54 protein-coding genes and 4 tRNA genes (1 of these 58 cut by a window edge) are annotated in these 56,443 nt (G+C 59.1%); 36 read left to right on the top strand and 22 right to left on the bottom strand.

Annotated features, from left to right (window positions below; all coding sequences use genetic code 11):
* Positions 1–144 precede the first annotated feature (144 nt).
* Both AC5YUO_RS01675 and AC5YUO_RS01670 read right to left on the bottom strand, forming a co-directional pair.
* Complete coding sequence (locus tag AC5YUO_RS01675; protein ID WP_400812156.1) at positions 145–405, bottom strand: hypothetical protein; 261 nt, start codon at positions 403–405, stop codon at positions 145–147.
* A gap of 138 nt (positions 406–543) precedes the next feature.
* Positions 544–620, bottom strand: a tRNA-Pro gene (locus AC5YUO_RS01670).
* Positions 621–850: 230 nt separating this feature from the next.
* On the opposite strand from AC5YUO_RS01670, the gene AC5YUO_RS01665 reads away from it, so the two are divergent.
* A complete protein-coding gene (locus tag AC5YUO_RS01665; protein ID WP_496154037.1) occupies positions 851–1,387 on the top strand; it encodes a DUF1269 domain-containing protein in 537 nt (178 codons plus the stop codon).
* A 71-nt stretch (positions 1,388–1,458) separates the two neighbouring features.
* On the opposite strand, the gene AC5YUO_RS01660 is transcribed toward AC5YUO_RS01665, so the two are convergent.
* The 6 genes from AC5YUO_RS01660 to uppC form a co-directional block, all read right to left on the bottom strand.
* Positions 1,459–2,109, bottom strand: a complete 651-nt coding sequence (locus AC5YUO_RS01660) for a hypothetical protein (protein WP_496154036.1) — start codon at positions 2,107–2,109, stop codon at positions 1,459–1,461.
* A gap of 172 nt (positions 2,110–2,281) precedes the next feature.
* Positions 2,282–2,431 carry a hypothetical protein gene (locus tag AC5YUO_RS01655; protein ID WP_104679367.1) on the bottom strand — a complete coding sequence of 50 codons (150 nt, stop codon included), beginning with the start codon at positions 2,429–2,431 and terminating at the stop codon, positions 2,282–2,284.
* 78 nt (positions 2,432–2,509) lie between these two features.
* A complete protein-coding gene (uppF, locus tag AC5YUO_RS01650) occupies positions 2,510–3,751 on the bottom strand; it encodes a polysaccharide biosynthesis O-antigen ligase family protein UppF (protein WP_496154035.1) in 1,242 nt (413 codons plus the stop codon).
* The gene (gene uppE, locus AC5YUO_RS01645; protein ID WP_496154034.1) at positions 3,748–5,301 is read right to left on the bottom strand and encodes a polysaccharide biosynthesis glycosyltransferase UppE; all 1,554 of its coding nucleotides are present in this window, start codon (positions 5,299–5,301) and stop codon (positions 3,748–3,750) included. Before uppE ends, uppF begins: the two co-directional genes overlap by 4 nt.
* 224 nt (positions 5,302–5,525) lie before the next feature.
* Positions 5,526–6,668, bottom strand: coding sequence for a polysaccharide biosynthesis type 4 glycosyltransferase UppD (gene uppD / locus AC5YUO_RS01640; RefSeq protein WP_496154033.1), 1,143 nt, complete (start codon positions 6,666–6,668; stop codon positions 5,526–5,528).
* Between the two features lie 17 nt (positions 6,669–6,685).
* Positions 6,686–7,258, bottom strand: coding sequence for a polysaccharide export protein UppC (gene uppC / locus AC5YUO_RS01635; protein WP_496154032.1), 573 nt, complete (start codon positions 7,256–7,258; stop codon positions 6,686–6,688).
* A 210-nt stretch (positions 7,259–7,468) separates the two neighbouring features.
* Here uppC and uppB point away from each other — a divergent pair, with 210 nt between their 5' ends.
* Positions 7,469–9,736, top strand: a complete 2,268-nt coding sequence (gene uppB / locus AC5YUO_RS01630) for a polysaccharide biosynthesis protein UppB (RefSeq protein WP_496154031.1) — start codon at positions 7,469–7,471, stop codon at positions 9,734–9,736.
* Positions 9,737–9,741: 5 nt separating this feature from the next.
* Here uppB and uppA read toward each other — a convergent pair whose 3' ends face one another.
* On the bottom strand, positions 9,742–10,974 hold the full coding sequence (gene uppA / locus AC5YUO_RS01625) for a polysaccharide biosynthesis GNAT family N-acetyltransferase UppA (RefSeq protein ID WP_496154030.1): 1,233 nt from the start codon (positions 10,972–10,974) through the stop codon (positions 9,742–9,744).
* A gap of 97 nt (positions 10,975–11,071) precedes the next feature.
* Positions 11,072–11,284, bottom strand: a complete 213-nt coding sequence (locus tag AC5YUO_RS01620; protein WP_020811154.1) for a DUF2842 domain-containing protein — start codon at positions 11,282–11,284, stop codon at positions 11,072–11,074.
* Between the two features lie 144 nt (positions 11,285–11,428).
* Between AC5YUO_RS01620 and AC5YUO_RS01615 the strand changes: the two genes are divergently transcribed.
* The gene (locus tag AC5YUO_RS01615) at positions 11,429–12,532 is read left to right on the top strand and encodes a COX15/CtaA family protein (RefSeq protein ID WP_496154886.1); all 1,104 of its coding nucleotides are present in this window, start codon (positions 11,429–11,431) and stop codon (positions 12,530–12,532) included.
* A gap of 6 nt (positions 12,533–12,538) precedes the next feature.
* On the opposite strand, the gene AC5YUO_RS01610 is transcribed toward AC5YUO_RS01615, so the two are convergent.
* The 8 genes from AC5YUO_RS01610 to AC5YUO_RS01575 all read right to left on the bottom strand — a co-directional run bounded on the left by AC5YUO_RS01610 (position 12,539) and on the right by AC5YUO_RS01575 (position 18,179).
* Complete coding sequence (locus AC5YUO_RS01610) at positions 12,539–13,384, bottom strand: aminoglycoside phosphotransferase family protein (RefSeq protein WP_496154029.1); 846 nt, start codon at positions 13,382–13,384, stop codon at positions 12,539–12,541.
* 10 nt (positions 13,385–13,394) lie between these two features.
* On the bottom strand, positions 13,395–14,327 hold the full coding sequence (gene argC / locus AC5YUO_RS01605; protein ID WP_400812177.1) for an N-acetyl-gamma-glutamyl-phosphate reductase: 933 nt from the start codon (positions 14,325–14,327) through the stop codon (positions 13,395–13,397).
* Between the two features lie 70 nt (positions 14,328–14,397).
* Positions 14,398–15,351: an agmatinase gene (gene speB / locus AC5YUO_RS01600; RefSeq protein ID WP_496154028.1), complete on the bottom strand. Its 954-nt coding sequence runs from the start codon at positions 15,349–15,351 to the stop codon at positions 14,398–14,400.
* Complete coding sequence (locus AC5YUO_RS01595; RefSeq protein ID WP_496154027.1) at positions 15,351–15,683, bottom strand: XRE family transcriptional regulator; 333 nt, start codon at positions 15,681–15,683, stop codon at positions 15,351–15,353. The genes speB and AC5YUO_RS01595 overlap by 1 nt, the downstream gene beginning before the upstream one ends.
* Entirely contained in the window at positions 15,673–16,038 is a 366-nt protein-coding gene (locus AC5YUO_RS01590) for a type II toxin-antitoxin system RelE/ParE family toxin (protein WP_496154026.1), read from the bottom strand. Before AC5YUO_RS01590 ends, AC5YUO_RS01595 begins: the two co-directional genes overlap by 11 nt.
* 116 nt (positions 16,039–16,154) lie before the next feature.
* The gene (gene rpsI, locus AC5YUO_RS01585) at positions 16,155–16,622 is read right to left on the bottom strand and encodes a 30S ribosomal protein S9 (RefSeq protein ID WP_003496509.1); all 468 of its coding nucleotides are present in this window, start codon (positions 16,620–16,622) and stop codon (positions 16,155–16,157) included.
* A 2-nt stretch (positions 16,623–16,624) separates the two neighbouring features.
* The gene (gene rplM, locus AC5YUO_RS01580) at positions 16,625–17,089 is read right to left on the bottom strand and encodes a 50S ribosomal protein L13 (RefSeq protein ID WP_279655362.1); all 465 of its coding nucleotides are present in this window, start codon (positions 17,087–17,089) and stop codon (positions 16,625–16,627) included.
* A 253-nt stretch (positions 17,090–17,342) separates the two neighbouring features.
* On the bottom strand, positions 17,343–18,179 hold the full coding sequence (locus tag AC5YUO_RS01575; protein ID WP_496154025.1) for an EamA family transporter: 837 nt from the start codon (positions 18,177–18,179) through the stop codon (positions 17,343–17,345).
* Between the two features lie 916 nt (positions 18,180–19,095).
* Here AC5YUO_RS01575 and AC5YUO_RS01570 point away from each other — a divergent pair.
* Positions 19,096–19,530 (top strand): CoA-binding protein, encoded by a 435-nt coding sequence (locus tag AC5YUO_RS01570; RefSeq protein ID WP_496154024.1) that lies wholly within the window; start codon positions 19,096–19,098, stop codon positions 19,528–19,530.
* Between the two features lie 74 nt (positions 19,531–19,604).
* Positions 19,605–20,888 (top strand): O-acetylhomoserine aminocarboxypropyltransferase, encoded by a 1,284-nt coding sequence (locus tag AC5YUO_RS01565; RefSeq protein WP_496154023.1) that lies wholly within the window; start codon positions 19,605–19,607, stop codon positions 20,886–20,888.
* Between the two features lie 169 nt (positions 20,889–21,057).
* Here AC5YUO_RS01565 and AC5YUO_RS01560 read toward each other — a convergent pair whose 3' ends face one another.
* Positions 21,058–21,477: a MarR family winged helix-turn-helix transcriptional regulator gene (locus tag AC5YUO_RS01560; RefSeq protein ID WP_496154885.1), complete on the bottom strand. Its 420-nt coding sequence runs from the start codon at positions 21,475–21,477 to the stop codon at positions 21,058–21,060.
* A gap of 205 nt (positions 21,478–21,682) precedes the next feature.
* On the opposite strand from AC5YUO_RS01560, the gene AC5YUO_RS01555 reads away from it, so the two are divergent.
* The 3 genes from AC5YUO_RS01555 to AC5YUO_RS01545 all read left to right on the top strand — a co-directional run bounded on the left by AC5YUO_RS01555 (position 21,683) and on the right by AC5YUO_RS01545 (position 23,238).
* Positions 21,683–22,156 carry a hypothetical protein gene (locus tag AC5YUO_RS01555; protein ID WP_496154022.1) on the top strand — a complete coding sequence of 158 codons (474 nt, stop codon included), beginning with the start codon at positions 21,683–21,685 and terminating at the stop codon, positions 22,154–22,156.
* Positions 22,157–22,273: 117 nt separating this feature from the next.
* Entirely contained in the window at positions 22,274–22,786 is a 513-nt protein-coding gene (locus AC5YUO_RS01550) for a hypothetical protein (protein WP_496154021.1), read from the top strand.
* 110 nt (positions 22,787–22,896) lie between these two features.
* On the top strand, positions 22,897–23,238 hold the full coding sequence (locus AC5YUO_RS01545) for a cupin domain-containing protein (RefSeq protein ID WP_496154020.1): 342 nt from the start codon (positions 22,897–22,899) through the stop codon (positions 23,236–23,238).
* 37 nt (positions 23,239–23,275) lie between these two features.
* Here AC5YUO_RS01545 and AC5YUO_RS01540 read toward each other — a convergent pair whose 3' ends face one another.
* Positions 23,276–24,529 (bottom strand): cytochrome P450, encoded by a 1,254-nt coding sequence (locus AC5YUO_RS01540; protein WP_496154019.1) that lies wholly within the window; start codon positions 24,527–24,529, stop codon positions 23,276–23,278.
* Between the two features lie 83 nt (positions 24,530–24,612).
* Positions 24,613–25,860, bottom strand: coding sequence for a GGDEF domain-containing protein (locus tag AC5YUO_RS01535; protein WP_496154018.1), 1,248 nt, complete (start codon positions 25,858–25,860; stop codon positions 24,613–24,615).
* Between the two features lie 450 nt (positions 25,861–26,310).
* On the opposite strand from AC5YUO_RS01535, the gene clpP reads away from it, so the two are divergent.
* The 5 genes from clpP (at position 26,311) to AC5YUO_RS01510 (ending at position 34,461) form a co-directional block, all read left to right on the top strand.
* Positions 26,311–26,943, top strand: a complete 633-nt coding sequence (gene clpP / locus AC5YUO_RS01530) for an ATP-dependent Clp endopeptidase proteolytic subunit ClpP (RefSeq protein WP_003521529.1) — start codon at positions 26,311–26,313, stop codon at positions 26,941–26,943.
* Positions 26,944–27,235: 292 nt separating this feature from the next.
* Positions 27,236–28,513, top strand: a complete 1,278-nt coding sequence (gene clpX / locus AC5YUO_RS01525; protein WP_003521528.1) for an ATP-dependent Clp protease ATP-binding subunit ClpX — start codon at positions 27,236–27,238, stop codon at positions 28,511–28,513.
* A gap of 414 nt (positions 28,514–28,927) precedes the next feature.
* Complete coding sequence (lon, locus tag AC5YUO_RS01520; RefSeq protein ID WP_496154017.1) at positions 28,928–31,345, top strand: endopeptidase La; 2,418 nt, start codon at positions 28,928–28,930, stop codon at positions 31,343–31,345.
* A gap of 290 nt (positions 31,346–31,635) precedes the next feature.
* A complete protein-coding gene (hupB, locus tag AC5YUO_RS01515; RefSeq protein WP_003496481.1) occupies positions 31,636–31,911 on the top strand; it encodes a DNA-binding protein HupB in 276 nt (91 codons plus the stop codon).
* Positions 31,912–32,262: 351 nt separating this feature from the next.
* Positions 32,263–34,461, top strand: a complete 2,199-nt coding sequence (locus tag AC5YUO_RS01510) for an esterase-like activity of phytase family protein (RefSeq protein ID WP_496154016.1) — start codon at positions 32,263–32,265, stop codon at positions 34,459–34,461.
* Between the two features lie 648 nt (positions 34,462–35,109).
* Here the strand turns inward: AC5YUO_RS01510 and AC5YUO_RS01505 are convergent.
* A tRNA-Val gene (locus AC5YUO_RS01505) sits at positions 35,110–35,185 on the bottom strand.
* A gap of 17 nt (positions 35,186–35,202) precedes the next feature.
* Between AC5YUO_RS01505 and AC5YUO_RS01500 the strand changes: the two genes are divergently transcribed.
* From AC5YUO_RS01500 to proS, 23 genes are all read left to right on the top strand, one after another.
* Positions 35,203–35,532, top strand: a complete 330-nt coding sequence (locus tag AC5YUO_RS01500; protein ID WP_496154015.1) for a hypothetical protein — start codon at positions 35,203–35,205, stop codon at positions 35,530–35,532.
* A 98-nt stretch (positions 35,533–35,630) separates the two neighbouring features.
* Positions 35,631–35,707, top strand: a tRNA-Asp gene (locus AC5YUO_RS01495).
* A gap of 39 nt (positions 35,708–35,746) precedes the next feature.
* Positions 35,747–35,823 (top strand) — tRNA-Asp (locus AC5YUO_RS01490).
* 436 nt (positions 35,824–36,259) lie between these two features.
* Complete coding sequence (locus AC5YUO_RS01485) at positions 36,260–36,625, top strand: NADH-quinone oxidoreductase subunit A (protein ID WP_003496469.1); 366 nt, start codon at positions 36,260–36,262, stop codon at positions 36,623–36,625.
* Complete coding sequence (locus AC5YUO_RS01480; protein WP_003521524.1) at positions 36,616–37,200, top strand: NuoB/complex I 20 kDa subunit family protein; 585 nt, start codon at positions 36,616–36,618, stop codon at positions 37,198–37,200. The genes AC5YUO_RS01485 and AC5YUO_RS01480 overlap by 10 nt, the downstream gene beginning before the upstream one ends.
* A 21-nt stretch (positions 37,201–37,221) precedes the next feature.
* A complete protein-coding gene (locus AC5YUO_RS01475; protein WP_496154014.1) occupies positions 37,222–37,824 on the top strand; it encodes an NADH-quinone oxidoreductase subunit C in 603 nt (200 codons plus the stop codon).
* The gene (locus AC5YUO_RS01470; protein WP_496154013.1) at positions 37,821–38,249 is read left to right on the top strand and encodes a GFA family protein; all 429 of its coding nucleotides are present in this window, start codon (positions 37,821–37,823) and stop codon (positions 38,247–38,249) included. Before AC5YUO_RS01475 ends, AC5YUO_RS01470 begins: the two co-directional genes overlap by 4 nt.
* A gap of 1 nt (position 38,250) precedes the next feature.
* Positions 38,251–39,441, top strand: coding sequence for an NADH-quinone oxidoreductase subunit D (locus tag AC5YUO_RS01465; protein WP_149741471.1), 1,191 nt, complete (start codon positions 38,251–38,253; stop codon positions 39,439–39,441).
* Entirely contained in the window at positions 39,441–39,701 is a 261-nt protein-coding gene (locus AC5YUO_RS01460; protein WP_496154012.1) for a hypothetical protein, read from the top strand. Before AC5YUO_RS01465 ends, AC5YUO_RS01460 begins: the two co-directional genes overlap by 1 nt.
* Before the next feature lie 16 nt (positions 39,702–39,717).
* Complete coding sequence (locus AC5YUO_RS01455) at positions 39,718–40,815, top strand: NADH-quinone oxidoreductase subunit E (protein WP_496154011.1); 1,098 nt, start codon at positions 39,718–39,720, stop codon at positions 40,813–40,815.
* Positions 40,816–40,825: 10 nt separating this feature from the next.
* Positions 40,826–42,130, top strand: a complete 1,305-nt coding sequence (gene nuoF / locus AC5YUO_RS01450; RefSeq protein WP_080817174.1) for an NADH-quinone oxidoreductase subunit NuoF — start codon at positions 40,826–40,828, stop codon at positions 42,128–42,130.
* A gap of 149 nt (positions 42,131–42,279) precedes the next feature.
* Positions 42,280–44,361 (top strand): NADH-quinone oxidoreductase subunit NuoG, encoded by a 2,082-nt coding sequence (gene nuoG, locus AC5YUO_RS01445; RefSeq protein ID WP_496154010.1) that lies wholly within the window; start codon positions 42,280–42,282, stop codon positions 44,359–44,361.
* 13 nt (positions 44,362–44,374) lie between these two features.
* Entirely contained in the window at positions 44,375–45,421 is a 1,047-nt protein-coding gene (nuoH, locus tag AC5YUO_RS01440) for an NADH-quinone oxidoreductase subunit NuoH (protein ID WP_003496451.1), read from the top strand.
* Between the two features lie 36 nt (positions 45,422–45,457).
* Positions 45,458–45,949 (top strand): NADH-quinone oxidoreductase subunit NuoI, encoded by a 492-nt coding sequence (nuoI, locus tag AC5YUO_RS01435; RefSeq protein ID WP_004441327.1) that lies wholly within the window; start codon positions 45,458–45,460, stop codon positions 45,947–45,949.
* Between the two features lie 136 nt (positions 45,950–46,085).
* Positions 46,086–46,700: an NADH-quinone oxidoreductase subunit J gene (locus AC5YUO_RS01430; RefSeq protein ID WP_400812208.1), complete on the top strand. Its 615-nt coding sequence runs from the start codon at positions 46,086–46,088 to the stop codon at positions 46,698–46,700.
* 29 nt (positions 46,701–46,729) lie between these two features.
* Positions 46,730–47,038 carry an NADH-quinone oxidoreductase subunit NuoK gene (gene nuoK / locus AC5YUO_RS01425; RefSeq protein WP_003502389.1) on the top strand — a complete coding sequence of 103 codons (309 nt, stop codon included), beginning with the start codon at positions 46,730–46,732 and terminating at the stop codon, positions 47,036–47,038.
* Positions 47,039–47,045: 7 nt separating this feature from the next.
* On the top strand, positions 47,046–49,043 hold the full coding sequence (nuoL, locus tag AC5YUO_RS01420) for an NADH-quinone oxidoreductase subunit L (protein WP_496154009.1): 1,998 nt from the start codon (positions 47,046–47,048) through the stop codon (positions 49,041–49,043).
* On the top strand, positions 49,043–50,554 hold the full coding sequence (locus AC5YUO_RS01415) for an NADH-quinone oxidoreductase subunit M (RefSeq protein WP_003502393.1): 1,512 nt from the start codon (positions 49,043–49,045) through the stop codon (positions 50,552–50,554). Before nuoL ends, AC5YUO_RS01415 begins: the two co-directional genes overlap by 1 nt.
* A gap of 18 nt (positions 50,555–50,572) precedes the next feature.
* The gene (nuoN, locus tag AC5YUO_RS01410; RefSeq protein ID WP_496154008.1) at positions 50,573–52,015 is read left to right on the top strand and encodes an NADH-quinone oxidoreductase subunit NuoN; all 1,443 of its coding nucleotides are present in this window, start codon (positions 50,573–50,575) and stop codon (positions 52,013–52,015) included.
* A 26-nt stretch (positions 52,016–52,041) separates the two neighbouring features.
* Positions 52,042–52,782 carry a biotin--[acetyl-CoA-carboxylase] ligase gene (locus tag AC5YUO_RS01405; RefSeq protein ID WP_496154007.1) on the top strand — a complete coding sequence of 247 codons (741 nt, stop codon included), beginning with the start codon at positions 52,042–52,044 and terminating at the stop codon, positions 52,780–52,782.
* Positions 52,783–52,985: 203 nt separating this feature from the next.
* Positions 52,986–54,653, top strand: coding sequence for a ribonuclease J (locus tag AC5YUO_RS01400; RefSeq protein WP_496154006.1), 1,668 nt, complete (start codon positions 52,986–52,988; stop codon positions 54,651–54,653).
* 329 nt (positions 54,654–54,982) lie between these two features.
* A complete protein-coding gene (locus tag AC5YUO_RS01395) occupies positions 54,983–55,252 on the top strand; it encodes a DUF1467 family protein (RefSeq protein ID WP_400812213.1) in 270 nt (89 codons plus the stop codon).
* Between the two features lie 668 nt (positions 55,253–55,920).
* On the top strand, positions 55,921–56,443 hold the 5' portion of the coding sequence (gene proS / locus AC5YUO_RS01390) for a proline--tRNA ligase (protein ID WP_496154005.1). 800 nt of this gene lie beyond the right edge of the window; only the first 523 of its 1,323 coding nucleotides appear in the window; it begins with the start codon at positions 55,921–55,923; its stop codon lies beyond the right edge, outside the window.

Raw genomic sequence — 56,443 nt, 5'->3', positions numbered from 1 at the left:
GCTGGCGGCTTCACGGTGCAGAGTATATTTTCAGAAATCTACGCGGAGAATGCTCCCGATCGCAAATCGATGGATCGAGAAAGAAAGGCCGGAGCATAGGATTCCAGCCCAGGCCTCCACGGCCCGGCGCTGCGGAATCAAACGTCAATGAACCGACGGATCCTCGCCATCCAGGAAGCTGCGAATCCCGTCTTTCTCACATGTGGCCAGGAATTCCTCCCAGGCGTCCTTGTCGGTTGCGAAAGGTTCGTCCCAGGTGGTGACATCGTCGTGCTCGCTGATAACCTCGAGCGTCCAATCCTGCTGGGTGCCGGCGGGCCTATAAATATCAACCAGAACCGTGATGCCGTCGTCTTCAAACTCGCCCGAGAATTCCGAGTGTTCTATTTTCGGTTTTTTGGCCATCTCGGCACACCTCATTCTCAGGCTTTGATAAATGCACAGCCGAAGCCGGTCGTTTAAATTCGCGCATAGCACTGGTTACAGGATAGCTAAAACAAATATAGCCAGCTCTGGGGGAACTGGCTATCTATCTGATTTTAATGGTCGGAGCGGCGGGATTCGAACCCACGACCCCTTGACCCCCAGTCAAGTGCGCTACCGGGCTGCGCTACGCTCCGAACCTGAAAGCCGTTTATATATAAGCCTGTTAGGGCGCAAGCGGAAAATGGTCTTTTCATAAAAAAAGGAGCAAAGGGTGTGGATGGCGGGGAAGGGCGCGGAGCGGGAGAAGTTCCCCGGGCATGAGCGACCGTCAAATGCATGACACATCCTCTTTCCATCATGGGCGGAACAAGCCGTCCGCTTCGGCGTTCAATCGCAGCGGAATTGAAACTCAGGGAGACGAACTATGTCCGAACTCGTCGTTGTTGGTTTTGACGGAACGGAAGCGGCCGATAGGGTGCTTCTGAAACTTGCAGGCCTGAAAAAGGAATATCTGGTCGATCTGGAAGATGCCGTGGTCGTCGTTCGCGATGAAGACGGCAAGGTGCATCTGAAACAGAGCGTCAATCTGACGGCGATCGGCGCAAGCTCCGGTTTCCTGTCCGGCGGTCTCTGGGGCGGCCTCGTTGGCCTGCTGTTCCTCAATCCGCTGGCGGGATTTGCCATTGGCGGCGCGATCGGTGCCGGCACGGGCGCTCTTGCGGGGTCGCTGACGGATTTCGGTATCGATGATGATTTCATCAAATCGCTCGGCGAAACCATTCCCAACGGTTCTTCGGCGCTGTTCGTGCTGATCCGCAAGGTGCAGCCGGAAAAGGTGCTGGCGGAACTGGAAGGCCTGCGCGGGCGGGTCATCAAGACGTCGCTGTCGCCGGCGCAGGAAGCACAGTTGCAAAAGGCGCTTTCCGGCGGAGCCGAACCGGCTGCCGCGCCTGCCGTCTGATCAGATAATGAAAACGAGTCTGCGGCATGTTCCATGTCGCGGCCATCCGTTCAGGCGTCGGCGAATTCGGCTTATACGGTCAAAGTGCCGTTTTTCGCCTGTGGCCAGGTGAGATAATAATAGCGGCTGCCGACGCTGCCGAAAAACGCGTTGTCGCCGGAAACACTATCGACATAAGCGCCTGTCTCGCTTCTCGCATAGGCCGAGCCGTCGCGCTTGAGATGGTCTTTCAGAAAGTCGCTCCATCCCGTCATGGCGATATCCGTGGCCGGTCTGGAGGTGGTCTCTGTATCGGAAGCCACATCCCAGGCCTTGATTTGCGTACCCTCGGCGGGATCGGAGACGGTGAGCGTGCCGGCCGCCAAAGCCTCCAGCATGGCCTTGGCCTGCGAAGCCTTGTCCGGATCCTTGGTCAGTTCTTCCAGCGTCTCCTTCAGTTCCTTCATGAAATCGGCCTTGGTAATATCGCCGGAAGAAAGCTGGGTATCCGTATCTTCGGTCTGCGTATCCTCGCTCGACGTCTGGGCATATTGCGCCAGAAGCTGCGTGAGCCGCGTATTGGTGGAAGACGAGGAGGAGGAAGTGGCGAGCCCGTAGGAATCGAGGAGAGACGTCCGCGTCGAGGAGGAGGTGGCGGCGGAATTGTCTTCCTGCTCCTTGATGGCCTTGAGGGCCAGTCTGGTGGCGGTGAGGCGTGTGGACAGGTCGATGGAGGAGACCATTGCGTTCGCTGTTTCCTTGATCGGGCGATACGCATCATTCGTACCGAACCGGCTCGGCGGGCATCGATCCCGCCTGTCGTCTCCTCTCATAAGAAGACCGGATGAATCCCGGCCATGTTCGGCTTGGGATGCACCCGGTCTTAATGGCCGGACTTTGCGCGACGCTTGCGGCTCAATTCTCCTGAACGGAGACGCCGTTGGGGCCGATATTCATCTCGATCCCCTTCGGCTTGCTTTCCTCGTGCCAGACATAGACGCCAAGGCCCGCGATGACCACGATGAGCGCGCCGATGATGAGATAGAGATTATTGGTCTGCGTCATAAGATGTCTCCCCGTTTGACAATCAGAATCCGGGGCTAAACGCATGAAATGGCGTAAGGTTCCGTAAGGGCAAGTGTTTTAGGCGGCACGCGCGCGGCGGCGCAGGCTTTCGCGTTTTTCAAGCGCCATGCATCCCCACAATATGCCGAGCAGCAGGAAGAAGTGTCGCCAGTGGTCGGTATCGATGACGGCGCCGATCATCACATGCCCGACGAAAGTCACCCAGGAAATAATGAGAAACGACTGCCAGGGCCGTGGGCGCAGCAGATGCCTGAAACCGGCGGCGATGGTCCAGCAGATCAACACGAGATAGATCACGAAACCGAACCAGCCATGCGTCGTCAGGCTCTTCAGCCAGATATTATGTTCGGCGGCGGGAAAAATATTGTCGAAGACCATGGGGCCGATGCCGAGCGGGTGTTCCATGGCAAGCAGGAAGCCAAGATAGTGGCGGGCAAAACGCCCGAGATGGCCGCCATCATAAGATTGCACCGCCGAAGCGCGGCTGGAGAACAGATCCGCCACCTGCTTGAACTGCAGCGCGATGATGACCGCCGCGACCATCAGCCCGGCGGCGACGAGAAACAGCACGAGGATTTTAAGACGAAACGCGGCCGTGCGTTCCTTCAGCAGCATCACGAAGACGAGGAGAATGGTGGCGAACAGAAACAGGCCCCAGGCCGCGCGCGAGAACGACAGGAATATGGCAAGCGACAGGATGAGCAGCCCGGCGATCCGCCATGGCGCATGCATCGCCTTGCCGGTAAGAAGGCCATAAATGAGGTAAAGCGATGGTGTCACCAGAAAGGGACCGAAAACATTCGGGTCCTGAAAAGCGCCCTTGGCGCGGTCGTAAAGGGTGAAGACCTCGAAACCCGGAATGGCGTGAAAATATCCGATGATGCCGAGCAGGGCGGTGATCAGCGCCGCCGCGAGCCAGGCCCGGAAAATCAAAAGCAGCCGCTGGTATTTGTCCTCGATGATCGCCGCATAAAAAACCGAGGTCAGCGCCAGAAAGGTCGAGACGGCGAGATAAAGCGGTCCCTCATCCAGATCGGCCATGGTGGTGAGCGAAAGATAACCGCCGACATTGAACGCAAGCAGCAGGCACAGAAGCAGGATGACGGTGCGAGAAAGGCGAAGGCCGAGCAGGAACCACAGGGCCACCTGTCCCACCATCATCAGCTCATAGGGTGCCGGCTCGGAGATGACGAAACCGGACAGGAACACGCCGAAAGCGATGAAGAACGAACCAACGAGCCGCATGGCGGCCAGCGGCGCGTCGAAATCCGGTGCGTGCTGATAACCGGTGTGGGTCAATAGGCGTTTTCCGATTTCAGCAGCCGTATCGGCGTGAGGAACAGGATTTTCAGATCGAGAAACAGCGACCAGTTCTCGATGTAATAGAGATCGTATTCGGTGCGGAACTTGATCTTGTCGCCATGGTCGATCTCGCCGCGCCAGCCGTTGATCTGCGCCCAGCCGGTAACCCCGGGCTTGACCTTGTGGCGCGCGAAATAATGCTCCACCACCTCGGTATATTTCAGGTCGCCCGTCTGGGCGTGAACGGCGTGCGGGCGCGGCCCGACGAGCGAAAGATCGCCATAGAGAACGTTAAAGAGCTGTGGCAACTCGTCCATCGAGGATTTACGCAGGAAGCGGCCGACGGGCGTGACGCGCGGGTCGTTCTTCGTCACGGCCTTTTTCGCGGTCGGATCGCTGAGTTCCGTATACATGGAACGGAACTTCCAGACGTTGATCGTCTCATTGTTGAAGCCGTGGCGCTTCTGCTTGAAAAGGACCGGGCCTTTCGAGGTCGTTTTCACGGCAATGCCCGCACCCACCATCACCGGCCATAAAAGGGCGATGCCGATGAGGCTGAAGGTGATGTCGAACACCCGTTTCGCCACCGAATCCCAGTCGCGGATCGGCTTGTCGAACACATCGAGCATCGGCACCTTGCCCACATGGGAATAGGCGCGGGGGCGGAAACGCAATTTATTGGCATGCGCCGCGATGCGGATATCGACCGGCAGCACCCACAGCTTGCGCAGAAGCTGGAGAATGCGCGCCTCGGCGCTGAGCGGCAGGGCGATGATCAGCATATCCAGCTTCGTCAGCCGGGCGAACTCCACCAGTTCCGCAAAGGTGCCGAGCTTGGGATAACCGGCGACAACCTCGGGAGAACGGGCGCTTTTGCGGTCGTCGAAGATACCGCAGATGCGGATATCGTTATCGGACTGCTGCTCCAGCGAGCGGATAAGGTCCTTGGCGGTATCGCCGCCGCCGACGATGACGGCACGGCGCTCCATGACGCCGTTGCGGCCCCAGTGGCGAATGGCAAAGCCGAGGATCAGCCGCCCGGCGAAGATCGCCACCGCACTCGTTGCATACCAGATGCCGAAAGCCTGCCAGGAATGCAGCGCATCGGGAAAGAAGAGGAGAAGGAAACAGGCAATACCGACGAAGGAGAGGCACACTGCGCCCTGAATGCGGGCGAACATCTTCAGCGGCGTGCGCAGCGTCGGAAGCTGATAGCAATCGCCCGCCTGCAGAAGAAAGACGCAGAGCGCCGCCCCCAGCACGCCGCCGCCAAAAACCGTCAGAAAGGTTTCGAGACCGCGATCGGCCGCGATGCCGTTAACGATGGCGGCGATGACAACGAGCATCGTAAATTCGAGAAGCCGCAATTGCCCGATCACCATGTTGGGCGAGTGGTTGCCGGCGCGCAGCTGGTTGGCGATCTGCCGTGCAAGCGGATTGAGAACGACGGTTTCAGAAGCCGAACTCCCCCCGGCTTCGTAGTCGGAGAGTTTCTTGCGCAATGACGCCAGATCGAATTGCAGCCTGTCCTTGTCAGTCTTGGTCATTGCTTTGGTCCGCACTATCAAGCGCATCGGCCTGAAAATCGCATTCGATTTTCGACCGGAACGATGCGCAACCTCAAAGTGGTAGAGCGCCCTTTGTACATCCGCATGGATGCGTGGCGCTCTACGAGCAGAAAACTAGCCGAAACATGCTAAGAAACGTTTATGATGAGTTTCTACAGGACGGCCGGAATATACAATTAAAAATCGTGTTTTTGAAATGACTATTAGGTCAATAGCAGGTCGCGATAGAGTTTCATCATCTCATCCGCCATGACCGGGGTTGAAAATTTCGCCTTGAAGCTGTCGGGGCGAGGCATGATCCGCTGCGCCCAGTCCGTATCCTCGGCATCCTTGACCATGATCCGTGCCAGCGCATCGGCGTCGCCGGCCGGTACGAGCGCCTCGCTGTCTTCGCCGAGCACCTCGGGAATGCCGCCGACATGCGAGGCAATGACCGTTTTTCCCGCCGCAAGCGCTTCGAGCACGATATAGGGCATGGCTTCGGCGCGCGAAGGCACCACTACAGTCGTTGCCAGTTCGAAGGCCTGCCTGGCGGGCATTGCCGCATGCATCGAGATCCGCCGGGAAAGCCCGGCCTTGTCGATCATCGCCGCATATTTGTCCCTGTCCGGCCCGTCGCCGACGATCACGCCGGTCATCGGCTGGCCGATGCTGCGCTCCATCTTTGCAAATGCCCTGATGAAGACATCCGGTCCCTTGAGGTCGCGCAACATGCCGATATAGAGAAAACGGGCGGCATCTTCGCGGGCGGGTACGGTTTCGAACTCGCTTTCCTGCACGCCATTATAGATCATCGCGGTGCGGGTGCGCGGCCTGCCGACCTTGGCCTCATACGTCGCCTGCTCGAAATTGCAGACGAAACAGAGCGCATCGGTGAAATGTTCCTGAAACCGCTCCAGCCGCAGGAAGAGCTGCCCCTTCAGGCTGTTTCGGGCATAGTGCAAGCTGCCGCCATGCGGTGAATAGAGGCGGGCTACGCGATACCTGTTCGCCCGCAGGAGTGAGCCGATCAGCCGGGCAAGAGCGCCACCCTTGGCGCTGTGTCCATGCAGAATGTCCGGCCGCAAACTTTTGATGTGCTTGTAGGATTTCCACAGCGCCAGAAGATCGCCGGGGCTGATCGACCGCCGGATGGGCAGGCGGGTGAGGCCCAGCTCCAGCATCGGGGTGATCTGTGCGAAAAGCCGTTCCTCATGCGCGCCGCCTGTGGAGCTGTCGCAGACGATGCCGACCTTGTGGCCCTGTTTCACATGTTCTTCGATGAGGTCGCGCACATGGCGGAAAACGCCGCCCACCGGGGAGCGGAAGCAGTGAATGATGCGCAGGGGAGGGCCGTCATCCGACACGTGTGCCTCTCCGTCTGTCAGAAGAAGCGTTCGCGTACATAGACGGTATCACCCGCCAGAATGGGCGCAGTGATCACGATCCGGCCGGTCATCACCTCCGCATTGATCTTGCGGGTGATGTCGACATCGGCCTGATTGGCGCGCGGGGTGAAACCGCCGGCAATGGCGATGGCGTTTTGCACGGTCATGCCAGGCACGTAGGAATATTGGCCGGGACGACCGACCTCGCCCATGATGAAGACCGGGCGATAACGATCGATCTCGATCGTCACGTCAGGATCGCGCAGATAACCCTGGCGCAGCTTGGTGGCAATTGCGGCTTCGAGCTGCGGCAGGGTCTTGCCGCGTGCCGGAACCTGGCCGACGAGCGGGAAGGCGACATAACCGGCCTGATCGACCGTATAGGTATTGGTCAGCCCGGCCTGTTCGAATACGTTGATACGCAGCCTGTCGCCGCTATCGACATGATAGGGCTGCAGGGCAGCTTCATTAAACGACCTCGGCGCGGGTTGATATGCCGCGCAGCCGGAAAGGGCCGTCAGAACGGCGAGCGTCAGTGCGGTGACATGTCGTGATCCGGCGAGCGGCATCTCATCTGGCTCCGAGTCGAACTTTGATCATTCTTATCGTTCTGTTAGGGTTAATGGCCGGTAAACAGTCGGCGCGAGCGATGGTAATATCGGCTTTATTTCGTCGGATTCGCCGGGATTAACTGTTGTGTTACCGGCAAGACTTAAACTTCGCGAAAATTGACCATCTATATTTGAGCGCCCGAGGTTTGTCTCGGTTACGGAGCCCACATGAACGGCGATCGCATTGACGACAGGGATGTGGATATCGACCTTGCGCAGCTTGTCGCGGCCATATGGCAGCGCAAGGGCCGGATCGCCGCGATCACGCTTCTGGCCGGGGGCGCCGCTTTCGTGATCTCCAGCATGATGTCGCCTGCCTACAAGGGCGAGGCGCGTGTGCTCATCGAATCCCGTTCGGCCTCCTTCGGTGCCTCGCAGCAGTCCAATGCGCCGGCCGAACCCGTGCTCGATGAATTGACCGTCTCCAGCCAGGTGCAGATCCTGCAATCGGTCGACCTCATCAAGCAGGTCGCGAAAGACATGAAGCTTTACGAACTGGACGAATTCGATCCGGAGGCCCATCCGTCGCTCGTCTCGCAGCTGCTGGTCGCCGTCGGCGTCAAGAAGGACCCGCTTCAGGTGTTGCCCGAAGAACGGGTGCTGAAGGCCTTCCGGGAAAGGCTGCAGGTCTATCAGGTCGAAAGTTCGCGCGTCATCACTGTCGAGTTTTCCTCGCAGGATCCGAAACTCGCCGCCGCCATCCCCAATGAGATGATGAAGGCCTATATCGCGCTGCAAAGCGGCGCGAAGCTCGATACAAGCACGGAAGCGGCGCGCTGGCTGGAGCCGGAAATCGCCAATCTGCGGGAAAAGGTGCGCGAGGCCGACAGGAAGGTTGCGGACTACCGCGCCTCCTCCGATCTTCTCTCGGCCGGGCAGGGCGAAACGCTCGCCACCCGCCAGCTCAGCGATATCTCGACCGAACTCGGCCGTATCCGCGGTGAGCGCGCCAATGCGGAGGCGCGGGCGGAAGGTGTGCGCAGTGCGCTTGCAAGCGGCCGCCCGCTCGATACTTTCCCCGATGTCGTCGGCTCCCCGACGATCCAGAGGCTGAAGGAAAACGAAACGACGATCCGCAGCCAGATTTCCGATCTCTCGTCCTCGCTGCTGGAAGGCCATCCGCGCCTTCGCGCGCTGCGCAACCAGCTTGACGGCATACAGCGGCAGATTCAGGAAGAGACCCGCAAGGTGCTGGCAAGTCTCGAAAACGAAGCGAATGTCTCGCGTCTGCGGGAACGGCAACTGGTCCAGCAGCTGAACATGCTGAAATCGGAAAGCGTGCGCGCGGGCGAGCAGCAGGTCGGCCTCAACGATCTGGAGCGGGAAGCTTCGGCGCAAAGGCAGCTTCTGGAAACCTATCTTGCCCGTTACCGAGAGGCGACGTCGCGCGCCGGCTCGGTGGATTCCACGCCGGCCGATGCGCGTGTCATCTCGACGGCGGTGGAGCCGCGCGAACCCTATTTTCCGAAGACCGGCGCCATCACCATCGTCGTGACGCTGGCGGCCTTTCTGCTTTCCTGCATCGTCGTGATGCTGGTGGAGCTTTTCACCGGCCGGGCTTTGAAGCCGATGGGCAGGAATCAGGTTCCGCCGCTCTCCGATCCGCCGTCTCCTTCGCGTGCTTCAGCCGATCCGGACAATACCGCGGATACGCCGGAACAGCCCGTCGCCGCGCGCCATGAGACGATGGAGCCTGCCGTGCGGGCCATGCCGGTCGCGGCATATCAGTCTGTTGCCGAAGAGGCGCAACCGCACATGCCGGCTGTCGCTGCTGCTGCCATACCGGCCTTGCCGGTGGAAGATGTCGCGGCTGCGAAAGAAGAGGCAGGGGAAGAGGAAATCGACACCGATGACGATTTCTCCATCGACGCCGTTGCAGGTTTCCTGGCTACCCGTGTTGCCAAACCGGTCGCCGCGATCGTGTCGCCGGCCGGTGATAGCGGATCGACCACCACCGTCATGCTGGCGCGCGCTTTGTCTGAAATGGGCCGTTCGGTCGTTCTCGTCGACATGACGGCATCTGCCTGTCCGACGCGGCTGATGGCACCGGAAGCCGGGCTTCCCGGTGTCATGGACCTTCTCGCGGGCGCGGCCGCCTTCGGTGAAACCATTCACGGCGACCGCCTGTCCGACGCCCATATCGTGCCGCGCGGCAATGCGCAGCCGCGCGAGGCGATGCGCGCCATAGATCGCCTGACGATGATCCTCGGGGCGCTTTCAGATGCCTATGATACGGTTCTCGTCGAATGCGGCGCGGTGCAGATTTCAAGTCTTGAGAAAATGCTGCGCAACCTGCCGGCGGAAATCATTGTTTCGGTTCCCGGCAAGGATAGCGAACTCTTGGAAAAAACGCTCAGTGAACTGGTTGCCCAGGGCTACGAACAGGCATTGCCGATGACCGGCATGCGCAAGCCGGACCATCTGAGCGCGGCCTGATCCGCTCAATCGGCGGCTGCTGTTATGTCCGTCTTCGGCCGTCCAGCACGAAAACGCTGAATCAGCGCATAGAATGCCGGATTGGATTTGATCAGGCTCTTCGTCCGGGCGATGGCGACATAGGCCGAGGCCGCTGCGCGGCCCTTCAGCGTTACCGGCAGGAATATGTCGTGCTGTACGGTGAAAAGCGGGCACCAGCTGCGCTTGTACAGCTGGTCGCCGACGCCGAAATCGAAGATCGCCGCCTTTTCGCGACATGCCCTTTCGATCATCAGCCAGAACAGCAATTCGCCGGGGCTGAGTTCCGAAACGGATTCATCGATCGAACCAAACTGGCAGATGATGTGATCCTGCTTGCGCGAAAGGCCGGCTATTGCGGCGACGACGCCCTCGTTTGCGCCGTGCAGGCGAATGGCATGCAGTTCCAGCAGACTGTCCGTGCCCGTCTCGGGATAATTGGCGAGATCGTAGAAGAAATCCTTCACTGATTGATCGCGAAAGACATCCGGAATGCCCTGCGAGGCGAAGCGGGCGGCTTTCTGGCGGAAAAACGCCTGCAATAATTCGCATTTTTCCTGGGGAGATCGGGCGATCACATGGCTGTAGCCGCCCATTTCCTCGGCCCTTCGGCTCTGGATGCGGAATTTTTTCCGTCGCCTCTTGGCGTTGACCTGCCGAAGCGTGGCGTCGAAACTTTCGAACAGGGGAAGCTGGAAGGCCGGATTTTGGTTTTCGACGGAAGCAAGATGCGAGAGGGGACTGGTCCTGCCGCGCCACGTCAGCGGTACGTTCTGCAACGCCAGAATATCGGCCCGGCCATGCAGCAGCTTCCGCGCCTCGCGGGCAATTGCCGCCGCGATTTCCTGCCCCGCCTGTTCGGCAAAGGAGGGGTCGAAAAGCCCCGTATTGATATTGTTGAAACGGCCACCGGGAAAACGCGCCTTGCGGATGCCGCCTTCCAGCACGATTTCGAGCGGTAGCAGAAAGATCGTCTTGCCGCTTTGCCGGCCGCGAAGAGTCAGGAGCGCGCTGTTCTGCGTTTGCGCCCAGATGGAGCACCAGCCGAAACCCTGATGCAGTGAATTGAGCGGGTCGTTTTCCAGCCGCTCCCAGTCGGCACGGATGGTGGAGGCGTCATCGACGAGATCGATCAACAGGCGATCGGCACCCCGCCGCTCGTTTTGCACGGCGGTCGGCGCTTGCTCGTCGCTGATAAAGACCGGCCCCTCAGCCGCCATCCACTCTCTCCGGTTGTTTCGGTCGGACTATATCGTTGAGCGGCAAACAATCGGTTTATAAAATTGCGACCTCAGGATGTCATGCAATGGTCGGCGCTTAACCCTGTTTTTTGGGTCCGGCCATCCATTTGATGATCAGCATCGCCGGCAGAACCCACAAAATTCCGGTCAACACGAAATAAGCGAGATGCACCCACCAGGGCGATTGCGCCAGCGCCGCCGATGCAATGGCCGTCGCCACCACGGCGTAAACGACGACGAGGCATATGATGACGATGGTGCCGATAAGCGATCTGAGGCGAGGGTGCATGAAGTCTTTCCATCATTGAATATCTGAGAGGGACTATACTGCCGCGACCGCATGCCGCAAACCCTGAGGCCTTGTTTTGTGGTGCCGGTTGGGGCTAATCAACATGACTGTATGAGGGAGACCTGAAAGATGCGTTCGAGCGGCATGACGATGGCAAATGGTTCTGCGGAAATGGTGGTGGAGGCTGCCCTGCAGAAACAGGAGAAGGACCGCCGCCTGCTGCGCATCTGGCTGCGCGTGGTGCTCTTCACGCTCTTCTGTCTGGTCCTCGTCGGCGGCGCCACGAGGCTCACCGAATCCGGCCTGTCGATTACCGAATGGAAACCGATCCACGGCGCGATACCACCGCTTTCCGTCGCCGAATGGGAAGAGGAATTCCAGCTCTACAAGCGCATTCCCCAATATCAGGAAATCAACAAGGGCATGTCGCTCGATGAGTTCAAGACGATTTTCTGGTGGGAATGGGCGCATCGCCTGCTTGCCCGCACCATCGGCCTCATCTTCGCTGTGCCGCTCGCCTTCTTCTGGCTCACCGGCCGCGTCGAAAAGCGCCTGCGCCTGCCCTTGGTCGGCCTTCTGGCGCTCGGCGGCTTTCAGGGCTTCATCGGCTGGTGGATGGTCTCTTCCGGCCTCGTCAACCGCACCGATGTCTCGCAATATCGCCTTGCCACACATCTGACCATCGCCTGCCTCATCTTTGCGGGCTGCATGTGGATATTGCGCGGCCTGTCGCACCATTCGCCCGAGGCCGCCGACGAGAAGACGGGCAGGGGTTTTGCCGCGCTTCTGACGGTGCTCTGTCTCTTCCAGATCTATCTCGGCGCATTGGTGGCGGGGCTGAATGCCGGCCTCTCCTATAATACCTGGCCGCTGATGGACGGCTCACTGGTGCCGGGCGATCTCTTCCTGCAACAGCCCTGGTGGATCAACCTCTTCGAGAACCCCAAGACGGTGCAATTTGTCCACCGCCTCGGCGCCTATACGCTGTTCGCCGCCACCTTGTGGCATATGGTGTCGATGGCGCGCGCGCTGCCGAATACGCCACACGCCCGCCGCGCGGTGCTGTTCTTCGTGCTGGTTTCCATTCAGGCGGCGCTCGGCATCACCACGCTGCTCATGCATGTGGATATTCATGTGGCACTTGCCCATCAGGGCATGGCGTTGATCGTGCTTGGTTTCGCCGTCGCTCACTGGCGCGGTTTCATTGGCGAATATCCGGCACCCGTTGCGGTCGAAGTCAGGGACTGAGGCGGCTTAAAACTGCGCAAGCACCGCTTTGATGGTGGCCGCGACGACGAGTTCGTTGTCGCGCTCTTCCGCATTGCCATCCTCTTCGTGCCACGCGGCAGAAAGGCCGCCATAAGCAAAGGCATATTGCAGCAATAGCCGTTCGTCCCGTTGCAGAGCCTTCGCAAAAATCGCCGCCATGGAGGCGATGCGCGCCTCGCTGCGCGTCAGGTCGAAACGGTCGAGCGGATTGGAGAACATGTTGGCGACATCGAGCGCCGCATCGCCGATCAGGCCGGCGGGATCGATGATGATCCAGCCGCGCTCACCGCGCATGATATTCTCGTGATGCAGATCGCCGTGCAGCGGCTTCACATCCCGCTGCTGGCCGATCAATTGCTGCGCCAGCGTGGCCGCCTCGATATAGGGGCTCTCCACGCCGTCGATGCGATCCTGCTCGGCCTTGCGGAACAGGCTCTCGAAATAGAGCGGCAGCGTCAGCAGGCTTGAAGGCGGCGGCTGCTGCGATGGCTGATGATATTTAAGCAGGACATCGGCGGCGATTTCCGTGGCGGCATCGTCGTTGCCGTCGCGAAACAGCACATCGCGCAGGGTTTCAGTGCCGGCATGTTCCATCAGCAAAATATCGTCGGAGCGGTCGAGTAGCTCCACGCAGCCGATACCGGCGCGCCATTCGATGAAATCCGCGCCGCGAAGGCTGTCCTTCAGTACTTTCTTTTTCAGAACCTTGGCGACCGCAAGGGAACCGTCGCCGCGCGTCAGCTCGTAGACCACCCCTGCCGGCGTGTCGGCAATCCGTTTCGCGGCCTCGATATTCCACGAGGCCGGAAAAAATGGGGCGGCCATGTTCATAAGGAACGCCTCATGCAGACAGCATCAGTTCCATGTTCTGCACGGCAGCACCGGATGCACCCTTGCCGAGATTGTCGAGCAGTGCCACGAGGTTGATATGCTCACCGCCCGGCGTACCGAAGACGAAGAGCTTCATCGTGTCCTTGCCTGCCAGTTCCTCGGCATCGATGCGCGCGAGCCCCTTGCTTTCGGCAAGCGGCACCACGCTGACGATATCCTGCCCCGCATAATGGGCGGTCAGCGCCGCATGGATCGTTTCGATGGTCGTGCCTTCCTTCAGGTCGGCGGCAAACAGCGGCACCTGCACGATCATGCCCTGCGGGAAACGCCCGACGGAGGGCGAAAACAGCGGCGCGCGGTCGAGCTGGCCGTGAATGGTCATCTCCGGCACGTGCTTGTGCTTGAGCGTCAGGCCATAAAGGAAATTATTGGCGCTGATGGCGTCATCGCGGCTCTGGTCTTCCATCTGGGCGATCATCTGCTTGCCGCCGCCGGTATAACCGGAAACCGCGTTGACGCTGACCGGATAACCGTCCGGCAGGAGGCCGCTAGCGCGCAGCGGGCGCAGAAGGGCGATCGCGCCGGTCGGGTAGCAGCCCGGATTGGCGACGAGGCGCGCGGAACGAACCTTCTCGCCCTGTTCCTTGTCCATTTCGGCAAAGCCGTAGGCCCAGTCCTGATGGACGCGATAGGCGGTCGAGGTGTCGATGATGCGGACATTGTTATTACCGGCCACCATCGAGACGGCTTCCCGGGAAGCGTCATCAGGCAGGCAGAGGATCGAAATGTCGGCATTGTTGAGCATATCCTCGCGCATCGCCGCATTGCGGCGCTCAGCCTCGGGAATGGACAGCAGCTCGATATCGCGGCGACCGGCAAGGCGCGTGCGGATCTGCAGACCCGTGGTGCCGTGTTCGCCATCGATGAAGATCTTCGCTGTCATGTCCTTGTCCTGACTTTTCAAAGGGTTGCGAGGGTAATCGGAATCAGTTTTCTAAGTTCTGGCCGCCTTGTCAGCCGGCCTTCGCCAGCCGTTCGGCGCGCAGGCCAAGCATATACATTGCAACGGTGGCTCCGGCAATGGCGGTAATATCGGCATGGTCGTAAGCCGGCGCCACCTCCACGACGTCCGAGCCGCGAATATCGAGCTGGCCAAGCCCGCGCAGGACGGAGAGGATTTTGGCGCTGGTCGGCCCGCCGGCCACCGGCGTGCCGGTTCCCGGCGCAAAGGCGGGATCGAGGCAATCGATATCGAAGGTCAGATAGACGGGCATGCCGGCCGTATGCTTGACGATCAGCGAGGCGATATCGCTCGCCCGCATGTCCTCCACCTCGTATCCGTGGAGAATGCGGATGCCGAAATCGTCAGGCGCATGGGTGCGGATGCCGATCTGGATCGAGCGGTCCGGGTCGATCAGACCGTCACGCACGGCGCGGGCCACGAAGGAGCCGTGATCGATACGCTTGCCATCGTCGAACCAGGTGTCCTGATGCGCATCGAACTGCACCAGAGCCAGCGGCCCGTGTTTGGCCACATGCGCTTTCAGCAAAGGCCAGGTGATGAAATGATCACCGCCCAGCGTCAGCAGGTAATCCGTCTTGGAGATGATCCGCCGCGCTTCCTTTTCGATCGTGTCAGGCGTTTTCCAGTGGTTGCCGTAGTCGAGCAGGCAGTCACCATAGTCGATGGTCGGCATATGGGCGAAAAGGTCGCGCGCGAAGGGATATTGCGGGTCGTTGTCGAAGATCGCCGAGGCGCGGCGGATCGCCTGCGGCCCGAAGCGCGCACCCGGCCGGTTTGAGGTGGCCGCATCGAAGGGAATGCCCCAGATGGCCGTCGATACGCCCTTGAGATTCTTGGTATATTTGCGCCGCATGAAGGAGAGGACGCCCGCATGGGTCGGGTCGGTGGCAGCCGATGTCAGGGTCGTTGCGGTAAAGGCATGGTCGATGGTTTTGCTGGGCATTATTTATCGGCCTTTTCGGCAAGATCGGCGAAGTTGCGGATTTTGATCGCTCGGCCGTCGAAACGCGCGACGATTTCAAGTTCGCCACCCATCGCCTCGATAAACCGGCGTAACGTTCCGACATACATATCGGCGCGCTTTTCCAGTTTTGCGACGGAGCTTTGGCCGATATCCAGCGCCTGTGCTATTTCATCCTGCGAGAGCTTTAGCGCCCGGCGCACATCCGCAAGGTCCATTTCCTCTTCCAGCCGGTCTGCTTCTTTTCCTGCCTTAACGCGCGCGTCGTCAGACATCCGGTTACGCAACTGCGCAAAACTGTGCCTACCGCTCATCGTTCTTCTCCTTTTCCAACTCCGCCAGATGCTCGTCATAAAGGTCGTCGGCAATCGGGATCATGCGATCATAAAACCGCTTGTCGCCAGTTTTGTCGCCTCCAATCAGCAGTATCGCCATTCGGCGCGGATCGAAGGCGTAAAAAATCCGCAGCGGCTTGCCTCCGCTCTGGATACGGAGTTCCCGCATATGCGGGTGGCGAGATCCATGAATGCCGCTCGAATATGGAAACGGCAGGCGCGGGCCGCGCTCCTCAAGTTTCTGAACATAGGCATCGATGCTGATGTGGTCGCTCTCATCAAGCGCCTCCCACCATACTCCGAATTCATTCGTATATTCGACGACATAGTTCATCGGGAAATATTATTCCCTTGAGGGAATAATTCAAGCGGTTGCTGTTCAGCGAAATAAAAAAGGCGGAGCCGAAGCCCCGCCTTTCGAAGTTCTGAACGAACCGTTCGCAGAAGCGATTAGCGCTTCGAGAACTGGAACGAACGGCGGGCCTTGGCCTTACCGTACTTCTTACGCTCGACAACGCGGCTGTCGCGGGTCAGGAAGCCGCCCTTCTTCAGAACGGAGCGCAGGCCCGGTTCGAAGTAGGTGAGTGCCTTGGAAACACCGTGACGAACGGCACCGGCCTGGCCGGAAAGACCGCCGCCTGCAACCGTTGCAATGATGTCGAACTGACCCGAACGGGCAGCTGCGACCAGCGGCTGCTGGAGGATCATCTGCAGAACCGGACGTGCGAAATACGTGGTGAAATCGCGGCCGTTGATGATGATCTTGCCAGAACCGGCCTTGACCCATACGCGGGCTACGGCGTTCTTGCGCTTGCCGGTCGCGTAGGAGCGGCCGAGGGTGTCAACCTTGCGGACATGCACGGGAGCCGAAGCTTCCGAAGCCGGGGCGAGGTCTTTCAGAGAGGAAAGATCGGCCATTATCAGGCGCTCCTTACGTTCTTCTTGTTAAGCGCGGCCACGTCGAGAACGGTGGGCTGCTGTGCTTCGTGCGGGTGGTTAGAGCCGGCGTAAACGCGCAGGTTCTTCATCTGGCGACGGCCGAGCGGGCCGCGCGGGATCATGCGCTCGATAGCCTTTTCAACGACGCGCTCCGGGAAGCGGCCTTCGATGATCTGGCGAGCGGTGCGCTCCTTGATGCCACCCGGGTGACCGGTGTGCCAGTAGTACTTCTTGTCGGAATACTTCTTGCCGGTGAAGGCAACCTTTTCCGCGTTGATGACGATGACGTTGTCGCCATCATCGACGTGGGGGGTGTAGGTAGCCTTGTGCTTGCCGCGCAGGCGGGTTGCAACGATGGTGGCGAGGCGACCAACAACGAGGCCTTCGGCGTCGATGATGACCCACTTCTTCTCCACCTCAGCGGGCTTCTGAACGAAAGTAGACATGGATTTCACTTTCTAACGTGGACCCGTCATCCTCTTGAATAAAGAGCATACGGGCGTTTCTTGTTGCTTGGTTTGGTTGCCGCCAAGGGCAACCGCAAATGACCCTATTCCGGCTGGAATCCGATCTGGCGCGCTTATACGGTGCGCGAGCGAAAGCGTCAATATGACTGTTTTTGTGGATCGTAAAAATAGACAAGCAAAAACAATACGTTATTGATGTGGTATTATTTTACCCCATTCTGGAAGCGTGTTTTCACCCCAGCCGCATCACCAGAACGCCCGCTGCAATGATGCCTCCGGCGAGATAGCGCCAGATGCTCGCCCGTTCTTTCAGGATCACCACGGAGATTACCAGCGCGAAGAGGATGGAGGTTTCCCGAAGCGCCGCGACGACGGCCACAGGCGCCTTCGTCATGGCATAGAGCGCCAGCCCGTAAGAAAGGATGGAGCCGCCGCCGCCGATCAGGCCGCGCCACCAGTTGCGCCTGACATGTTGCACGACAGGGGCGACGCCGCGCTGAAAAAAGGCAAAACCGAAAAGCAGCACGGGCGGCAGAAGCGACATCCACAGGGTATAGGAGATCGCGTTGCCGGAAAGCCTTGCGCCGACGCCGTCGACGAAGGTGTAGGACGCGATCACGAAGGCGTTGAGCAGCGCGACCATGATCGCCTTCCCGCCACCGCGCCGCGCCTCGAAAGCAAGCGTGAGGATGCCGCCCGAGATGACGGCGATCCCGGCAAGGGCGAGCGGGCTCAAAACCTCGCTCAGGAACAGGCTGCTCGTCGCCGCGACGATCAAGGGGGCCACGCCGCGCATGACGGGATAGACAAGGCCGATGTCGCCGATCGTATAGGCGGCGGCGACAAGACGGAAATAGGCAAATTGCAGAACGGCCGAAGCGATCAGAAAGGGTATGGCGACCGGCGCGGGAAATGGCAGAAAAGGCAGAAAAGGCAGCGAGCAGGCCGCGGCTCCCGCCGCGATCAGCGAGGCGTCCAGCGATTTGTCGGATCCGGATTTGACCAGCGCATTCCATCCGGCGTGCAGCATTGCGCCCAGGAGCACCAGAAGAAGAATGTCAAATGTCACAATAGAGACTCGCTCGCAGGCTACTTTGGGCAACCTACAGCATCGGCTTAAAAACCGGAATCGATTTTCGGGGAGGGCGGCAAGCCTTTCCCGATTGTTCGGGCCTACGTTTTGCGCCCGTGGAGCCACCCGCCAACGCCATGTGGCCAATGCGGATATTGCGACGCGCGTAAAATTTGTGCTTTGTGTATGTCATGGAGCCGTGGAATGATTTTGCGTCGGTGCGATATGGCGTTCTGCTCATGATTTCATCCGTCAGATCGGGGCATGGGCGCTGGACGCACAGCTTGTGGTTTCGCTTCTGGGCGGATTTTCGCTAAAAATACTACCTATTTCGTCCGATATTGCCGTTGAATGCCCCTGAATGCTCTACGGCGCTTTGAGCGTAAGGTGTATCAATTGGGTAAAGGCGCGCATGAAAAGAAATTTCATGACTTTCATGAATGGTCGACTGTAACGTTGTAGATTTGTTTATAGATTGATTTACAGAATAACTTTCTGAAAATTAGATACTTCTAATTCATCTGCGAACGGAATGAAAACAAACAGGAGACGAACGGCGCATTGGTTGCACGCTAATGTTGTTTGAGCAACCATTTGCGCCGAATTGCGCCATTGGGAAAACTGGATAAAAATAGTCAATACACCCGGCATTTCACCGTTTTGGTGAAATCATTTTGCGTGAAGAAAAACGTGACACCGCCTGGCGGGCGTCTGTCCTCGTGGCGATTTTCAGTCGGGCAGGGGTTCAAGACAGCGAAGAACCTTCCTAGATGGGAAGGGTGGACGCAGCCGGCAGCGGCAGGAATGCGTCGGTGGAATTATGCAGGCGATGCTATGCTCGTGGAGTTTTCAGATGGCACACTTGCATTGGTATCCTTCACATCATGTGACGTTCCAAAAGGGATAAGTTGACATGCAGCATGATAGTTACGAGCCCGACTACCTCAGAAGAATTCTGACGGAGGTCAAAACCATTGCCCTGCTCGGTGCTTCGCCCAACCCGGACAGGCCGAGCCACGGCGTCATGCGTTTCCTGCTGTCAAAGGGTTACCGCGTGTTCCCGGTCAATCCCGGCCAGGCCGGCAAGGAGATATTGGGACAGAAGGTCTATGCCAGGCTTGCCGATATTCCCGAGCCAGTCGACATGATCGACGTTTTCCGCGCGCCGGAATATTTGTCGGCGATCGTTGAGGAGGCGATATTGCTGCCGGAGCGGCCGTCGGTGATCTGGGGCCAGCTTTCCGTCCGCGATGACAATGCCGCCGCCAAGGCGGAAGCCTACGGCATGGAAGTTGTGATGGACCGCTGCCCTGCAATTGAGTATCCGCGTCTCAATATTGTGCGATAGTTGGTACGGATCGGACTTACCATTTGGCGGCAACGCATTATGATCCCTCCGAAATTCCAATTGGAGGAAACATCATGCCGAGCAGCAATCCCGGGTTTTCGACGCTGGCCGTTCATGCGGGCGCGCAACCTGATCCGACCACCGGCGCGCGTGCCACGCCCATTTATCAGACCACGGCCTATGCTTTCCGCGACGCCGATCACGCCGCCGCCCTGTTTGGATTGAAAGAGTTCGGCAATATCTACACCCGCATCATGAACCCAACCCAGGCGGTTCTGGAAGAGCGCGTGGCAGCACTTGAGGGCGGCACGGCCGCGCTTGCCGTCGCGTCCGGCCATGCCGCGCAATTGCTGGTCTTCCATACGCTGCTGCAGTCCGGTGACAATTTCGTTGCGGCCCGCCAGCTCTATGGTGGCTCGATCAACCAGTTCGGCCACGCTTTCAAGGGCTTCGACTGGCAGGTCCGCTGGGCCGATGCCACCGATCCGACGAGCTTCGAGGCGCAGATCGATGATCGCACGCGTGCCGTCTTCATCGAAAGCCTCGCCAATCCCGGCGGCACCTTCGTGGATATCGCCGCAATCGCCGAGGTTGCCCACCGGCATGGCCTGCCGCTCATCGTCGACAACACCATGGCAAGCCCCTATCTGCTGCGACCGCTGGAACACGGCGCGGATATCGTATTGCATTCGCTGACGAAATTCCTCGGCGGCCATGGCAACTCCATGGGCGGCATCATCGTCGACGGTGGAACCTTCGACTGGTCGGCGACGGACAGATATCCCGCGCTGTCGCAGCCGCGGCCGGAATATTCCGGTGTCGTGCTGCACCAGACCTTCGGCAATTTCGCCTTCGCCATCGCCTGCCGCGTGCTTGGATTGCGCGATCTCGGTCCGGCGATCTCGCCCTTCAACGCCTTCCTCATCCTGACCGGCATCGAAACCCTGCCGCTGCGCGTTCAGCGCCATTCCGACAATGCGCTCGCTGTCGCCAAATGGCTGAAGGCGCATCCCAAGGTGGGCTGGGTGCATTATGCGGGGCTGGAAGACAGCGATAATCACGCCATCCAGCAGCATTATTCGCCAAAAGGGGCGGGCTCGGTCTTCACCTTCGGCGTCAAGGGCGGTTATGCGGCCGGCAAGGCGCTGGTGGAAGGGCTGCAGCTTTTTTCCCATCTTGCCAATATCGGCGACACGCGCTCGCTCGTCATCCACCCGGCCTCCACCACCCATGCGCAGCTGACACCCGAACAGCAGACGGCCGCCGGCGCCGGGCCGGATGTGGTTCGCCTGTCGGTCGGCATTGAGGACGTCAAGGACATCATTGCCGATCTCGAGCAATCGCTTGCCAAACTCTGATCTGGTTCGTCACGCGAGTTTGGTGCCCGCGTGATCCCCAATGATATTTTGGTGTGATTGAACTGCCGCCGGAAAAACCATGGAATAAGGTATTTTCGGCGGCAACGGATTTCAGTGCTGCTCGTGGCCGGAATTCGCGCCGAGTTGCCATCGCTTGCCTGCATTCAGCTTATTTCTTCTGCAAAGTGACAATGAAGTCCTTTGAAATGGCACATGATTTCTCCATGAAGCCGATGATGAGCTGCAATTGCTCTTCATCATATTCCTGATAGAGCGCCTCCATCTGTTCCTGAAGAGGCGCGTAGATCTGAAACAATTCCTGCATTTTTTCGGGATGAGGCGCTGCCAGCACACGACGGCGATCCGCAGGATCGGGCAAACGTTTTATGAAGCCGGCCTTCTCCAGCCGGTCGAGCAGTGCCGTCACCGCTCCGGTCGTGAGGCCGGTCGATCTTGCAAGCTCACCCGCACTTGCCTGGCCCTGCATTTGAAGGATGTCCAGGCACTCCAGATCGGTGGTGTTCATCCGCGCCTTTGCCGCGACGGACTGGCTGATGAGCAATGATTGCGCGCTGGCCTGACGAAGCACGTCGATCAACCGGCGACCGAGGATATCTCTTGACATTTGAATATCTCAATAATTAAGAAATGATGGTCATCAAGATAATTGGCTGGGTGCGATTTCGCCAGCGTTAAATGTGTCGCCCGCGCCTGTGAGCGTCGAAAAGCGGAAAATGCGCACTGGCCGACCATGCTCTCGCAGGCGTTACCGCGATTGTTTCTGGAAGAGGTGAATGACGAATATGTTCGAGCCGCTGGTCTTCTACGCGATTATCATCGCCGGTGTTCTTGGGAGCGTCGGGCTGGGCGGCGGCATCTACGAGACACTTCTTGTCGATCGGGTGTGGCCGTCGCAGCCGATGTTGATCCAGCCTGAACGGGGCGGGATCAACCGAAAGCTTTTCTGGGGCCCCGCTCACGGGCTGTTTGAGGTAGCCTTGCTCCTCGCTGTCTGGCTGACATGGGCCCATCCCGCAATTCGCGTGTGGATATGGTCCGCGCTCGCCGCGCATCTTGCCGCGCGGATCTGGTCCTTTGCATATTTCATCCCAATGGCGATTCGGTTTGAAACGGGATCGGCCGGTGACGCAACGGCTGCTTCCAATGCTGCGGCCCGATGGGTCCGATTGAGCCGCTGGCGCCTCCCCATCGAGTTTCTTGCGGTGATCTTCCTGTTCATCGCGCTTGCGAAATCAACCGGAAACTGAGGCCCTGCACCGCAAGTCACCACCGGCGCGCTGTTTCCGTTCATGAGCCCATCTTACTCAAAGCACCGAATCTGCCTAGAACGGACCCCTGCAGTCCCATCGCGAAAGATACGCCCTATGAAAAACCGAACCGGAATGCTCCGTATTGTCGTCTTTCTGCTTGCGGGCGGGATTGCGGGCACGGCTGATATACCAGTCGTGGCTTCGGTTTCGCCGGCGAAGGCCGAGGCGGAATATTTCCCGACGCAGCAGGATTTCGTTGGAAAATGGAAGCTCACCGGCGCCACCAGCCGCCCGCCGCGCGGCATGACGACTGCGCCCACCGCCCAGCAGGAAGCGGATGCGACACTCTTCCAGGAGACGGTGACGACGTTTTATTCCGCGTTCGATTATCTGGAGATTACGGCAGACGGCCGCTACAATTTCCATCAACCCGGCGATCCCGCAGGGTCATGCGTCTGGTGCGGCACATGGTCCTTTAACAAGAGTTCGCTCTGGCTGAAGCTGGATACTGCGCCCCGGCTCGATATTTACGCGAAGGACGGCGATATACAGATGACGTACACCGCCGAAGCCGACAAGAAATCGAAATATACCTGGCTTGTTTTCGGCTGGACGAAGATGGAATAGGCTCCATGTCCGCCCGGTGGCAACGCCCGGGGGGACACTCAATATTTGACGCGGCGCCCGCAATCGCGCAAAGCTGTATGGCCAATCACATTTGACGGACAGGGGACGTCATGATGAATTTTTTGTCCTTCGATGATGCCACCGAGGTGGAGCACGGAGCGCCCGCGCCGGAAAGACTGATTTCCGGCGATCCGAAATTCACCACATGGAATATCGAGGAGGCTCCCGGCGGCATCTATGCCGGCATCTGGCAGTCCACGCCCGGTAAGTGGCGGGTGGTCTACGATGAGTGGGAATATTTCAACATTCTCGAAGGCCATTCCATCCTGACCGAAGACGGCGGTACGCCGCGTGATCTGCGGCCGGGCGACCGCGTTATCCTGCGTCCGGGCTTTACGGGCACGTGGGAAGTGGTGGAAACGACGCGCAAGGATTATGTCATTCGGCTCTAGACCAGATGGTCTTTGCGAGTACTCTACCGGCCAAATCTCACCAGCTGAGATCGAGCCGCTCCAGACCATGGAAATGATAGACATCCTTGACCCTGGGCGGCTCGGCAATCTTCACGCCCGGCAGGCGTTTGAAAAGCAGGGGCAGGGCAAGATTGAGCTCCAGCCTTGCGAGCGGCGCGCCGATGCAGAAATGGATGCCGGCGCCGAAGGAGACGTTGGCGCCTTCGTTGCGGTCCGGCCGGAAGGTCAGCGGATCGGAAAACTTTGCCGGATCGAGGTTGGCGGCGGCCAGAATGAGGCTGACCTTGTCGCCGCGCTTGAACGCGACGCCGTCGATTTCGACCGGTTCCAGAACCCAGCGCTGGAAAATATGAACCGGGGCGCAGATGCGCAGGGTTTCTTCCACCGTGCGTTCCGTCGCGGCCTCGTCGTGGAACAGGGTCTCCGGAGAGATGCCGCTTTCCACAATGATACGTACGGAATTGCCGATCTGGTGCACGGTCGCCTCGTGCCCGGCATTCAGCAGCACGATGGTGGTGGAGACGAGTTCGTCGTCGGTGAGATACTGGCCCTTGTGCTCCGTATGGATCATGTGGCTCAGCAGATCGTCCTTCGGCTCCGCCCGCCGCTCCGCGATCACGCTGCGCACATAGTCTGAAAATTCATGCGCGGCCCTGTCGGCCAGCAGCTCGTCTTCGGGCGTGCGCTTGAACATGTACATGCCGACATAGGCATGCGACCATTTCAGCAGTTGCGGGCCCATCTCCTCGGGAATGCCGATCATGCGGGCGATCATCGTCACCGGAATGATATCGGCATAGGAGGAGAGCAGTTCCGTTTCGCCCCTGCTTTCGAAGGCATCGATCAGGCGGCTGGCGAGTTCCTCGATTTCCGGCTTCATCTTGTCGACATGCCGCGAGACAAAAGCGCGATTGATGAGCGTGCGCAGCCGCGTATGTTCCGGCGGTTCCAGTTCCAGAAGCGAATGCTGCTCGGCGGCATCGAAATTCTTCACATGTTCGAGCGGTTCCGCCAGGCCGATCTCTTCGCGGCTTGCCACATGCAGGATCTGCCGTCCGAAGCGACGGTCGCGCAAAAGCGCGCTCACATGGTCGTACCCGGTAAAGAACCATTGCCGCTGTTCTTCCCAGTAGAAGGTGGGACATTCAGCATGCAGGGCGGCATAGACCGGGTTCGGATCGTTGTAGAAGTCCGGGTCGCGGGCATCAAGCGAAACGCGGCGGGTAGCGGGATCGATTTTGAGAAAGGGAAATGTCGCTGTCATGCCCATGGTCTATTCCGCGCGCGGCGCTTTGGGAAGGGAGGGAAATCCCTTCCGGATACCTCTATGTCTGTCACTGGATGGTTACATCGTCACCGGCTGGCGATGGCGGATATCCGGTTCAGCGCCGCGACCTGGCGGTCGGCATTGTTATCCATCGGATTTTCGTCGCGATCCGCGGCGGGCACGACGACATTGGCCGAATTGACGTGGATGACGGTCCGGTTGCGCCCGGCTTTCTTGGCGGCATAGAGCGCGCGGTCGGCTTCCGTCATCATCGTATTGAGATCGGCATCCTTGATCATGGCTTCGGATATGCCAACGCTGGTAGTCACCTCGATGGCTTCCCCACGCGAACTGATCTTTGAAAGGCGCAGATTGCTTCGGATGGCTTCCGCAAGCGTCGCCGTGCTGGAAGGGCTCTCCACTTCGGCAACCAGCGCGAATTCCTCGCCTCCCATTCTGACGAAAAGGCCGCGATCGCCGATCACGCGCTGCGCGATGTTACAGAAATGCACGAGGACCGCATCGCCGGACTGGTGGCCGTATCTGTCGTTTATCCTCTTGAAATGATCGATATCGAACAGCACCAGCGCCACGTAACGGCTGGAGGCCGATGACCTTTTCTTGATGCGTTCGAATTCCTCCAGCAGGCCGCGCCGGTTGAGGACGCCGGTCAGATGATCGGTCATGGCGAGCCGGTGGAGGCGAATCTCCGTGTCTTCCATGATGATTTTGGCGCTGATCATGATGATGGCCGTGAAGCCGAGCATGCCGGAAATGGAGAGCGCCGACGTCATGGGAATGGCGTTGGGAATTGCGGCATTGGCCGGGATGACGATGGAGGCGACGATCGCTCCGGCAAAAGCCTGCAATATCAGGATCGTGGCCAATACCTTTCGGCTGCGTGTTGCGCGCGCCCTGTTGGCCAGAAGGACACCGGCGAGCATGAAATAGCCCGTGGCCGCGCAGGCATGATAAAGCAGGATGCGGGCGACCATGTCTTCGCGCACCGACGGTATGAACATTCCGGCGATCCACAGAAGGGCCGGGATTGCAATCCAGCCGCCGGGTTTACGCTGCTCGAAGCACAAGAGGCCTGCGAGCCAGAAACCGAAGGCGGAAAGCGCCAGCATATTGCCGACCTGAATGGACAGGAAACTGGGAATATCCCCACGAAACGCCACCATGACAGTGCCGAAGCCCGTGGCGAGGAAACCGGCGGCGAAATAGAGATTGTGCCGGCGGGAAGGGCGGTGCAGCCACAGCGTTCCCAAAAGCACGGCAAGGGTGAACGTCTCCGCCGCCCATAGTAGCGTGCTCGTCTTTGCATCCAGCATTGCAAAATCCTATCTGCGCCATCATGCGGTAAAAGCGGGCCCTTCGCACGAGGTGCGTTACGCCCGCTGAAATTGTTGAGCTGCCATTTCGCCCGAATGGGCCCATTCCCCAACGGGAACCGGAAATTCGCTGGCCAGTATCAGCAGCAAATACTAACGAGTTCTTGCCGGTGAGAAGTTATATCTGTGCATGGCAGGCGATTTTTGCCTTCGTCACCTGCCATAGTAAAAAAATGGTGGCGGTGGGAGAAAGAGGCCCGACGGCCGCCGCGCGGTCCGAAAGCCCTGTCAACCTCGGCCCGAAAGGCCTGCAAACGCTGTTGAGCCGTTAAGGATATGCGGCTTCGTGTCTTGAAGTACGGGGCAGGGACACTCTATGTAGGGAGTATGAAGGTTAGAAGTGATTCCGGAGCGGTTTTCCGCGAAGGGCAGAGTTGACAAAGGACGGACATGAAAAATCCAGTTGATACCGCCATGGCTCTGGTGCCGATGGTCGTTGAGCAGACCAATCGCGGCGAACGCTCCTACGACATATTTTCCCGTCTTCTCAAGGAACGCATCATTTTCCTCACCGGCCCGGTGGAAGACCAGATGGCGTCGCTCGTCTGCGCGCAGCTGCTTTTCCTCGAGGCTGAGAACCCGAAGAAGGAAATCGCGCTCTACATCAATTCGCCGGGCGGCGTCGTGACCGCCGGCATGGCGATCTATGATACGATGCAGTTCATCCGCCCTGCGGTGTCCACGCTCTGCGTCGGTCAGGCCGCATCCATGGGCTCGCTGCTTCTGGCTGCCGGCGAAAAGGGAATGCGTTTCGCCACCCCGAACGCCCGCATCATGGTGCACCAGCCTTCCGGCGGTTTCCAGGGCCAGGCATCGGACATCGAGCGTCACGCCCGCGACATCATCAAGATGAAGCGCCGCCTCAATGAAGTCTACGTGAAGCACACCGGCCGCACGCTCGAAGAGGTTGAAAAAACCCTTGATCGCGACCATTTCATGGATGCAGACGAGGCGAAGGACTGGGGTGTGATCGACAAGATCCTGACCTCGCGTCAGGAAATCGAAGGCGCCGCCGCGAATTGAGGCGCGCCGCTTTTTGACGTTTGTTTGAACCCGCAAAAGTAATTTCGGGGCTTTCAACCGCAACAGAAAGCGATATTAGTATATATAAAGGCTATGTTGAATTTTTATGACGTGGCCTTTGGTTTGATGGGGAATTCGTTGCAGCCGGTTGTCAGCTCCTGTATCTGATACGGCTAGTACCCCGGGAAACGAGGCGGATACGGCAATGCACCCCAAGGCGGGCCGTATCTGCGGGCGGTAAGTTGACCGCGATCCGTTTGGCGGACCTGCGGCGTGCTGGAAGGAAAGAGATATGAGCAAAGTCAGCGGCAGCAACGGCGGCGACTCTAAAAATACACTCTATTGTTCATTCTGCGGCAAGAGCCAGCACGAAGTCCGGAAACTCATTGCCGGACCGACGGTATTCATCTGCGATGAATGCGTCGAATTGTGCATGGACATCATCCGCGAGGAGAACAAGACGTCGATGGTGAAGTCGCGCGAGGGTGTTCCCACCCCGCAGGACATCATCAAGATCCTCGACGAATATGTCATCGGTCAGAAACAGGCGAAGAAAATCCTGTCGGTGGCCGTTCACAACCATTACAAGCGCCTCGCGCACGCCTCCAAGAACGGCGATGTCGAGCTGGCGAAGTCGAACATCATGCTCGTCGGTCCGACGGGTTGCGGCAAGACCTATCTTGCCCAGACGCTCGCCCGCATCATCGATGTTCCCTTCACCATGGCGGATGCGACGACGCTGACCGAAGCCGGTTATGTCGGCGAGGACGTGGAAAACATCATCCTGAAGCTGCTTCAGGCTGCGGATTACAATGTCGAACGCGCCCAGCGCGGCATCGTCTATATCGACGAAGTCGACAAGATTTCCCGCAAGTCGGACAACCCGTCCATCACGCGCGACGTGTCGGGCGAGGGCGTCCAGCAGGCGCTTCTGAAGATCATGGAAGGCACGGTCGCTTCCGTTCCGCCGCAGGGCGGCCGCAAGCATCCGCAGCAGGAATTCCTGCAGGTGGATACGACCAACATCCTGTTCATCTGCGGTGGCGCATTCGCCGGCCTCGACAAGATCATCTCGGCCCGTGGTGAAAAGACCTCGATCGGCTTCGGTGCGACCGTCAAGGCGGAAGACGATCGCCGTGTGGGCGAGGTGCTGCGCGAGCTGGAGCCGGAAGATCTGGTGAAGTTCGGCCTCATCCCGGAATTCATCGGCCGTCTGCCCGTTCTGGCAACGCTGGAAGATCTTGATGAAGATGCGCTGATCCAGATCCTGTCCGAGCCGAAGAACGCGCTCGTCAAGCAGTATCAGCGCCTGTTCGAGATGGAAGATGTGGAGTTGACCTTCCACGAGGACGCGCTGCGCGAGATTGCCCGCAAGGCGATCACCCGCAAGACCGGTGCCCGCGGCCTGCGCTCGATCATGGAAAAGATCCTGCTGGATACCATGTTCGAACTGCCGACCCTGGAAGGCGTTCGCGAAGTTGTCATCTCCAACGACGTCGTCAGCGGTGTGGCCCGTCCGCTCTATATCTATGCGGATCGTCAGGAAGAAAAGACCAACGTTTCGGCTTGATAAGCTGGTCCAGTACTGTGATGAAATCAGAAGGCCCGCATCTCTGCGGGCCTTTTTCGTTGTGTGCTGCGCCGAAACTTGCGCCTAACTTGGCGAAGCCTGATTTTGCGTTTGGAGCGGATTGCGCTTTGCTGATAAAGTCTTACAACTGATTTGCAGCGCGATATGACGGAAATGTGAATTACCGTCGGCGACCCGGTTCCCGACCCTTGGGGATAACCGGAAATGTCGGGAGTAATAGCCGGCGCTGGGTTTTGTTGAATTTTACGGTTCTGCCGGTGCGCGGGACCGTCTCTTCCGGTGACTTGAAATCGGTGTTTCGAAACTCCACTTTCAGTCTCGAGAAATGAATGTGCCGGATGCCCCCAAGATGTCCGGCAAGGTGTCCCGAAAGGGACCAGGAAAGGAAATGATATGACGAACATCACGTCTGCGGCATCTGGCGGTACCTATCCGGTACTTCCCCTGCGCGACATTGTCGTTTTCCCGCATATGATCGTTCCCCTGTTCGTCGGGCGGGAAAAATCCATTCGTGCGCTCGAGGAAGTCATGGGCTCGGACAAGCAGATCATGCTTGTCACCCAGATCAACGCCAGCGATGACGATCCGGCTCCCGAGGCCATCCACAAGGTTGGCACGGTCGCCAATGTGCTGCAGCTTCTGAAGCTTCCCGATGGCACCGTGAAGGTGCTGGTGGAAGGCAAGGGCCGCGCCCAGATCGACAGCTATACCGGGCGCGAGGATTTCTACGAAGCCTCCGCGACGCCGCTGCAGGAACCCGCTGAAGATCCGGTCGAGATCGAGGCGCTGTCGCGTTCGGTCGTTTCGGAATTCGAGAGCTACGTAAAGCTCAACAAGAAGATTTCGCCCGAGGTTGTCGGCGCTGCCGGCCAGATCGACGACTATTCGAAGCTCGCCGATACGGTCGCTTCGCACCTGTCGATCAAGATCACCGAAAAGCAGGAAATGCTCGAAACCGTCAGTGTGAAGCAGCGGCTTGAAAAGGCGCTCGGCTTCATGGAAGGCGAAATTTCCGTGCTTCAGGTCGAAAAGCGCATCCGCTCGCGCGTCAAGCGCCAGATGGAGAAGACCCAGCGCGAATATTACCTGAACGAGCAGATGAAGGCGATCCAGAAGGAACTCGGCGACGGCGAGGATGGCCGCGACGAGATGGCCGAACTGGAAGAGCGCATCGCCAAGACCAAGCTTTCCAAGGAGGCCAAGGAAAAGGCCGAGGCGGAAATGAAGAAGCTTCGCCAGATGAGCCCGATGTCCGCGGAAGCGACCGTCGTGCGCAACTATCTGGACTGGCTGCTGGGCCTGCCCTGGGGCAAGAAGTCGAAGATCAAGACCGATCTCAACGCCGCCGAGACAATCCTCGATCAGGATCATTTCGGTCTGGACAAGGTCAAGGAACGCATCGTTGAATATCTCGCCGTGCAGGCGCGTGCCTCGAAGATTCGCGGCCCGATCCTGTGCCTCGTCGGTCCTCCCGGCGTCGGCAAGACCTCGCTCGCCAAGTCGATCGCCAAGGCGACCGGCCGCGAATATGTGCGCATGGCGCTGGGTGGCGTTCGTGACGAGGCGGAAATCCGCGGTCACCGCCGCACCTATATCGGCTCCATGCCGGGCAAGATCGTCCAGTCGATGAAGAAGGCCAAGAAGGCGAACCCGCTCTTCCTGCTCGACGAAATCGACAAGATGGGCATGGATTTCCGTGGCGATCCGTCCTCTGCTCTGCTTGAGGTGCTCGATCCGGAACAGAACTCCACCTTCATGGATCACTACCTTGAAGTGGAATACGATCTGTCCGACGTGATGTTCGTGACCACGGCCAACACGCTGAACATTCCAGGCCCACTGATGGACCGTATGGAAGTGATCCGCATTGCCGGCTACACGGAAGACGAAAAGCGCGAAATCGCCAAGCGTCACCTGTTGCCAAAGGCGATCAAGGAACATGCCCTGCGTCCGGAAGAGTTCTCGGTTACCGATGACGCTCTGATGATCGTCATCCAGCAGTACACCCGCGAGGCGGGCGTGCGCAGCTTCGAACGCGAGCTGATGAAGCTGGCGCGAAAGGCTGTCACCGAGATCATCAAGGGCAAGGTCAAGTCCGTGGAAGTCACCGCTGCCAACGTTCCGGATTATCTGGGCGTTCCGCGGTTCCGCCACGGCGAGGCCGAGCGCGAGGATCAGGTCGGTGTCGTCACCGGTCTCGCCTGGACGGAAGTTGGCGGTGAGCTGCTCACCATCGAAGGCGTGATGATGCCGGGCAAGGGCCGCATGACGGTCACCGGCAACCTCAAGGAAGTGATGAAGGAATCCATTTCGGCGGCGGCATCCTATGTCCGCTCGCGCGCCGTGGATTTCGGCATCGAACCGCCGCGCTTCGACAAGAGCGACATCCACGTCCACGTTCCGGAAGGGGCAACCCCGAAGGACGGGCCGTCCGCAGGTGTTGCCATGGCCACCGCCATTGTCTCCATCATGACCGGCATTCCGGTTTCGAAGGATGTGGCGATGACGGGCGAGATCACGCTGCGTGGTCGCGTGCTGCCGATCGGCGGCCTGAAGGAAAAGCTGCTTGCGGCCCTTCGCGGCGGCATCAAGAAGGTGCTGATCCCGGAAGAAAACGCCAAGGATCTGGCGGAGATTCCGGATAATGTGAAGAACGAGATGGAAATCATCCCGGTTTCGCGCATGGGCGAAGTTATCAAGCACGCGCTCATCCGCCAGCCGGAGCCCATCGAGTGGGACGGCAGCATCGAGACGCCGGTGATCGCAACGGTCGAAGGCGTCGACGACGGCAGCCAGACCATCGCACATTGATGGATGATATCGTCGCGAGGGGCGGGAATCGCCTTTCGCGACGGGCATGCATAGAATCAATGCGTTAGGTGTCAGAGGGTGCACGCGCCCCTCAGCTTGTCGCAACTGATGCCAAATTGGCACGAATATGTGGAAGGCCGGCAGAAATGTCGGCCTTTTTTGTGAAAAAAAACGCAGACCCCTTGTTTTTCAGGCGATTCCAGCGCTTTTGAGTTGCTGTGCGCGGATGCGAACGTATTCTGCGCCGGCTTAATTCCTAGTCGTTTCAAACCATTGAAAGGGGTGGAAACATGAACAAGAACGAGCTCGTCTCTGCAGTTGCCGAAAAGGCTGGTCTCACGAAGGCAGATGCTGCTTCCGCTGTTGATGCCGTATTCGAAACCGTACAGAACGAACTGAAGAGCGGTGGCGACATCCGTCTCGCTGGCTTCGGCAGCTTCTCCGTTAGCCGTCGTGAAGCCTCCAAGGGTCGTAACCCTTCCACGGGTGCTGAAGTCGACATCCCGGCTCGCAACGTACCGAAGTTTTCCGCAGGCAAGGGCCTGAAGGACGCCGTCAACTCGTAAGGTTTCCGGAAAGCCGCAACGCCCGGCGGCGGGCGGGCGGCTTTTCAGGTTCACGAGGAAGCATGTTTTGACGCGCTGACACCATCAGAGGCACAAAGACGGTCAGGCCTTTCGAAATCTTTCGGATGGCCCGGTTTCTCAGCCGGAATGGTGTGGATTGAAGGCATCGATGCGCGCCTGTGTAGCTTCCATCCGGACACACGGCGTTTCGATATGCGGAATGTGCGCATCAACACAAAAGCCCGGCCTTCACGGCCGGGCTTTTTGATTCACCCGCAAGGAAATGTCATCCCACTGTCATGTCTTTGACGCAGAAGCCATGGGGTATTTCTGGACCCAAGGGGGATTACAATGGCGTTCCGATTTTCTCATATGGCTTTGACTGCTGCGCTGCTCACATCCGCAGCTTTTCCGGCCGCTGCCGAGCCGGTTTTCAACCGCATCGCATCTTTCCCGGTGGCAAAAAACCTGCCCGCGGACAAGGACGCCAAGTCCGTCACGTCGGCTGAAATTGTCACCGCCAGCGAAGACGGCAAAACTCTGATCTATTCGGACAGCCCGCTTGGCGGCATCGGCTTCATCGACATCACCGACGCCAAGGCCCCGAAGGCCGGCGGTGCGTTGCTGCTCGAAGGCGAGCCGACCTCGGTCGCCGTTGCCGGCGCCAAGGTTCTGGCCGGCGTTAACACGTCGGAAAACCGTGCCAAGCCGTCCGGCAAGCTGGTGACTGTCGACATCGCCACCAAGAAGATCGAGGCAAGCTGTGATCTCGGTGGCCAGCCCGATTCGGTTGCCGTCTCTCCGGACAAGACCTTTGCCGCCATCGCAATCGAGAACGAGCGCGACGAAGACGTGAACGAAGGCGCCCTGCCGCAGATGCCCGCCGGTTATCTGGTAACGGTCGGTCTGAAGAACGGCGTTGCAGATTGTGCGACGCTGAAGAAGATCGAGCTCACCGGTCTCGCCGAAATCGCCCCGGAAGATCCGGAGCCGGAATTCGTTTCGATCAACGCCAATGGCGAAATCGCGCTCACGCTGCAGGAAAACAACCATATCGTTATCATCGACGGCAAGACCGGCACGGTGAAGACGCATTTCTCTGCCGGCACGGTCGACCTCGAAGGCATCGACACGAAGTCGGACGGCCAGCTGAAGTTCACCGACAAGCAGGAAGGCCGCAAGCGCGAGCCTGATGCCGTGAAGTGGCTGGACAATGACCGTATCGTCATCGCCAATGAAGGTGACTGGCAGGGCGGTTCGCGCGGCTTCACCATCTTCGACAAGACCGGCAAGCTTCTCTATGAAGCCGGTTCCTCGCTTGAGCATGCGGTTGCGGCCATCGGCCACTATCCGGAAAAGCGCTCCAAGGCCAAGGGCATCGAGCCGGAAGGTCTGGAAGCGGCAACATTCGGCGATCAGAAATATTTCTTCGTGCTTGCCGAGCGCGCCTCCGTCGTCGCTGTCTACAAGGACACCGGCAAGGAGCCGGAACTGACGCAGCTCCTGCCTTCGGGCGTTTCGCCGGAAGGTGCAGTCGCCATCCCGTCGCGTAATCTTCTTGTTACGGCGAACGAGGTGGATCTGGTCGAAGACGGCGGCGTTCGCTCGCATGTCATGATCTATGAGCGCGCTGAAGGCGAAGCAGCCTATCCGCAGCTGGTTTCCGCCACTGTCGACGGTGCACCGATCGGCTGGGGCGCGCTTTCGGGCCTGGTCGGCGATGCCGAGAAGCCCGGTATTCTCTATGCCGTCTCCGACTCGGTTTATGGCAACCAGCCGTCGATCTACACCATCGATGCGACGAAAAAGCCTGCTACCATCACCAGCGTGCTGCGCGTCAAGCGCGACGGCATCGCTGCGCAGAAACTCGACATCGAGGGCATCACGCTGGACGGCAAGGGCGGCTTCTGGCTGGCCTCGGAAGGCGACAGCGCCAAGCTCGTCCCGCACGCGCTCTATAACGTCAACGCCAAGGGTGAAATCAAGGCCGAGATCGCGCTGCCGAAGGAACTTCTCGCCGGCGACACCCGCTTCGGTTTCGAAGGCGTGACTATGGTTGGCAAGGGCGACGACGCGACGCTCTGGATGGCCGTGCAGCGCGAATGGGGTACGGACGAGAAGGGCTTCGTCAAGCTCGTCTCCTATAATCCGAAGTCCAAGGAATGGGGCGCCGTGCGTTACCCGCTCGACAAGACCGAGGCAGGCTGGATCGGCCTTTCTGAAATCACCGCGCAGGGCGACTATGTCTATATCGTCGAACGCGATAACCAGATCGGCGACAAGGCCAAGATCAAGAAGCTCTACCGCGTTGCGATCGCCGACCTGAAGCCGGGCAAGATCGGTGGCGAGCTGCCGCTGGTGGCCAAGCAAGAGGCCCATGACTTCCTGCCCGACCTGAAGGCCCAGACCAACGGTTATGTCGTCGACAAGCTGGAAGGCTTCACCTTCGACAAGGCGGGAACGGCCTATGCCGTGACCGACAATGACGGCGTGGACGATTCTTCCGGCGAGACGCTGTTCTTCAAGGTTGATATGAAGGCGATCAACTGATCGTACCGATTGGCTTCGCACATGAGAAAAGCCGGGCACAGCCCGGCTTTTTTTGTCACTGAAGGCCCCCAGTGCGGAGGCGCGGTTTGTACGGCGTGTCGCAGCGCAGGCCGTCTAGACTGGCATTGTCGCGTCGGGGATGGCTCAGAGAGAGTTTTGTCGGGGACTATTGGGGGAAAAGCTGCGGACCGATGATAAAGGATCACCGCCCCATGGAATTCTTGCTTTTCGGAGTATCGCTTTTTTCCGAGTCCTGCTGGACCCACCGGAAGAAAATATAAACAGGCAGCGCAATAAGCGCGAGTGTTACAAACGCGTCGATCATGGTTTCATCCATTATTTCTACCGTTCATCATGAAACGGCTCGAAAACAATGCCCGAAATCTGTTTAAAAAGTCTGAATCTACTTATTTTTCGGTATGTTGCGGGGTGATACAGGGGACTGGGAGAAGCTGTCGGAATCTGAAACAGGAGTACCGATTTGGCATGGGAAAAATCGCAAAACGAGTCCATCCGCCTGAAACACAGCCCCGACCTTGGTTGATGAGTGGGGCAGGGGACGATTCCCTCCGCGGAGAATTTACGGGAAATAGAAATCAGATCCGAATGACATCGGCTTCAAGCTTAAAAATTTGATAGGCTTGGGAATGGTGGGCGATGAGAGACTCGAACTCCCGACATCCTCGGTGTAAACGAGGCGCTCTACCAACTGAGCTAATCGCCCTTCGCGTCCTGCGGATCATGTCCGCCGCGTCGGTGGCCGTGATGTATTCGGATCGGAAAAAAACCGCAAGGGCTTTTGTGAAGTTTTTTTGTTTTTTTTGCCGGGAGGTTTTTCCCTCATCGGGGGCCGAAGGCAAAAAGCCGGGAACTGCGGGCTTTTTGCCTGAAGCAAGATCCGAGGACGCCTTGATGGCCATGGGTAAATCCCGTTACGGAAGCCCGCGGCTGTGGACAAGTTTTTTGTTTTCGTTGGGAAAAGCCCGAAAAACAGGGTGTTTGCAGCAATCGCGTTCACGGGCCTTCCGGTTTTTCCTGATCAAAATGAAGAAGCTTATTCTTTTGTCGTGAAACCTGCTTGACACCCCCGCACGAACGCCGTAGTTAGCCGCTCATCGAACAGCCGAGGCTGGTTCGAGCGGCGGGACAAGCTCCTGTCGTCAGGAGATGCGGGTGTAGCTCAGTCGGTTAGAGTGCCGGCCTGTCACGCCGGAGGTCGCGGGTTCGAGCCCCGTCACTCGCGCCATCCTGTCCCTCGGAAAACGCAGATGAATGTCTGTGGTGCGCGGGTGTAGCTCAGTCGGTTAGAGTGCCGGCCTGTCACGCCGGAGGTCGCGGGTTCGAGCCCCGTCACTCGCGCCATTTCTCCCTTCTGAATGTCTCTCCAAAACAGATCGACGCGCTGCGCGCGCAGCTCGATTTTTTGCCGATTCAGGCACCTGATTCCGGTCTTTTCAGGTGCGATTTTTCCTGCTTTTTTTACTCAAGTTTCGATTTCAGAATATCGTCACTTCACCGTCATTCTCACGTAAAATTCGTGTGACTTTTTTGCGGTTGCGTTCTCTAATCGATTATTATTGTATTTGAGGGGCTTAGGTCGGAATTGTGGCCCAAATTTGCGTCAATTCCGGCAATATTGTTGCCAATCAATGCGGCAGGTGTCTTGAAATGGAGCCTAAACTCTTGCAGAGAGGGCGCGGCTGCGCTAACCACTTTGGCGTTGCAACATATTTGTGCGCTCTTTGTGACTTGAGGTCGCAAAGGCAGGTCCGGCACCCGGCCGGGCAGGGAAGAGACCATGACTGAACTCCTCAGTTCCTACATTCCGATCGCAATCTTCATCGGTATCGCTCTCGTCATCGGCCTGGCGCTTCTCATTGCGCCTTTCGCTGTCGCCTACAAGGCGCCGGACCCGGAAAAGCTCTCCGCTTTCGAGTGCGGTTTCAACGCCTTCGACGATGCCCGCATGAAGTTCGATATCCGCTTTTACCTGGTGTCGATTCTGTTCATCATCTTTGACCTGGAAGTCGCCTTCCTGTTCCCATGGGCGGTGTCTTTCGGCGAGATGGGCTGGTTCGGTTTCTGGTCGATGATGGTGTTCCTTCTCGTTCTCACCATCGGCTTTATCTATGAGTGGAAGAAGGGAGCGCTGGAATGGGCATGAGCCAGAACAACACCACGCTCGTTGCGCCGCAGCCCAAGGGGATCATCGATCCCTCGACGGGCAAGCCGGTCGGCAGCAACGACGCCTACTTCACGGAAATCAATGACGAGCTGGCCGACAAGGGCTTTCTCGTCACCTCGACCGACGAGTTGATCACCTGGGCGCGCACCGGCTCGCTGATGTGGATGCAGTTCGGTCTCGCCTGCTGCGCCGTCGAAGGCCTGATGCAGGCTTCCGGTCCGCGTTATGACATGGAGCGCTTCGGCGTCGCCCCGCGCGCCTCGCCGCGCCAGTCGGACGTAATGATCGTTGCCGGCACGCTGACCAACAAGATGGCGCCCGCTCTGCGCAAGGTCTATGACCAGATGCCCGAGCCACGTTATGTCATCTCCATGGGCTCCTGCGCCAATGGCGGCGGTTATTACCATTATTCCTACGCCGTGGTGCGCGGTTGCGACCGCGTCGTGCCTGTTGATATCTATGTCCCGGGCTGTCCCCCCACGGCTGAGGCACTGCTTTACGGCGTGCTTCTGCTGCAGAAGAAGATCCGGCGTACCGGTACGATCGAGCGCTAAGGGCAAAGGACGGATTTAGGAATGAGCGAAGCTCTCAACGATCTTGCTGCTTACGTTAAGGAAGCGCGTGGTTCCCTCGTGGTGTCGGCCGATATCGCCTATGGCGAGCTGACGTTGAACACGACGCCTGAGAACGTCATTGCGCTTTTGACCTTCCTGCGCGACGACGTGCAGTGCGGTTTCGTCAACATCATCGATATTTGCGGCGTCGACTGGCCGCAGCGCGAGAAGCGTTTCGATGTCGTCTACCATCTCCTGTCGCCACGCCAGAACCTGCGCGTGCGCGTCAAGCTGCAGGTGGCGGAAGACGAGGGCGTGCCGTCATCGACACCCGTTTACATGGGTGCTGAATGGTTCGAGCGCGAAGCCTGGGACATGTATGGCATTCCCTTCGAAGGCCATAAGGACCTGCGCCGCATCCTCACGGATTACGGTTTTGAAGGCCATCCGCTGCGCAAGGATTTTCCGGTTACCGGCTTTGTGGAAGTACGTTACGATGACGTGCTGAAACGGGTTCTTTATGAGCCGGTCGAACTGAAACAGGAATTCCGCAATTTCGATTTCCTCTCCCCCTGGGAAGGAACGGAATATGTTCTCCCGGGCGACGAAAAGGCCAAGCAATGAGCCAAGCCCCCACGACAGAGCATGGACAATGTCTTTGCGGCGCCGTTGGCTTCACAGCCACGCTCGGTGCCCGCGAATTCGGCGTCTGCCATTGCTCCATGTGCCGCCGCTGGTCCGGCGGTGCGTTCATGGCTGTCGAATGCACTGATATCGCCTTTGAAAATGAGCAGAACCTCGGCGTCTACTCCTCATCGGAGTGGGGCGAGCGTTGCTTCTGCAAGGCCTGCGGCAGCACGCTGGTCTGGCGTTCCAAGGATGGCAAGCATTTTGCCGTTTCGCTGCAGGCTTTCGACAACCCTTCCAGCTTCAAGTTCGCGTCGCAGATTTTCACGGATGAAAAGCCTTCGAGCTATTCCTTCGCAGAAACCACGCAGAAAATGACCGGCCCCGAATTCATCGCCATGATCACCTCGGCGGAGCACTAGAATGACTGAGCATAACGTCCGCAATTTCACGATCAACTTCGGTCCGGAACACCCGTCCGCGCACGGCGTGCTGCGTCTGGTTCTGGAACTGGACGGCGAAATCGTCGAGCGCGTCGATCCGCATATCGGTCTTCTGCATCGCGGCACCGAAAAGCTGATCGAGACCAAGACCTATCTGCAGGCCGTTCCTTATTTCGACCGCCTCGACTATGTCGCGCCGATGAACCAGGAACACGCTTTCGCGCTCGCCGTCGAAAAGCTGCTCGGCCTTGAAATCCCGATGCGCGGCCAGCTGATCCGCGTTCTCTATTCGGAAATCGGCCGCATCCTGTCGCACATCATGAACGTCACCACGCAGGCCATGGACGTTGGCGCGATGACGCCACCGGTCTGGGGCTTCGAAGAGCGCGAAAAGCTGATGGTGTTTTATGAGCGCGCCTGTGGCGCCCGTATGCACTCGGCCTATGTCCGTCCCGGCGGCGTGCATCAGGACCTGCCGCCGGAGCTGGTGGACGATATCGGCAAATGGTGCGACCCGTTCATCACCGTTCTCGACAATATCGAGGGCCTTCTGACCGACAACCGCATCTACAAGCAGCGTAACGTCGATATCGGCGTCGTCTCGCTGGAAGACGCCTTTGCCTGGGGCTTCACGGGCGTGATGGTGCGCGGTTCGGGCGCTGCCTGGGATTTGCGCCGTGCGCAGCCCTATGAGTGCTATTCCGATCTGGAATTCGACATTCCCGTCGGCAAGAACGGCGACTGCTACGACCGTTACCTGATCCGCATGCAGGAAATGCGCGAATCGGTGAAGATCATGAAGCAATGCGTCGATCTTCTGTCCGGCAAGCATCGCATCGGCCCGGTCTCGTCGCTCGATGGCAAGGTTGTTCCGCCGAAGCGTGGCGAGATGAAGCGTTCGATGGAAGCGCTGATCCACCACTTCAAGCTCTACACCGAAGGTTACCACGTTCCGGCCGGCGAAGTTTACGCCGCCGTCGAAGCGCCGAAGGGCGAGTTCGGCGTCTATGTGGTGGCTGATGGCTCTAACAAGCCTTACCGCTGCAAGATCCGCGCGCCGGGTTATGCGCATCTGCAGGCGATGGATTTCCTGTGCAAGGGCCATCAGCTTGCCGACGTTACAGCCGTGCTCGGCTCCCTCGACATCGTGTTCGGGGAGGTCGACCGCTGATGCGTCTGCCGCTGGCCATACCGGCTCTTCTCGCTGCGATGTCGGCGCCCGCTCTCGCCCAGACGGCGACGAGCGAGCCTGAAGTATCGCTGTCGGGCGGCGGCTCTTCGACCATCAAGCAGCTTCTGTCTTCGGGATACGAGATCAAGGCCTCGGTTCCCAATGGCAGCAAGTTCATCGTGTTCATGCAGAAAGACAAGGCGGCTTATGCCTGCGAATTCGTCACGGTGGCGAGATCGCGGTGTGAGACGTTAAACTGAAAAGGCGTGAGGAAGTATGTCCGTTCGTCGACTAGCCGAAGATCAGTTCCAGCCCGTGGCATTTGCCTTCAATGCGGAAAACACCGCATGGGCGGAAAAGACGATTCTGAAATATCCCGCGGGACGCCAGCAATCGGCGGTCATCCCGCTGCTCATGCGTGCGCAGGAGCAGGACGGCTGGGTTACCCGCGCCGCCATCGAAAAGATCGCCGACATGCTGGATATGGCCTATATCCGCGTTATGGAAGTGGCGACCTTCTATACCCAGTTCCAGCTGAAGCCCGTCGGCACGCGCGCCCATGTTCAGGTCTGCGGCACCACGCCTTGCATGCTGCGCGGTTCCGAAGCGCTGATGGATGTCTGCCGCAAGAAGATCCACCACGATCCGCTGCACACCAATGAGAGCGGCACGCTCTCCTGGGAAGAAGTGGAATGTCAGGGCGCCTGCGTCAACGCGCCGATGGTCATCATTTTCAAGGATGCCTATGAGGACCTGACGCCCGAGCGCCTGGAAGAAATCATCGACACGTTCGAGGCGGGCAAGGGCGACACCGTCAAGACCGGCCCGCAGATCGACCGTCACCAGTCGGTCCCGGTCGGCGGCCTGACGACGCTGACGGAAGAGATCAAGCCTGACCGTTCCAATCTCGACAAGCCGGCCGAAGTGGTTGCGGATGCCGCACCGGTTCCGCCGTCCAATGCCGCAAAGCCGAAGACGGACGCGCCGGAAACCGATCCGAAGCTGAAGACGCCGGCGACCGCGCCGAAGGCTGCGGAAGCCAATGTCAAGGCTGCTGAAAAGGAAGGTTCGGGATCTGCGAAGCCGTCGCTCGATTCCAAGGATCGTCCAGCGGGTATCGAAAAGCCGGCGACGCCCGACGACCTGAAGCTCATTTCGGGCGTCGGTCCGAAGATCGAAGGCACGCTGCACGAGCTCGGCATCTTCACCTACGCGCAGATCGCCGGCTGGAAAAAGGCCGAATGTGATTGGGTCGACGGTTATCTGAATTTCAAGGGCCGCATCGAACGCGACGAGTGGATCAAGCAGGCCGAGGCGCTCGCCAAGGGTGGCGAAGCCGAGTATATCAGGGTCTTCGGCAAGAAGCCGCGGTAAGAGGTGAAGCATGTTAAAAGATCAGGATCGCATCTTTACCAATCTCTACGGCCTCAAGGACAAGTCCCTGAAGGGCGTGAGAGCGCGCGGCCATTGGGACGGCACCAAGCAGATCATCGAAAAGGGTCGTGACTGGATCATCAACGAGATGAAGGCTTCCGGCCTTCGCGGTCGCGGTGGCGCTGGCTTCCCGACGGGTCTCAAATGGTCCTTCATGCCGAAGGAAAATGACGGCCGTCCGCATTATCTCGTCGTTAACGCCGACGAATCCGAACCCGGTACCTGCAAGGACCGCGAAATCCTGCGCAACGATCCGCATACGCTGATCGAAGGCTGCGTGATTGCCGGTTTCGCCATGGGCGCGCATACCGCCTATATCTACGTGCGCGGCGAATATATGCGCGAGCGTGAAGCGCTTCAGGCGGCCATCGACGAGTGCTACGATGCCGGCCTGCTCGGCAAGAACAACAAGAACGGCTGGGATTTCGACATCTACGTCCATCACGGCGCGGGTGCCTATATCTGCGGCGAAGAGACGGCTCTGCTCGAAAGCCTTGAAGGCAAGAAGGGCCAGCCGCGCCTCAAGCCGCCGTTCCCGGCCAATATGGGTCTTTACGGCTGCCCGACGACCGTCAACAACGTTGAATCGATCGCCGTTGCGCCGACCATCCTGCGCCGTGGCGCTGCATGGTTCTCGGGGATCGGCCGTCCGAACAATGTCGGCACCAAGCTGTTCATGGTGTCAGGCCATGTCGAGCGTCCGTGCACCTTCGAAGATGCGCTGGGCCTGTCCTTCCGTGAGCTGATCGAACACCATTGCGGTGGCATTCGCGGCGGCTGGGACAATCTGCTTGGCGTCATCCCCGGCGGCGCATCCTGCCCCATCGTGCGCGGTGAGGACATGAAGGACGCCATCATGGACTTCGATGGCATGCGCGAAGTGAAGTCTTCCTTCGGCACCGGCGGCATGATCGTCATGGACAAGTCCACCGACGTCATCAAGGCGATTGCCCGCATCGCGGCCTTCTTCAAGCATGAAAGCTGCGGCCAGTGCACGCCGTGCCGCGAAGGCACCGGCTGGATGTGGCGCGTGCTGGAGCGCATGGTCAAGGGTAACGCGCAGAAGCGCGAAATCGACATGCTGTTTGAAGTGACGAAGCAGATCGAAGGCCACACCATCTGTGCGCTCGGCGACGCCGCCGCATGGCCGGTACAGGCGCTGATCCGCAATTTCCGTCCGGAAATCGAAAAGCGCATCGACCAATATACCTACAGGGCCATGGATGATGGCGCTGTTCTGGAAGCCGCTGAATAAGCATCAAGGGCTTCGAGCGGAGCCGGAAATTTCCGGCCCCGCAACACCATGAAACGTCTGGCAAACCTTCGGATGCCGGGCGCGATTAAGGATTTGTTGCGGACCGTGTGAGACATGGGACGAACAGGCAACAGGACGTAAGTAGAACCATGGCAAAGCTCAAGGTTGACGGTAAAGAGATCGAGGTTCCGGATCATTTCACGCTGTTGCAGGCGTGCGAGGAGGCTGGTGCCGAAGTTCCGCGCTTTTGTTTTCATGAGCGCTTGTCGGTCGCGGGTAACTGCCGCATGTGTCTCATCGAGGTGAAGGGCGGACCGCCCAAGCCCGCCGCCTCCTGTGCCATGGGCGTGCGCGATGTTCGCGGCGGCCCGAACGGCGAATTGCCTGAGGTTTTCACCAATACGCCGATGGTCAAGAAGGCCCGCGAAGGCGTGATGGAATTCCTGCTTATCAACCATCCGCTGGATTGCCCGATCTGCGACCAGGGCGGCGAATGCGACCTGCAGGACCAGGCCATGGCCTTCGGTATCGCCGGTTCGCGTTACGCGGAAAACAAGCGCGCGGTTGAAGACAAATATATCGGTCCGCTCGTCAAGACGGTCATGAACCGCTGCATCCACTGCACGCGCTGCGTCCGTTTCACCACGGAAGTGGCCGGCATTGCCGAACTTGGCCTTATCGGCCGTGGCGAAGATGCCGAAATCACCACCTATCTCGAGCAGGCCATGACCTCGGAGCTGCAGGGCAACGTTGTTGACCTTTGCCCGGTCGGCGCGCTCACCTCCAAGCCTTTCGCCTTCACCGCCCGTCCGTGGGAACTGAACAAGACCGAAACCATCGACGTGATGGACGCGCTCGGTTCGGCCATCCGCGTCGATACCCGTGGCCGCGAAGTCATGCGCGTCATGCCGCGCGTCAACGAGGCGATCAACGAAGAGTGGATTTCCGACAAGAGCCGCTTCATCTGGGACGGCCTGAAGACGCAGCGCCTTGACCGGCCTTACGTCCGCAAGGATGGCCGTCTGCAGCCCGCCACCTGGGGCGAGGCCTTCGGTGCGATCAAGCAGGCTGTTGCCGCAACATCCGGCAACAAGATCGGCGCGATCGCCGGCGATCTGTCGTCCGTGGAAGAAATGTTCGCGCTGAAGTCGCTTCTCGCCTCGCTCGGTTCGGCCAATGTCGATTGCCGTCAGGATGGCGCAGCGCTTGATCCGTCTTTGGGTCGCGCCAGCTACATCTTCAATTCCACCATCGAAGGCATCGAGCAGGCAGACGCACTGCTGATCGTTGGCGCCAACCCGCGTTTCGAAGCGGCTGTCCTCAACGCCCGCATCCGCAAGCGCTGGCGTCGTGGCGGTTTCCCGATCGGCGTGATCGGCGAAGCTGGTGAACTGCGCTACAATTATGAATATCTCGGCTCGGGTGCTGAAACGCTCTCCGATCTGGCCAATGGTTCGCACAGCTTCGTTGACAAGCTGAAGTCCGCCAAGAACCCGCTGATCATCATTGGTCAGGGTGCGCTGGCGCGCGCCGATGGTGCCGCCGTGCTCGCTGCTGCTGCAAAGCTTGCCGTTTCGGTTGGCGCTGTCAGCGAAGAGTGGAACGGTTTCTCCGTTCTGCACACTGCAGCTGCCCGCGTTGGCGGTCTCGATATCGGCTTCGTGCCGGGCGAGGGCGGTGTTGCCGCCGCTGAAATGGTCGCCTCCATGGATGTTCTCTTCCTGCTCGGCGCCGATGAACTCGATCTGTCAAACAAGGGCGCCAAGTTTGCCGTTTATATCGGCAGCCATGGCGATCAGGGCGCGATGAACGCCGACGTCATCCTTCCGGGTGCGGCCTATACCGAAAAATCCGGTATCTGGGTCAACACCGAAGGCCGTGTGCAGGTGGGCAACCGCGCCGGTTTCGCACCGGGCGAAGCCCGCGAAGACTGGGCGATCCTGCGTGCGCTTTCCGATGTTCTCGGCAAGAAGCTGCCCTTCGATTCGCTGTCTGCCTTGCGCGGTCAGCTCTATGTCGCGCATCCGCATCTGGCGGAAACCGACGAGATCGTTGCCGGCACGGCCACGGATATCGAGGCGCTGGCCGGCAAGACCGGCTCGCTCACCAAGTCGGCGTTTGCCTCGCCGGTAAAAGACTTTTATTTGACGAACCCGATTGCGCGCGCATCCGCCGTCATGGCCGAGTGCTCCGCATTGGCCCGCAACAATTTCCAGGCTGCGGCAGAGTAAGGGTAGGGGATTTATGGAACAGTTTTTCTGGAGCTACGTCTGGCCCGCGCTGATCATGGTCGGCCAGTCCCTGCTGCTTCTCGTTTGCCTTCTGGTGGCCATCGCCTTCCTTCTGCTTGCCGACCGCAAGGTCTGGGCAGCCGTACAGCTGCGCCGTGGCCCGAACGTCGTTGGTCCCTTCGGTCTCTTCCAGTCCTTCGCCGACCTTTTGAAGTTCATCCTCAAGGAACCGGTCATTCCGGCCGGCGCCAACAAGGCGGTCTTCCTTCTGGCGCCGCTGGTTGCCGTGACGCTGGCGCTTGCCACTTACGCGGTCATTCCCTTCAATGAGGGCTGGGTCGTCGCCAATATCAATGTCGGCATCCTCTATATCTTCGCGATTTCCTCGCTTGAAGTCTACGGAATCATCATGGGCGGCTGGGCTTCGAACTCGAAGTATCCGTTCCTCGGCGCGCTGCGTTCGGCGGCACAGATGGTGTCCTATGAAGTGTCGATCGGTCTCGTCATCGTCACCGTTCTTCTCTGCGTCGGTTCGCTGAACCTGACGGATATCGTTCTGGCCCAGAAGACCGGCCTCGGCACCATGCTCGGCCTGCCGGCATCGTTCCTCGACTGGCACTGGCTGTCGCTGTTCCCGATGTTCATCGTGTTCTTCATTTCGGGCCTTGCCGAAACCAACCGTCCGCCCTTCGACCTTCCTGAAGCGGAATCGGAACTGGTCGCCGGTCACATGGTCGAATATGGCTCCACGCCTTACATGATGTTCATGCTCGGCGAATATGCTGCGATCGTTTTGATCTGCTGCCTGACAACGATCCTGTTCATGGGCGGCTGGCTGCCGATCGTGGATGTATGGTTCCTGAACTGGGTGCCGGGCATTGTCTGGTTCGCGCTGAAGGGCTGCATGGTCTTCTTCATGATCGCGCTCACCAAGGCTTTCGTTCCGCGTTATCGTTATGACCAGCTCATGCGCCTTGGCTGGAAAGTGTTCCTGCCGCTGTCGCTCGCCATGGTCGTTATTGTTGCATTCGTATTGAAGCTGACGGGGTGGGCCGGTTGATGTCCAAACTCCTCGCTCAAAGATCTGGAGACTGAGATGGCAAGCCTCTCCCAAGCCGTCAACTCGCTGTTCCTGAAGGAATTCGTAGGCGCGATCTTCCTGACCATGCGCCACTTCTTCAAGCAGAAGGCGACGATCAACTATCCTTTCGAAAAGGGTCCGGTCTCGCCGCGCTTCCGTGGCGAACATGCGCTGCGCCGTTATCCGAACGGTGAAGAACGCTGCATTGCCTGCAAGCTGTGTGAGGCGATCTGTCCCGCTCAGGCGATCACCATCGAAGCCGGCCCGCGCCGCAATGACGGCACCCGCCGCACGGTGCGTTACGATATCGACATGGTGAAATGCATCTATTGCGGCTTCTGCCAGGAAGCCTGCCCGGTGGATGCCATCGTCGAGGGTCCGAACTTCGAATTCGCGACGGAAACCCGCGAGGAGCTTTATTTCGACAAGCAGAAGCTTCTCGACAATGGCGACCGCTGGGAGCGTGAAATTGCGCGCAACCTCGCACTGGATGCACCTTACCGTTAAGGTGCAACCGTCTTTCCGGGGGAGACCCCGGAAAGCGATGAAAAGTAAAATGCCTGCGCGGTTTTCGCCGGCGGGGACGAAACGGGTGAGGGGGCTTGAAGCCATCTTCTCCCGATGAGGACAAGAAGGCACCAAGATGGGTCTGCACGCTGTATTCTTTTATATATTCGCTTTCGTCGCCGTGGCGTCTGCGTTCATGGTCATCGCATCGAAGAACCCTGTTCATTCGGTGCTGTTTCTGATCTTGACCTTCTTCAACGCAGCCGCGCTGTTCCTGCTGACGGGCGCCGAGTTTCTCGGCATGATCCTGCTGGTGGTCTATGTCGGCGCGGTGGCGGTGCTCTTCCTCTTCGTCGTCATGATGCTGGATGTGGATTTTGCCGAACTGCGCTCCGGCGTGCTGCAATATGCCCCGGTCGGCGCTCTGATCGGTGTCATCCTGGCGGCCGAGCTGATCGTTGTGGTCGGCGGCAGCATGCTGAACCCGATTGCGGCCAAGTCCATCACCATGCCGATCCCGCCGGTGACCGAACGCACCAATACGGCCGCACTCGGTGACGTGCTCTATACCAATTACATCTACTTCTTCCAGCTTGCCGGTCTCGTGCTGCTGGTGGCCATGATCGGCGCGATCGTGCTGACGCTGCGTCACCGCACCGACATCAAGCGGCAGGATATTTCCACGCAGGTCGGCCGTGACCCGAAGACCGCCGTCACCACGGTCAAGGTCAAGCCGGGTCAGGGCATCTGAAGGCGCGAACGGATTCAAGGAAACACAATATGGTAATCGGTCTTTCCCACTACCTGACGGTCAGCGCCATCCTCTTCACGATCGGCGTGTTCGGCATCTTCCTCAACCGGAAGAACGTCATCGTCATCCTGATGTCGATCGAGCTCATCCTCTTGGCGGTCAACATCAACATGGTGGCGTTCTCGGCCTTCCTGAACGACATCGTCGGCCAGGTATTCGCACTTTTCATTCTGACCGTCGCAGCTGCCGAAGCGGCCATCGGTCTTGCAATACTCGTTGTCTTCTACCGCAACCGCGGATCGATCGCCGTCGAAGACGTCAATATGATGAAGGGCTGATAAGGCTATGATCTACAAGGCTATCGTCTTTCTTCCCCTGATCGGCTTCCTGATCGCCGGCTTGTTCGGCCGGTCGATCGGCGCCAAGGCCTCGGAATATGTCACCACCGGTCTGATGATCGTGGTCGCCATCCTGTCATGGATCGTCTTCTTCACCGTCGCGCTTGCCCATGGCGAGCCTGGCGAGGTGATCAAGGTGACTGTTCTGCGCTGGATCCAGTCCGGCGGCATCGACGTCGAATGGGCGTTCCGCATCGACACGCTGACGGCGGTCATGTTCGTCGTGGTCAACACGGTCTCGACGCTCGTGCACCTCTATTCGATCGGATACATGCACCACGATCCGCATCGTCCGCGCTTCTTTGCCTATCTGTCGCTCTTCACCTTCGCCATGCTGATGCTGGTGACCTCCGACAACCTGCTGCAGATGTTCTTCGGCTGGGAAGGCGTGGGTCTGGCGTCCTATCTGCTGATCGGCTTCTGGTTCAAGAAACCTTCGGCCTCTGCAGCCGCCATGAAGGCCTTCATCGTCAACCGCGTCGGTGACTTCGGCTTCATCCTCGGCATTGGCGGCGTCTTCGTGCTGTTCGGCTCGATCAATTTCGAAACCATCTTCGCGGCCGCCAGCACCTATCTGCCGGCTGAAGGTGCGGCATCGACCGAAACCGTCATCAATCTGTTCGGCATGCAGCTGGACAAGGCCAATGCGATGACGGGCGTCTGCCTGCTGCTTTTCATGGGCGCCATGGGTAAATCGGCGCAGTTCCTGCTGCACACCTGGCTGCCGGACGCGATGGAAGGCCCGACCCCGGTGTCTGCCCTCATTCACGCCGCAACCATGGTCACCGCCGGCGTCTTCCTCGTAGCCCGCATGTCGCCGCTGTTCGAACTGTCGCATGATGCCTTGACCGTCGTGACGCTGATCGGTGCGATCACCGCCTTCTTTGCCGCGACCGTTGGCCTCGTGCAGAACGACATCAAGCGCGTCATCGCCTATTCGACCTGCTCGCAGCTCGGTTACATGTTCGTGGCGCTCGGCGTCGGCGCTTATGGCGCGGCCGTGTTCCACCTCTTCACGCACGCCTTCTTCAAGGCCCTGCTGTTCTTGTGCGCCGGCTCGGTCATCCATGCCGTCGATGGTGAGCAGGACATGCGGTACATGGGCGGCCTGCGCAAGCATATCCCCATCACCTTCTGGACCATGACCGTTGGCACGCTGGCGCTGACCGGCGTTGGTATTCCGGGCACGATGATCGGTTTTGCCGGCTTCTTCTCGAAGGACGTCATCATCGAATCCGCTTACGCGTCCCATTCGGTTCTGTCCGGTTTTGCCTTCACGCTGCTGGTCATCGCCGCGCTGTTCACCAGCTTCTATTCCTGGCGTCTGGCTTTCATGACCTTCTTCGGCAAGCCGCGCGCTTCCGCCGACGTCATGCACCATGTGCATGAATCGCCGATGGTCATGCTGATCCCGCTCTTCATCCTCACCGTTGGCGCGATCTTTGCCGGTGTTGCCTTCGAAGGTTATTTCTTCGGTCATGAATATGCCGAGTTCTGGAAGGGCGCTCTCTTTACGCTTCCGGAAAATGAAATCCTCGAAGAGTTCCACCACGTTCCGCTGTGGGTCAAGTGGAGCCCGTTCTTCGCCATGGCGCTTGGTTTCGTGACCGCATGGTACATGTATATCAAGTCGCCCGAGACGCCGAAGCGTCTGGCCGAGACCCATCGTGGCCTCTACCAGTTCCTTCTCAACAAGTGGTATTTCGACGAACTCTATGACTTCCTCTTCGTACGCTCCGCAAAGGCGCTTGGCCGCTTCCTGTGGAAGAAGGGCGACGTCGCCGTCATCGACCACTATGGACCGAACGGCATTGCAGCGCGTGTGGTTGATGTGACCAACCGCATGGTCCGCCTGCAATCCGGTTACCTCTATCATTATGCCTTTGCGATGCTGATCGGCATCGCGGCGCTTGTCACCTGGATGATGCTCGGGAGTGCCCTCTGATGACCGATTGGCCTATTCTTTCAACGGTCACCTTTCTGCCGCTCGTCGGCGTGGTGCTCCTGCTTCTGACGAATGAGAACGGCCCCTACGGTCGCCGCAACATTCTCAACGTCTCGCTGCTGACAACAGTCTTCACCTTCATCGTGTCGCTGTTCATCTGGATCGGGTTCGACAATTCGAATCCCGGTTTCCAGATGGTCGAAAAACACGCCTGGTTCGGCAATATCGCCGCCTATCATCTTGGTGTCGACGGCATCTCCATGCTGTTCGTCATCCTCACCACCTTCCTCATGCCCTTCTGCGTGCTGGCAAGCTGGGATTCGATCGAGAAGCGCATCAAGGAATACATGATCGCCTTCCTGCTGCTGGAAGTCGTCATGATCGGCGTTTTCGTGGCGCTGGATACCGTTCTCTTCTACGTCTTCTTCGAAGCGACGCTGATCCCGATGTTCATCATCATCGGCGTCTGGGGCGGCAAGGATCGCGTCTACGCATCCTACAAGTTCTTCCTCTACACGCTGCTCGGCTCGGTTCTGACCATGCTCGCCATCATGGCGATGTACTGGCAGGCCGGCACGACCGACATGACGGAACTGTTGAAATACGGCTTCCCGGCCGGCATGCAGACCTGGCTCTGGCTTGCCTGTTTCGCCGCCTTCTCGGTCAAGATGCCGATGTGGCCGGTGCATACCTGGCTGCCCGACGCCCACGTTCAGGCGCCGACAGCAGGCTCCGTCATTCTTGCCGGCGTCATGCTGAAGCTCGGCGGTTACGGTTTCATCCGCTTCTCGCTGTCGATGTTCCCGCTGGCGTCTGACTATTTCGCCCCCTTCGTCTTCACGCTGTCGGTACTCGCAATCATCTACACCTCGCTGGTGGCGATGATGCAGGACGACATCAAGAAGCTGATCGCCTATTCCTCCGTCGCCCACATGGGTTACGTGACCATGGGCATCTTCGCCGCCAATGTGCAGGGCGTTCAGGGTGCGATCTTCCAGATGCTGTCGCACGGTATCGTGTCGGGCGCGCTCTTCCTCTGCGTCGGCGTCGTCTATGACCGGCTGCACACCCGCGAGATTTCCGCCTATGGCGGTCTCGTCAACAACATGCCGAAATATGCCGTCGCCTTCATGATCTTCACCATGGCCAATGTCGGTCTGCCCGGTACCTCCGGCTTTGTCGGTGAATTCCTGACGCTGATCGGCGTCTTCCGCGCCAACACGTTGGTCGCGCTGTTTGCGGCAACCGGCGTCATCCTCTCGGCCGCTTATGCGCTCTGGCTCTATCGCCGCGTGATCTTCGGCGCGCTCGAGAAGGAAAGCCTGAAGTCGATGCTCGATCTGTCGACCCGCGAAAAGGTCATCCTTTATCCGCTGGTTGCTCTGACGATCTTCTTCGGCGTCTATCCGGCTCCGGTTTTCGATGCCACCGCCGCATCGGTCGATCTTCTGGTAAACAACTATACGGCTGCATTGCAGGCGGCGCAAAATGTTGCGCTCACTATGAATTGACGACAGGACCCGTTGGACATGACCGCTGAAATCCTTTTTGCCAGTCTGCACATCGCGACGCCCGAGCTGATCCTTGCGGTCGGCGCGCTGGCGCTGCTCATGATTGGCGTCTTCTCGGGCGACAAGTCGACAACGACGGTCACCGGCCTTGCCGTTGCCCTCCTGCTCGTCGTCGGTCTCTGGATCATTTTCGCCCCCGCATCGGGCGTGGCCTTCGGCGGTGTCTACATCGCCGATGCCTTCGGCAATTTCATGAAGGTGCTGGCGCTGATCGGCTCCATCACCGCCATGATCCTCGCCGTCGGTCAGGGCCGCTTCGAGCCGATCGGTCGCTTCGAATATCCGGTATTGCTGGTTCTCGCGACGCTCGGCATCCTGCTGATGATCTCGGCCAACAACCTGATCTCGCTCTATATGGCGCTGGAACTGCAGTCGCTGGCGCTCTACGTCGTCTGCGCGATCAACCGTGAGAGCCTGCGCTCCACGGAAGCGGGCCTGAAATACTTCGTTCTCGGCGCGCTCTCCTCCGGCATGCTGCTCTATGGCATGTCACTGGTTTACGGCTTCACCGGCAATACCGGCTTCACCGAAATCGCTCAGGTTCTGGCATCGGAAACCCGTTCGCTCGGTCTCGTTTTCGGTCTGGTCTTCGTTCTCGCCGGCTTGGCATTCAAGATTTCGGCCGTGCCGTTCCACATGTGGACGCCTGATGTTTATGAAGGTGCGCCGACCCCGGTCACCGCCTTCCTGTCGGCTGCACCGAAGATCGGCGCCATGGCGATCCTCGTTCGTATCGTCATCGAGGCTTTCCAGCCGGTCTTTGCCGACTGGCAGCAGATCGTCGTCTTCATTTCCATTGCGTCCATGCTGCTCGGTTCCTTCGCCGCCATCGGCCAGAAGAACATCAAGCGCCTGATGGCCTATTCCTCCATCGGTCACATGGGTTACGCGCTGGTCGGTCTCGCTGCGGGCACCGAAGCCGGTGTTGCCGGCGTCATCCTCTACATGACCGTTTATGTGGTCATGACGCTCGGCACCTTCGCCTGCATTCTCTCCATGCGCCGCAAGGAAATCGGCAATGTCGAGACTGTCGAGGATCTGGCCGGCCTTTCGTCCTCCAACCCCTTCATGGCGGTTGTGCTGACGATCCTGATGTTCTCGCTTGCCGGCATTCCGCCGCTCGCCGGCTTCTTCGGCAAGTATTACGTCTTCCTCGCCGCCATCGAGGCGAAGCTCTATCCGCTCGCCGTCATCGGTGTCATCGGTTCGGTTGTCGGCGCCTATTATTATATCCGCGTCGTCAAGGTCATGTGGTTCGATGAAGCCAAGGACAAATTCGAGCGTCCCGCCGGCGAACTCAAAGTCGTTTATGCGCTTTCCGGCCTCTTCGTTGTCGCCTTCATCGTCTTCGGTGGTGCACTCGGCAACGCGGTGACAGTTGCGGCAAAGACCTTCTTTTGAGCAGCACACACAGGCATACGGGCCGGATGTCCATCGATGACTTCCGGCACGAGGCGATGGCGGAAACGCCATCGACCAATCTGGAATGTTTCGCCCGGGCGCGGGCGGGTGATGGCGGCAATCTGTGGGTTACCGCCATCCGCCAGACCGGCGGCCGTGGCCGTCGCGGTCGGCCCTGGGTTTCCGAACCCGGCAATCTCTACGCCTCGCTTCTTCTCATTGATCCCGCGCCAGTTGAGCGTATCGGCTCCCTCCCGCTCGCCTTTGCGCTTGCGGTCTATCGCGCCATTCGCGCGGTGCTGCCGACGGGCGGTGAGGCGCTTGAGATCAAATGGCCGAACGACGTGCTGATCGGCCGCCGCAAGACCTGCGGTATCCTGATGGAGGCGGAGCTTCTGCCCGACGGACGGCGCGCCATCGTCATCGGCATCGGCATCAATATCGCCCACAAGCCGGAGAACCCGCTTTATCCCGTCACCATGCTCTCCGAACATGGCGCGTCCTGCTCGCCGGATGAACTTTTCGCCCATCTCTTCCGCGAAACTGCGGAGGTGCTGCGGGACTGGGATGAGGGCAGGGGCGTTTCCGGCATCATGGCCGGCTGGCGGGCGGCGGCGTGCGGTATCGGCGAACATATCACCGTCAATTTCCCGGACCGTTCGATCGGCGGGCGTTTTGTCGGAATTGATGATAATGGTTATCTGCTGCTGGACGAGGACGAGGGCGCAAGGCGCTCCATCGCCGCCGGCGACGTGTTTTTCGGATGAGGTGAACGGTGCGGCCGACCAACCCGCGCCGAGCCGGATCCCAAGGGTTGGAGCTTTCCTGCTGCTCATGAAAAGCAGGATGACAAACCGGTTCCGCATCGGCCCGGTCGATCAGATGGTTCAACAGGTCCGATGCTTGAGAGAGCGGCGGGCGCGGCCAATGGCCGTCGCCAGCGCGCTTTCGTGAATGGATAAGAAAAACAATGGCTAAACAGGACGAACTGGTCTTTGTGCCGCTTGGCGGCGTGGGTGAAATCGGCATGAATCTGGCGCTTTACGGTTATGGGCCGGAAAGCAAGCGCCAATGGATCATGGTGGATTGCGGCGTGACCTTCGCCGGCCCGGACCTGCCGGGTGTCGATCTGGTGCTGCCTGACATCACCTACATCGCCGAGCAGAAAAAGAACCTCAAGGGCATCATCATCACCCACGCCCATGAGGACCATTATGGTGCGCTGAACGATCTCTGGCCCGGCCTCAACGTGCCGGTCTATGTCTCGCCTTTCACCGCCGGCATGCTGGAAGCCAAGCGCGCCTATGAGGGCACCCGTGCCGAAATTCCGGTGACGATCTTCAAGGCCGGCGACCGCATCAATGTCGGTCCGTTCGAAATCGAAGCGGTTGGCGTCAACCACTCCATTCCGGAGCCGATGTCGCTGGTCATCCGCACGCCGCTCGGCAATGTCATCCACACCGGCGACTGGAAGATCGATGAAGCCCCGTCGCTGGGGCCGTTGACGGATGAGGCGCGTTTCCGCGCCATCGGCGAAGAGGGCGTGCTGGCGCTGATGTGCGACAGCACCAATTCGGTGCGTGACGGTGTTTCGCCCTCCGAACACGAGGTTTCCGAAGGCCTGCGTCAGATCATCGAAAGCGCCGAGGGTCGCGTGGCCGTCACCACCTTCTCCTCCAATGTCGGGCGCATCCGTTCGATTGCGCAGGCGGCGGAAGCGGCCGGCCGCGAGGTCTTGCTGCTCGGCTCCTCGCTGAAGCGCGTCGTGAATGTCTCGCAGGATCTCGGCATCATGGAAGGCATCAAGCCGTTCCTCGCCGAAGACGAATATGGCTATATTCCGCGCGACCGTGTGGTGCTGATCCTGACCGGTTCGCAGGGCGAACCGCGCGCAGCGCTCGCCAAGCTTTCGCGTGATGAGATGCGCAATGTGGCACTGGCTTCCGGCGATACGGTCGTATTTTCCTCACGCGCCATTCCCGGTAACGAAAAGGCGATCATCGAGATCAAGAACGGCCTGATCGAGCAGGGCGTTCATATCGTCACCGATAATGAGGCGCTGGTGCATGTCTCCGGCCATCCGCGCCGCAACGAACTGCTGCGGATGTACGAGTGGACGAAGCCGCAGATCGTCGTGCCTGTTCATGGCGAGGCGGCGCATCTGGTGGCGCAGAAGGAACTGGCCGAACAGGCCGGCATCTCGCAGGTGCCGAAGGTGCGCAACGGCAATGTTCTGCGCCTGGCACCCGGCCCGGCCGAGGTTATCGACGACATACCGCATGGTCGTGTTTTCAAGGACGGTAATCTTGTCGGCGATATGGACGAGATGGGCATCAGCAATCGCCGCAAGCTCTCCTTCGCAGGCCATGTCGCCGTCAACGTCGTGCTGGACAGCCGTTACGATTTCCTCGGCGATCCCGATGTCGTGCCCTTCGGCCTGCCGGAGTTCGATGACGAGGACGAGGCTATGGAGGACACGCTTTATGACGCCGTGCTCGGCGCCGTCGAAAGCATCCCGCGTGCCCGCCGCAAGGATCTGGAACTGCTGCGCGAAGCGGTGCGCCGCGCCGTGCGCGCCGCTGCCAACCAGAGCTGGGGCAAGAAGCCGATCGTGACGGTTTTCGTGACGAAGGTTTGATCCGGGAGGCAGGAGCTTTCGGGCGATAGTATCATCCGCACTCCGTCACCCAAAACTAGATCCGGGGTCGAGCGCGATCAAGTCCTTGATCGCGTAAAGACTCATCTCACGGCGCAGCCGCGCCGTAGCTGGATGCCGGATCATCCTCGGGCTGGTTCCGGGGACCGGCATGACGGAGGAGAGGTCGTCCGCCTTCGTCAGCGACCTCACGGCACCTGCTCAAAGCGCGGTTCTGGTTGTCCTTCCAAGGCTTTTTGCGCGTCTTGCCGAGAATTGATTCCGGTTCGCCGATGAATGCGTTACAAGAGCGCATTGTGCAGGAGGATCACATGCCGCTTCTTTCGGCCTTCGCCGTTTATTTCATCGTCTGGTGGACGGTGCTTTTCATCGTACTGCCGATTGGGCTGCGCACCCAGGATGAGGATGGCGATGTGGCGCTGGGCACGGTGGCCAGTGCGCCATCCAGATTCAGGGGCGGGCGGATCGTTCTGTGGACGACCCTGATCTCGGCGCTGATCTGTGGGCTCTGGTATGGCGGAACCTGGTGGTTCGGTGTCAGCCTTGATGACTTGCCAAGAATTATTCCGGTTTTCGACTGAAAAAAGCGCTGATGATCTCGGCCCCGCCCGTATCCGCGCAATAAGCCTGACGGGAAGACCGAAGTCTCTGCCCATGCAAGCGGCAGTTTCCGGCAAAACTGGCTGAGCCCTGTGTCATATGGATGTCATATCTATCGTGCACACAGCGGGGGTGTGTCCGCGTGCGTGATTCACTGCCGCAATTCTACTGGAATGACGGTCGGAAGCAGGGCACTGTGTGTAGAAGCAAAAAAAAACAAGGCCTTTCAGCCTTGTTTTCCAGGTTTCGCGTGATCTGTAACCGTTGCCGGGGCAGCGACGAGCGCGCCTAAGATCTGATCCTCCCAAGACTGACCGCGAAAATGACAAGAATTTAAACTTCCTGCCTCTTTTGTAAGCTAAAGCTAGCCCAAACCCCCATGCTTGTCATCTCATTTTTTGCATATTTGTTACAGTCGGCAAAAAATTCCCTGTGGTGCATTATGTCGCACCTGATCAAGAATATTATTCCGGCCAAAGCGTTTTGACGCGAATTAGCTATCGCGAAAATACCTTGAAATGGCCTTTATCCCTCTTTTCATGGCGGGTTTTCTTCTTGGCGGGAAACGGCTATATCCGGCGCCAATATCCCTTTATTCGGGGCGATTCCCGCGCCTGTGGCGCGGTCGTCCGCATCAATGGAAGCCGTCATGCGTCTTAGCCGTTATTTCCTGCCCATCCTGAAGGAAAACCCCAAGGAAGCCGAGATTGTCTCTCACCGCCTCATGCTGCGCGCCGGCATGATCCGGCAGCAATCGGCTGGCATCTATTCCTGGCTGCCGCTCGGCAAGCGCGTGCTGGACAAGGTCAACAAGATCATCCGCGAGGAGCAGAACCGTGCCGGCGCCATCGAGCTTCTGATGCCGACGCTGCAGACGGCCGAACTCTGGCAGGAAAGCGGTCGTTACGATGACTACGGCAAGGAGATGCTGCGCATCAAGGACCGCCAGGACCGCCAGATGCTGTACGGCCCCACCAATGAGGAGATGATCACCGACATCTTCCGTTCCTATGTGAAGTCCTACAAGAACCTGCCGCTGAACCTCTATCATATCCAGCTGAAGTTCCGCGACGAGGTGCGTCCGCGTTTCGGCACCATGCGCTCGCGCGAGTTCCTGATGAAGGACGCCTATTCCTTCGACCTCACCAAGGAAGATGCGATCCATTCCTATA

Source organism: Agrobacterium sp. LEGMi-208b, assembly GCF_059511785.1.
This window is presented reverse-complemented; position numbering and strand designations above follow the sequence as displayed.

Coding starts and splice junctions, on each gene's coding strand:
- AC5YUO_RS01675 (WP_400812156.1), bottom strand. CDS start 405: ATGGCCAAAAAACCGAAAATAGAACACTCGGAATTCTCGGGCGAGTTT.
- AC5YUO_RS01665 (WP_496154037.1), top strand. CDS start 851: ATGTCCGAACTCGTCGTTGTTGGTTTTGACGGAACGGAAGCGGCCGAT.
- AC5YUO_RS01660 (WP_496154036.1), bottom strand. CDS start 2,109: ATGGTCTCCTCCATCGACCTGTCCACACGCCTCACCGCCACCAGACTG.
- AC5YUO_RS01655 (WP_104679367.1), bottom strand. CDS start 2,431: ATGACGCAGACCAATAATCTCTATCTCATCATCGGCGCGCTCATCGTG.
- uppE (WP_496154034.1), bottom strand. CDS start 5,301: ATGACCAAGACTGACAAGGACAGGCTGCAATTCGATCTGGCGTCATTG.
- uppC (WP_496154032.1), bottom strand. CDS start 7,258: ATGCCGCTCGCCGGATCACGACATGTCACCGCACTGACGCTCGCCGTT.
- uppB (WP_496154031.1), top strand. CDS start 7,469: ATGAACGGCGATCGCATTGACGACAGGGATGTGGATATCGACCTTGCG.
- uppA (WP_496154030.1), bottom strand. CDS start 10,974: ATGGCGGCTGAGGGGCCGGTCTTTATCAGCGACGAGCAAGCGCCGACC.
- AC5YUO_RS01620 (WP_020811154.1), bottom strand. CDS start 11,284: ATGCACCCTCGCCTCAGATCGCTTATCGGCACCATCGTCATCATATGC.
- AC5YUO_RS01615 (WP_496154886.1), top strand. CDS start 11,429: ATGACGATGGCAAATGGTTCTGCGGAAATGGTGGTGGAGGCTGCCCTG.
- AC5YUO_RS01610 (WP_496154029.1), bottom strand. CDS start 13,384: ATGAACATGGCCGCCCCATTTTTTCCGGCCTCGTGGAATATCGAGGCC.
- argC (WP_400812177.1), bottom strand. CDS start 14,327: ATGACAGCGAAGATCTTCATCGATGGCGAACACGGCACCACGGGTCTG.
- speB (WP_496154028.1), bottom strand. CDS start 15,351: ATGCCCAGCAAAACCATCGACCATGCCTTTACCGCAACGACCCTGACA.
- AC5YUO_RS01595 (WP_496154027.1), bottom strand. CDS start 15,683: ATGAGCGGTAGGCACAGTTTTGCGCAGTTGCGTAACCGGATGTCTGAC.
- AC5YUO_RS01590 (WP_496154026.1), bottom strand. CDS start 16,038: ATGAACTATGTCGTCGAATATACGAATGAATTCGGAGTATGGTGGGAG.
- rpsI (WP_003496509.1), bottom strand. CDS start 16,622: ATGGCCGATCTTTCCTCTCTGAAAGACCTCGCCCCGGCTTCGGAAGCT.
- rplM (WP_279655362.1), bottom strand. CDS start 17,089: ATGTCTACTTTCGTTCAGAAGCCCGCTGAGGTGGAGAAGAAGTGGGTC.
- AC5YUO_RS01570 (WP_496154024.1), top strand. CDS start 19,096: ATGCAGCATGATAGTTACGAGCCCGACTACCTCAGAAGAATTCTGACG.
- AC5YUO_RS01565 (WP_496154023.1), top strand. CDS start 19,605: ATGCCGAGCAGCAATCCCGGGTTTTCGACGCTGGCCGTTCATGCGGGC.
- AC5YUO_RS01555 (WP_496154022.1), top strand. CDS start 21,683: ATGACGAATATGTTCGAGCCGCTGGTCTTCTACGCGATTATCATCGCC.
- AC5YUO_RS01550 (WP_496154021.1), top strand. CDS start 22,274: ATGAAAAACCGAACCGGAATGCTCCGTATTGTCGTCTTTCTGCTTGCG.
- AC5YUO_RS01545 (WP_496154020.1), top strand. CDS start 22,897: ATGATGAATTTTTTGTCCTTCGATGATGCCACCGAGGTGGAGCACGGA.
- AC5YUO_RS01540 (WP_496154019.1), bottom strand. CDS start 24,529: ATGGGCATGACAGCGACATTTCCCTTTCTCAAAATCGATCCCGCTACC.
- AC5YUO_RS01535 (WP_496154018.1), bottom strand. CDS start 25,860: ATGCTGGATGCAAAGACGAGCACGCTACTATGGGCGGCGGAGACGTTC.
- clpP (WP_003521529.1), top strand. CDS start 26,311: ATGAAAAATCCAGTTGATACCGCCATGGCTCTGGTGCCGATGGTCGTT.
- clpX (WP_003521528.1), top strand. CDS start 27,236: ATGAGCAAAGTCAGCGGCAGCAACGGCGGCGACTCTAAAAATACACTC.
- lon (WP_496154017.1), top strand. CDS start 28,928: ATGACGAACATCACGTCTGCGGCATCTGGCGGTACCTATCCGGTACTT.
- hupB (WP_003496481.1), top strand. CDS start 31,636: ATGAACAAGAACGAGCTCGTCTCTGCAGTTGCCGAAAAGGCTGGTCTC.
- AC5YUO_RS01510 (WP_496154016.1), top strand. CDS start 32,263: ATGGCGTTCCGATTTTCTCATATGGCTTTGACTGCTGCGCTGCTCACA.
- AC5YUO_RS01500 (WP_496154015.1), top strand. CDS start 35,203: ATGTCCGCCGCGTCGGTGGCCGTGATGTATTCGGATCGGAAAAAAACC.
- AC5YUO_RS01485 (WP_003496469.1), top strand. CDS start 36,260: ATGACTGAACTCCTCAGTTCCTACATTCCGATCGCAATCTTCATCGGT.
- AC5YUO_RS01480 (WP_003521524.1), top strand. CDS start 36,616: ATGGGCATGAGCCAGAACAACACCACGCTCGTTGCGCCGCAGCCCAAG.
- AC5YUO_RS01475 (WP_496154014.1), top strand. CDS start 37,222: ATGAGCGAAGCTCTCAACGATCTTGCTGCTTACGTTAAGGAAGCGCGT.
- AC5YUO_RS01470 (WP_496154013.1), top strand. CDS start 37,821: ATGAGCCAAGCCCCCACGACAGAGCATGGACAATGTCTTTGCGGCGCC.
- AC5YUO_RS01465 (WP_149741471.1), top strand. CDS start 38,251: ATGACTGAGCATAACGTCCGCAATTTCACGATCAACTTCGGTCCGGAA.
- AC5YUO_RS01460 (WP_496154012.1), top strand. CDS start 39,441: ATGCGTCTGCCGCTGGCCATACCGGCTCTTCTCGCTGCGATGTCGGCG.
- AC5YUO_RS01455 (WP_496154011.1), top strand. CDS start 39,718: ATGTCCGTTCGTCGACTAGCCGAAGATCAGTTCCAGCCCGTGGCATTT.
- nuoF (WP_080817174.1), top strand. CDS start 40,826: ATGTTAAAAGATCAGGATCGCATCTTTACCAATCTCTACGGCCTCAAG.
- nuoG (WP_496154010.1), top strand. CDS start 42,280: ATGGCAAAGCTCAAGGTTGACGGTAAAGAGATCGAGGTTCCGGATCAT.
- nuoH (WP_003496451.1), top strand. CDS start 44,375: ATGGAACAGTTTTTCTGGAGCTACGTCTGGCCCGCGCTGATCATGGTC.
- nuoI (WP_004441327.1), top strand. CDS start 45,458: ATGGCAAGCCTCTCCCAAGCCGTCAACTCGCTGTTCCTGAAGGAATTC.
- AC5YUO_RS01430 (WP_400812208.1), top strand. CDS start 46,086: ATGGGTCTGCACGCTGTATTCTTTTATATATTCGCTTTCGTCGCCGTG.
- nuoK (WP_003502389.1), top strand. CDS start 46,730: ATGGTAATCGGTCTTTCCCACTACCTGACGGTCAGCGCCATCCTCTTC.
- nuoL (WP_496154009.1), top strand. CDS start 47,046: ATGATCTACAAGGCTATCGTCTTTCTTCCCCTGATCGGCTTCCTGATC.
- AC5YUO_RS01415 (WP_003502393.1), top strand. CDS start 49,043: ATGACCGATTGGCCTATTCTTTCAACGGTCACCTTTCTGCCGCTCGTC.
- nuoN (WP_496154008.1), top strand. CDS start 50,573: ATGACCGCTGAAATCCTTTTTGCCAGTCTGCACATCGCGACGCCCGAG.
- AC5YUO_RS01405 (WP_496154007.1), top strand. CDS start 52,042: ATGTCCATCGATGACTTCCGGCACGAGGCGATGGCGGAAACGCCATCG.
- AC5YUO_RS01400 (WP_496154006.1), top strand. CDS start 52,986: ATGGCTAAACAGGACGAACTGGTCTTTGTGCCGCTTGGCGGCGTGGGT.
- AC5YUO_RS01395 (WP_400812213.1), top strand. CDS start 54,983: ATGCCGCTTCTTTCGGCCTTCGCCGTTTATTTCATCGTCTGGTGGACG.